Origin of the sequence: Colwellia sp. BRX8-4 (assembly GCF_014077345.1) — a bacterium.
Taxonomy (GTDB): domain Bacteria; phylum Pseudomonadota; class Gammaproteobacteria; order Enterobacterales; family Alteromonadaceae; genus Colwellia_A.
Window position 1 is genome coordinate 1 of record NZ_JACGVS010000026.1, and the last position, 49957, is coordinate 49957.

43 protein-coding genes and 1 pseudogene are annotated in these 49957 nt (G+C 38.5%); 13 read left to right on the forward strand and 31 right to left on the reverse strand.

The window, feature by feature from the left end; all coding sequences use genetic code 11:
• Positions 1-233: 233 nt before the first annotated feature.
• Complete coding sequence (gene pssA / locus H4J56_RS16930; RefSeq protein WP_182216982.1) at positions 234-1031, reverse strand: CDP-diacylglycerol--serine O-phosphatidyltransferase; 798 nt, start codon at positions 1029-1031, stop codon at positions 234-236.
• A 180-nt stretch (positions 1032-1211) separates the two neighbouring features.
• Here pssA and H4J56_RS16935 point away from each other — a divergent pair, with 180 nt between their 5' ends.
• Positions 1212-1658, forward strand: a complete 447-nt coding sequence (locus tag H4J56_RS16935) for a DUF4124 domain-containing protein (RefSeq protein ID WP_182216980.1) — start codon at positions 1212-1214, stop codon at positions 1656-1658.
• A gap of 10 nt (positions 1659-1668) precedes the next feature.
• On the opposite strand, the gene clpB is transcribed toward H4J56_RS16935, so the two are convergent.
• The 3 genes from clpB to rluD all read right to left on the reverse strand — a co-directional run bounded on the left by clpB (position 1669) and on the right by rluD (position 6125).
• Entirely contained in the window at positions 1669-4242 is a 2574-nt protein-coding gene (gene clpB / locus H4J56_RS16940; RefSeq protein ID WP_182216978.1) for an ATP-dependent chaperone ClpB, read from the reverse strand.
• 127 nt (positions 4243-4369) lie between these two features.
• The gene (gene pgeF / locus H4J56_RS16945) at positions 4370-5188 is read right to left on the reverse strand and encodes a peptidoglycan editing factor PgeF (protein ID WP_182251601.1); all 819 of its coding nucleotides are present in this window, start codon (positions 5186-5188) and stop codon (positions 4370-4372) included.
• The gene (gene rluD / locus H4J56_RS16950) at positions 5148-6125 is read right to left on the reverse strand and encodes a 23S rRNA pseudouridine(1911/1915/1917) synthase RluD (RefSeq protein ID WP_182216975.1); all 978 of its coding nucleotides are present in this window, start codon (positions 6123-6125) and stop codon (positions 5148-5150) included. Before rluD ends, pgeF begins: the two co-directional genes overlap by 41 nt.
• A gap of 187 nt (positions 6126-6312) precedes the next feature.
• Between rluD and H4J56_RS16955 the strand changes: the two genes are divergently transcribed.
• Positions 6313-7077: an outer membrane protein assembly factor BamD gene (locus H4J56_RS16955; RefSeq protein ID WP_070374470.1), complete on the forward strand. Its 765-nt coding sequence runs from the start codon at positions 6313-6315 to the stop codon at positions 7075-7077.
• A gap of 134 nt (positions 7078-7211) precedes the next feature.
• Here H4J56_RS16955 and glnB read toward each other — a convergent pair whose 3' ends face one another.
• Positions 7212-7550 (reverse strand): nitrogen regulatory protein P-II, encoded by a 339-nt coding sequence (gene glnB, locus H4J56_RS16960; protein WP_070374471.1) that lies wholly within the window; start codon positions 7548-7550, stop codon positions 7212-7214.
• Positions 7551-7754: 204 nt separating this feature from the next.
• On the opposite strand from glnB, the gene nadE reads away from it, so the two are divergent.
• The 3 genes from nadE (at position 7755) to H4J56_RS16975 (ending at position 10069) form a co-directional block, all read left to right on the forward strand.
• Complete coding sequence (nadE, locus tag H4J56_RS16965) at positions 7755-8606, forward strand: ammonia-dependent NAD(+) synthetase (RefSeq protein ID WP_182222740.1); 852 nt, start codon at positions 7755-7757, stop codon at positions 8604-8606.
• 90 nt (positions 8607-8696) lie between these two features.
• The gene (locus tag H4J56_RS16970) at positions 8697-9272 is read left to right on the forward strand and encodes a GspH/FimT family pseudopilin (protein WP_182222739.1); all 576 of its coding nucleotides are present in this window, start codon (positions 8697-8699) and stop codon (positions 9270-9272) included.
• Between the two features lie 215 nt (positions 9273-9487).
• Positions 9488-10069, forward strand: a complete 582-nt coding sequence (locus H4J56_RS16975; RefSeq protein WP_182216990.1) for a GspH/FimT family pseudopilin — start codon at positions 9488-9490, stop codon at positions 10067-10069.
• A gap of 9 nt (positions 10070-10078) precedes the next feature.
• Here the strand turns inward: H4J56_RS16975 and H4J56_RS16980 are convergent, their stop codons facing one another.
• From H4J56_RS16980 to murJ, 12 genes are all read right to left on the reverse strand, one after another.
• On the reverse strand, positions 10079-10417 hold the full coding sequence (locus tag H4J56_RS16980) for a TapY2 family type IVa secretion system protein (protein ID WP_182222738.1): 339 nt from the start codon (positions 10415-10417) through the stop codon (positions 10079-10081).
• A 1-nt stretch (position 10418) separates the two neighbouring features.
• Positions 10419-10835 (reverse strand): type IV pilin protein, encoded by a 417-nt coding sequence (locus H4J56_RS16985; protein ID WP_182222737.1) that lies wholly within the window; start codon positions 10833-10835, stop codon positions 10419-10421.
• A complete protein-coding gene (locus H4J56_RS16990; RefSeq protein ID WP_182259633.1) occupies positions 10835-14413 on the reverse strand; it encodes a pilus assembly protein in 3579 nt (1192 codons plus the stop codon). The genes H4J56_RS16985 and H4J56_RS16990 overlap by 1 nt, the downstream gene beginning before the upstream one ends.
• 2 nt (positions 14414-14415) lie before the next feature.
• A complete protein-coding gene (locus tag H4J56_RS16995; RefSeq protein WP_182222735.1) occupies positions 14416-14937 on the reverse strand; it encodes a PilX N-terminal domain-containing pilus assembly protein in 522 nt (173 codons plus the stop codon).
• Positions 14928-15917, reverse strand: a complete 990-nt coding sequence (locus H4J56_RS17000; protein WP_182241585.1) for a PilW family protein — start codon at positions 15915-15917, stop codon at positions 14928-14930. Before H4J56_RS17000 ends, H4J56_RS16995 begins: the two co-directional genes overlap by 10 nt.
• An 89-nt stretch (positions 15918-16006) precedes the next feature.
• Entirely contained in the window at positions 16007-16624 is a 618-nt protein-coding gene (gene pilV, locus H4J56_RS17005; protein ID WP_182216967.1) for a type IV pilus modification protein PilV, read from the reverse strand.
• A gap of 396 nt (positions 16625-17020) precedes the next feature.
• The gene (ispH, locus tag H4J56_RS17010) at positions 17021-17950 is read right to left on the reverse strand and encodes a 4-hydroxy-3-methylbut-2-enyl diphosphate reductase (RefSeq protein WP_182259634.1); all 930 of its coding nucleotides are present in this window, start codon (positions 17948-17950) and stop codon (positions 17021-17023) included.
• Positions 17951-17991: 41 nt separating this feature from the next.
• Positions 17992-18426 (reverse strand): FKBP-type peptidyl-prolyl cis-trans isomerase, encoded by a 435-nt coding sequence (fkpB, locus tag H4J56_RS17015; RefSeq protein WP_070374483.1) that lies wholly within the window; start codon positions 18424-18426, stop codon positions 17992-17994.
• Between the two features lies 1 nt (position 18427).
• Entirely contained in the window at positions 18428-18961 is a 534-nt protein-coding gene (gene lspA, locus H4J56_RS17020; RefSeq protein WP_182216965.1) for a signal peptidase II, read from the reverse strand.
• A gap of 217 nt (positions 18962-19178) precedes the next feature.
• Positions 19179-22016: an isoleucine--tRNA ligase gene (gene ileS / locus H4J56_RS17025; protein WP_070374485.1), complete on the reverse strand. Its 2838-nt coding sequence runs from the start codon at positions 22014-22016 to the stop codon at positions 19179-19181.
• A gap of 116 nt (positions 22017-22132) precedes the next feature.
• Positions 22133-23059 carry a bifunctional riboflavin kinase/FAD synthetase gene (ribF, locus tag H4J56_RS17030; RefSeq protein ID WP_182231050.1) on the reverse strand — a complete coding sequence of 309 codons (927 nt, stop codon included), beginning with the start codon at positions 23057-23059 and terminating at the stop codon, positions 22133-22135.
• Positions 23060-23181: 122 nt separating this feature from the next.
• Positions 23182-24771 (reverse strand): murein biosynthesis integral membrane protein MurJ, encoded by a 1590-nt coding sequence (murJ, locus tag H4J56_RS17035; RefSeq protein WP_182259635.1) that lies wholly within the window; start codon positions 24769-24771, stop codon positions 23182-23184.
• A 310-nt stretch (positions 24772-25081) separates the two neighbouring features.
• On the opposite strand from murJ, the gene rpsT reads away from it, so the two are divergent.
• From rpsT to H4J56_RS17050, 3 genes are all read left to right on the forward strand, one after another.
• Entirely contained in the window at positions 25082-25342 is a 261-nt protein-coding gene (gene rpsT, locus H4J56_RS17040; RefSeq protein ID WP_070374488.1) for a 30S ribosomal protein S20, read from the forward strand.
• Between the two features lie 193 nt (positions 25343-25535).
• The gene (locus tag H4J56_RS17045; RefSeq protein WP_182216962.1) at positions 25536-27188 is read left to right on the forward strand and encodes a dipeptidyl-peptidase 3 family protein; all 1653 of its coding nucleotides are present in this window, start codon (positions 25536-25538) and stop codon (positions 27186-27188) included.
• A gap of 131 nt (positions 27189-27319) precedes the next feature.
• Positions 27320-27814, forward strand: coding sequence for a peroxiredoxin (locus H4J56_RS17050; protein WP_182259636.1), 495 nt, complete (start codon positions 27320-27322; stop codon positions 27812-27814).
• A gap of 67 nt (positions 27815-27881) precedes the next feature.
• Here the strand turns inward: H4J56_RS17050 and dinB are convergent, their stop codons facing one another.
• Positions 27882-28943, reverse strand: a complete 1062-nt coding sequence (gene dinB, locus H4J56_RS17055) for a DNA polymerase IV (protein WP_182259637.1) — start codon at positions 28941-28943, stop codon at positions 27882-27884.
• Between the two features lie 237 nt (positions 28944-29180).
• Between dinB and H4J56_RS17060 the strand changes: the two genes are divergently transcribed.
• Complete coding sequence (locus H4J56_RS17060; RefSeq protein WP_182259638.1) at positions 29181-30311, forward strand: HupE/UreJ family protein; 1131 nt, start codon at positions 29181-29183, stop codon at positions 30309-30311.
• Between the two features lie 121 nt (positions 30312-30432).
• On the opposite strand, the gene metH is transcribed toward H4J56_RS17060, so the two are convergent.
• The 3 genes from metH to recA all read right to left on the reverse strand — a co-directional run bounded on the left by metH (position 30433) and on the right by recA (position 36631).
• Positions 30433-34131, reverse strand: a complete 3699-nt coding sequence (gene metH / locus H4J56_RS17065) for a methionine synthase (protein ID WP_182259639.1) — start codon at positions 34129-34131, stop codon at positions 30433-30435.
• A 59-nt stretch (positions 34132-34190) separates the two neighbouring features.
• Positions 34191-35138, reverse strand: coding sequence for a homoserine O-succinyltransferase (gene metA, locus H4J56_RS17070; protein WP_182259640.1), 948 nt, complete (start codon positions 35136-35138; stop codon positions 34191-34193).
• 455 nt (positions 35139-35593) lie between these two features.
• Entirely contained in the window at positions 35594-36631 is a 1038-nt protein-coding gene (gene recA / locus H4J56_RS17075) for a recombinase RecA (protein WP_182216951.1), read from the reverse strand.
• 337 nt (positions 36632-36968) lie between these two features.
• Between recA and mutS the strand changes: the two genes are divergently transcribed.
• Entirely contained in the window at positions 36969-39548 is a 2580-nt protein-coding gene (gene mutS, locus H4J56_RS17080) for a DNA mismatch repair protein MutS (RefSeq protein WP_182259643.1), read from the forward strand.
• A 64-nt stretch (positions 39549-39612) separates the two neighbouring features.
• On the opposite strand, the gene rpoS is transcribed toward mutS, so the two are convergent.
• From rpoS to H4J56_RS17130, 10 genes are all read right to left on the reverse strand, one after another.
• Positions 39613-40536 (reverse strand): RNA polymerase sigma factor RpoS, encoded by a 924-nt coding sequence (gene rpoS / locus H4J56_RS17085; protein ID WP_182216949.1) that lies wholly within the window; start codon positions 40534-40536, stop codon positions 39613-39615.
• Positions 40537-40622: 86 nt separating this feature from the next.
• Entirely contained in the window at positions 40623-41483 is an 861-nt protein-coding gene (locus tag H4J56_RS17090; protein WP_220465347.1) for a peptidoglycan DD-metalloendopeptidase family protein, read from the reverse strand.
• Between the two features lie 29 nt (positions 41484-41512).
• The gene (locus H4J56_RS17095; RefSeq protein WP_182222730.1) at positions 41513-42091 is read right to left on the reverse strand and encodes a YqaA family protein; all 579 of its coding nucleotides are present in this window, start codon (positions 42089-42091) and stop codon (positions 41513-41515) included.
• A 142-nt stretch (positions 42092-42233) separates the two neighbouring features.
• The gene (locus H4J56_RS17100; RefSeq protein ID WP_404842419.1) at positions 42234-42872 is read right to left on the reverse strand and encodes a protein-L-isoaspartate(D-aspartate) O-methyltransferase; all 639 of its coding nucleotides are present in this window, start codon (positions 42870-42872) and stop codon (positions 42234-42236) included.
• A 101-nt stretch (positions 42873-42973) separates the two neighbouring features.
• Positions 42974-43720 (reverse strand): 5'/3'-nucleotidase SurE, encoded by a 747-nt coding sequence (surE, locus tag H4J56_RS17105; protein WP_182222729.1) that lies wholly within the window; start codon positions 43718-43720, stop codon positions 42974-42976.
• Entirely contained in the window at positions 43720-44754 is a 1035-nt protein-coding gene (gene truD, locus H4J56_RS17110; protein ID WP_182259641.1) for a tRNA pseudouridine(13) synthase TruD, read from the reverse strand. The genes surE and truD overlap by 1 nt, the downstream gene beginning before the upstream one ends.
• Position 44755: 1 nt before the next feature.
• Positions 44756-45256, reverse strand: coding sequence for a 2-C-methyl-D-erythritol 2,4-cyclodiphosphate synthase (ispF, locus tag H4J56_RS17115; protein ID WP_182259642.1), 501 nt, complete (start codon positions 45254-45256; stop codon positions 44756-44758).
• The gene (ispD, locus tag H4J56_RS17120; RefSeq protein WP_182222727.1) at positions 45253-46011 is read right to left on the reverse strand and encodes a 2-C-methyl-D-erythritol 4-phosphate cytidylyltransferase; all 759 of its coding nucleotides are present in this window, start codon (positions 46009-46011) and stop codon (positions 45253-45255) included. The genes ispF and ispD overlap by 4 nt, the downstream gene beginning before the upstream one ends.
• Before the next feature lie 7 nt (positions 46012-46018).
• A complete protein-coding gene (gene ftsB / locus H4J56_RS17125; RefSeq protein WP_070374505.1) occupies positions 46019-46321 on the reverse strand; it encodes a cell division protein FtsB in 303 nt (100 codons plus the stop codon).
• A 112-nt stretch (positions 46322-46433) separates the two neighbouring features.
• Positions 46434-47051 carry a hypothetical protein gene (locus H4J56_RS17130; RefSeq protein ID WP_182216938.1) on the reverse strand — a complete coding sequence of 206 codons (618 nt, stop codon included), beginning with the start codon at positions 47049-47051 and terminating at the stop codon, positions 46434-46436.
• A gap of 215 nt (positions 47052-47266) precedes the next feature.
• Between H4J56_RS17130 and H4J56_RS17135 the strand changes: the two genes are divergently transcribed.
• From H4J56_RS17135 to H4J56_RS19805, 3 genes and pseudogenes are all read left to right on the forward strand, one after another.
• Positions 47267-48160 carry a mechanosensitive ion channel family protein gene (locus H4J56_RS17135; protein ID WP_182222725.1) on the forward strand — a complete coding sequence of 298 codons (894 nt, stop codon included), beginning with the start codon at positions 47267-47269 and terminating at the stop codon, positions 48158-48160.
• 272 nt (positions 48161-48432) lie between these two features.
• Complete coding sequence (locus H4J56_RS17140; RefSeq protein ID WP_220465966.1) at positions 48433-49683, forward strand: EAL and HDOD domain-containing protein; 1251 nt, start codon at positions 48433-48435, stop codon at positions 49681-49683.
• Between the two features lie 122 nt (positions 49684-49805).
• Positions 49806-49957, forward strand: a pseudogene (locus H4J56_RS19805) (transposase); the annotation flags it as partial.

Below are 49957 nucleotides of genomic sequence, written 5' to 3' on the forward strand. Positions count from 1 at the left end.
GATGTAGATAACTTATCAAAACAGCTCTTTCGTGGTTCGTTTTGACTGAACCCCTTGGAACTGGAGCGCATTCTAGACATTTCTCGCTGGGCGTCAACCCTTTTTTGTAATAACTTTGAAATAAATGCTTATTCGCTCGATTAACGTACAAACTGTATTTTTATTGTGGTTTAATCAAACAACTAATGCCTTTTGCTCACAAAGCTGGTGCTACAGACAGTTAATTACTGCTGTTATTTATCTTTCGAGTTATCAACCGTATTAAAGTCTTCATCTTTGTCATCACCGACGACATCTTCTAATTTTAACTTATTAACAGAGCGGATAGTCGTAAACGGCCCCGAGCAAGCATAGAAGCCAAAGACGATAAGTAAAACATTCTCTGGGCTAGAAGCGATAATGACGAAGGCGAGTACAATGAGCAAAACCACAAAAAAATTAACTTTCCCCTTCCAATCGACTTCTTTAAAACTGTTGTAACGAAAGTTACTGACCATCAATAATCCTGCAAGCATAGTAATAATGCCAACAACAATGCCATAGTCTTGGCCATTTATTTGATATTCTGCACCAACCCAGACCAAACTGGCAATAACTGCCGCGGCCGCGGGGCTTGCTAAACCTTGAAAAAAGCGTGCATCAGCAATACCCACCTGCGTATTAAAACGTGCTAAACGAAGTGCTGCACAGGCAACAAAGACAAAAGCGGCTAACCAACCAAATTTTCCGTAACTCGATAACGCCCAGTTATAAGCGACAAGTCCGGGGGCTATACCAAAAGAGACCATATCAGCCATACTGTCATATTCGGCACCAAATTCACTTTGTGTATTTGTCATCCGAGCAACGCGCCCATCTAAACCATCAAATATCATGGCAATGAATATTGCTACAGCTGCACTAATAAAATGACCATTCATTGAGGAAACTATGGCAAAAAAACCAGAAAAAAGTCCTGCGGTTGTTAATAGGTTAGGTAATAGGTAAATACCTTTCGAAGGAGTACTGGTATTTGTTTTTTTATCATTCATTATTGTTACAACGCTTGTTTAAAAATATATAGGTATAGTTAATCAAATCTAACATAAAAAACTATCATGGGTATATTAGAGAGTAATAGCATAATAATTCCTCGTTATAATTTGTAAAGTCCCAATTGTATTGTTATATAAAGTATTAGGATTTTTCTTTATATAGTTAATAGGTGACCAATGAGTTTTCGTATTCTGTTATTTGGGCTGATATTTTATTTTGGCTTTTGTTCGGCGAGTGAACTAATGGTTTATCGCTGGGTAGATGAAAACAATGTTGTTCATTTTAGTCAACATCAACCTGTTGGTGATGAGTACACCCAATTTTTAGTGTCTAATCAGTCAAGTGTAACTAGTCGCGCAGACATTATTACCAACCCGCTAGTTTCAGATGACGATGTGATCTCTCAACAAAATCAAGATAACCTCACGGCGACTATAAACAGACCTGAAAAATGTCTAGAGGCACAAGAAAATATTGCCATGTTAATGGCTTTTGATAAGGTACAATATACGGATGAAAAAGGCAGTAAACAGATATTAACAAAAACAGAGAAACAACAGCAATTAGCGATAAACCAAAAACGCACAGAAGTTTACTGTGCGTCTTTAAGTGAAATGCCATAATACAAATTTGTTAGTGCGTAAAAACTAATTCACCGTCACTGACTTCAATACTTATCTCTGCCTTGTTTTTAAAGGCTCCCGACAATATTTTCTGAGCTAATGGGTTTTCAATTTTTTGTCTAATTACCCTTTTCAATGGTCTTGCTCCAAATAGGGGATCAAATCCAGCCAAAGAAATCAGCGCAAGTGCTTCTTGGCTAATTGATAGCTTAATATCTTGGTCTGCTAAACGATCTCTTAGACCGTCAATTTGTATTGCTGCTATTTTTTCTATCTGTTGTGATATTAATGGATGAAAAACAACTGTTTCATCAATGCGATTAATAAACTCAGGCTTAAAATGTAAACTCACTTCTGACATTACCTTAGATTTCATTTCTTCATACTGACCGTCATCAGCAAATTTTTGAATGTGATCAGAGCCAATATTAGAAGTCATAATGATAACAGTGTTTTTAAAATCAACAGTTCGCCCTTGACCATCCGTTAAACGTCCATCATCGAGCACTTGTAATAATATATTAAAAACATCACTGTGCGCTTTTTCAATTTCATCAAGAAGAATAACAGAATAAGGTTTGCGTCGAACAGCTTCAGTTAAATAGCCCCCTTCTTCATACCCTACATATCCGGGAGGAGCCCCCACTAACCGAGAAACTGAATGTTTCTCCATAAATTCAGACATATCGACACGAATAAGTGCATCTTCACTGTCAAAAAGATAATGGGCTAATGCTTTCGTAAGTTCGGTTTTACCCACACCAGTAGGACCTAAAAATAAAAACGATCCTATCGGCTGGCTTGGATCGGCAAGCCCAGCTCTTGAACGTCGGATAGCATTCGAAACACTGATAACCGCTTCGTTTTGTCCTATAACTCGCTGATGCAAGTTATCCTCCATTTGCAGTAACTTATCGCATTCTTCTTCAAGCATCTTAGAAACAGGAATACCCGTTGCTCGACTTAATACATCAGCAATTTCAACTTCAGTGACTTTATTTTTTAATAACGTCATTTCTTGCATTTCTGCTTGGCTTGCTAAGTCGAGTTGTTTTTCTAATTCCGGTATTTTGCCATATTGTAATTCTGACATTTGGTTAAGATCGCCCAATCGTCGGGCAGCCTCTAAGTCAAGCCGAGCTTGTTCTAAATCTGTTTTAATAGCCTGTGTACCATGTAAAGCAGCCTTTTCAGTTTTCCAAATCTCGTCTAACTCATCAAAATTAGTCTGACAAACGCTAAGATCCAATGAGATCAGTCCTAAACGTTTTTTAGAAGCCTCATCTGAATCTTTCTCTAATGCCCGTTGTTCTAATTTCAGTTGAATGATACGCCGCTCTAATCGGTCTAAGTCTTCAGGCTTAGAATCTATTTGCATACGAATACTAGAAGCCGCTTCATCTATAAGATCAATCGCTTTATCAGGTAATTGTCTATCACTGATATAACGATGTGACAAAGTAGCAGCGGCGACTATGGCTGGATCGGTAATATCAACACTGTGATGAAGTTCGTAACGCTCTTTTAAACCGCGCAATATGGCAATCGTATCTTCAACACTAGGCTCTTCGATTAATATTTTTTGAAAACGACGCTCTAAGGCTGCATCCTTTTCAATATATTGACGATATTCGTCCAATGTTGTCGCGCCGACACAATGTAAATCACCACGGGCAAGTGCTGGTTTTAACATATTTCCAGCATCCATCGCGCCATCAGATTTACCTGCACCGACCATAGTATGAAGTTCATCAATAAATAAAATGACTTGCCCTTCTTCTTTGGCTAGCTCACTCAATACCGCCTTTAAACGTTCTTCAAATTCACCACGATATTTAGCGCCAGCAACCAAAGCACCCATATCCAATGACAATACCCGCTTACCTTTTAACCCTTCAGGAACTTCATGATTAATGATACGTTGTGCTAACCCTTCGGCGATGGCTGTTTTACCAACACCTGGCTGACCAATTAATACCGGATTATTTTTCGTACGACGTTGTAAAACTTGTATCGTGCGACGTATTTCATCATCTCGGCCAATAACGGGATCTAGTTTGCCCTGCTCGGCAAGCTCTGTTAGGTTCACCGTATATTTATCAAGTGCTTGTCGAACATCTTCAGCATTAGGCTCATCAACTTTTTGACCGCCACGCACATGTAATATTGCATCTTGAACACGTTGTTCACTTGCCCCAAGCGACTTTAATATTTGGCCTAGTTTTCCTTTGTCTTCAATAGCGGCAAGGATAAAAACATCAGAAGATATATACTTATCACCCATTTTTTGTGCGAACTTATCGCAGAGGTTAAGTAAGTTCCCCATAGCAGAAGAAAGTTGTACGTCGCCACCCGATCCAGAAACTTGCGCAAGTTGTTCTATAACCGTCTCGACTTGTGATCGCAGTGAAAGAACATTAATTCCTGCACTTTTCAATAAGGGTATAATGCTACTCGCGTTCTGATTTAATAGCGCTAACATGATATGCACGGGTTCTATAAATTGATGATCCCGACCTAATGCTATTGACTGTGCGTCTGAAATAGCGACTTGAAATGCTTGGGTTAATCTGTCTAAACGCATGAGGCTCTCCTGCCTAACAAAGAAAAATATTCTTTTATACCTTATAGATAAGGATATAATTGAAATTTTTCAAGGAACAAAATGAAAAGCTTTTGATTTGAAATAAGATTTAGTTTGTTTTTTAAACTTATTTTCGACAAATGATGGAAACCATTCGTCCGGTAATGGTATCTCGTCGATAAGAGTAATACTGCTGTTCATTAGAATAGGTACAATGGTTTAAATGATGAACCTTATTAATACCGAGCGTATTTAGTTGGATTCTTGCTATCATTGCTAAATTGGCTAGGTATTTACCTTTATGTTTTTCCAGCGCTAATGGTTCATTTATAGCAGTGAAAGCCGATACAAATTTTTCTGACTGACTTTCAAAGGCACACTTTACTTCTTGCCCTACTTCAAAAGCATATTCACCAATACAAGGCCCCAACCAAGCAATGATATTTTCATTGTCTGTTTTCATATTATTGACGGTATTGGTAATAATATTTTTAGCTAAGGGTTTCCAACCACCATGGATCGCAGCAATTTCACTGCCGTCTATTGCAGTTAATAATATCGGTAAACAATCAGCGGTCATCACGGCTAAAGCAATATTCTTTTGCCGAGTGATTATCGCATCAGCTACTAAAGGCGTTTTTGAATAAGATTCTATGGTCACAACTTTATTACCATGAACTTGTTCAAGCCATTGAATTTTTGTATTAAGCGGTAAGTATGCGAGTAACGAAGCTCTATTTTTATTGACATTAACCAAGTCATCACCAACATGTTCGCCCAAGTTAAATTGGCCGTATACTGAAGAATAGCTATGATTAGAGGATAACGATTTTTTTTGAGGATGGAGTCTTGTCGAAGTAAAAGCCAGTACATTTAGTACTGGCCATTCTATATTGTAGAGACTGTTATAAATAGTCGTCTGTTGCGTTGATTTTCGAATCTTCACGCAAAACATTTGTTAAATTAACCATATCCTCTGGAATAGGTGCATGCCAAGTCATTTCTTCACCTGTTATAGGGTGAAATAATGACAACATTGCCGCATGTAATGCTTGGCGCTTAAAACTACGCAATAAATCCCGCAAATCTTCTGTCGCATTTTTAGGAGGACGAGGACGACCACCGTAGTTAGGATCTCCAATCAATGGATGGGTTATATGCGCCATATGAACACGAATTTGATGTGTACGACCCGTTTCAAGACGTAATCTTAAACGTGTGTGTAAACGGAATTTTTCCATTACACGATAATGCGTTACCGATGGACGTCCAAAAGGACTAACAGCCATGTGTGTTCTTTTGGTTGAATGACGACCTATAGGTTCATCAACCATACCACCAGCTGTCATTAGACCATTAGCAATCGCTTCATACTCACGCGTTATTTCACGCTCTTGTATAGCATCGACTAAGTTTGTTTGCGCTGCAATTGTTTTAGCAATAACCATCAAACCCGTTGTGTCTTTATCTAGTCTATGGACGATACCGGCACGAGGGACAACATCAAGCTGTGGGCAATGATACAATAAAGCATTAAGTACCGTGCCATCAGGATTACCTGCACCTGGGTGAACTACAAAACCAGCAGGTTTATTAATAACTATAATATCGTCATCTTCATAAACAATATTTAAAGGAATATTTTGTGGTTCAAATCGCACGTCGCCTTCAACTTCAGTTGATATTTTGATCACTTCCCCGCCAAACATTTTCTCGCGTGGTATTATCAAAATAGCGCCGTTTAAAGTAACGTGACCTGCTAAGATCCATTCTTTTATGCGAGAACGAGAATATTCAGGGAACATCTCAGCTAATGTTTGGTCGAATCGTTTACCTAAACAAGTTTCAGGAACCGTATCTGTATGTTGAATTATTTCAGCCATTAAAATTTCTATTTAACTCTCTATAAATTTACTATGAATTAGCGCTGTGCAAGGCAAGTATGCTAGGTTAGAATGCCAGTGTTTATTTTACCTCTTTGCTCTATTAATTACATTAAGTAATTTGCAAAGGACGTATATTTATTTAACTAATACCTTTAACTAAAACAAAGTAGTGATAACAAAGTCTATGCAAAATTTGACAATAAAAATGATAATACTAGTGCTTTCATTAGGGCTAGCGGCGTGTTCATCATCAAACAAAACCGACATTGAAAAAGTACCAGACAAGTCAGCACAAGCATTGTTCACCGATGCTAGAACTGCGCTTGATAGTGGCTTATATCAACGAGCTATCCAGATTTTATCAGCAATTGACTCACGCTTTCCATTTGGTCCTATCTCTCATCAAGTGCAATTAGACTTAATTTACGCTTATTATAAGAGTGGTAATTCAGCTCAAGGTATTGCTTTGGCGGATCGTTTCCTGCGTTTAAATCCTGATCATGTCAATCTTGATTATGTTTATTACATGCGAGCGTTAATCAATATTTCAACTGAAGAGAACCTTTTTCAAGAATTAGCAGGCATTGATCGTTCAGACAGAGATCCAACAGCTGCTCGCGAAGCATTCAAAGACTTTAAAACGATTTTGACTGAGCTACCGCAAAGCAAATATGCCGCTGATGCACGCAAACGTATGATTGGTATAAAATCACGTTTAGCTAAGTATGAATTAACAGTAGCTCGTTTTTATATGAAACGTGATGCTTGGGCCTCAGCAGCAAATCGTGGTAAGTACATTGTTGAATACTTCTCGCCTAGCCAGGAAGTGGAACAAGCCTTAGAGATTATGATTGAGTGTTACGACAAGTTAGATTTAATGGATTTAAAAATTAATGCGAAGCAAGTCTTAGCAGCAAATTATCCAAATAATAAGTTTTTAACTCGTTAAGTTTTAACTGTTTATTAGCATTGAAATAAAAGCTATAAAATTTGCCTTATCAATAATAAGGTTTAAATTAATAAAAAGCCCATTGAGATATAATACTCAATGGGCTTTTTTTATGATGGGATTAACTGATAAAATTAAATAGCGGCTTCATCTTCTTCACCCGTACGGATTCTGATCACCCGCTCAACATCAGTGATAAATATTTTTCCATCACCAATTTTACCGGTTTGCGCTGTTTCTATAATAGCATTAACACAACGCTCAACTTGTTCTGTGGTGACAACAATTTCTAATTTTACTTTCGGTAAGAAATCAACCATATATTCTGCACCACGATAGAGCTCAGTGTGCCCTTTTTGTCGGCCAAAACCTTTTACTTCTGAAACAGTCATACCTGTGATGCCAATTTCACTTAATGCTTCACGCACATCATCCATTTTAAATGGTTTGATAATTGCTTCTATTTTTTTCATTGTTGTTATCCATTAACCGCGAAATATACTTTGAATTGTACACAATTATATCAAATAAACCCAAGCGCTATATTTGTTGTAAGTCATTTAAATTTCAGATACGGATTAAACTAGCCAATACCGGTTACCTATATATTGAAGTATCACAGGTATACGTTACACTAGGATAATTTAACTTATCAAATAACTATCAAAGGAAGTTGAATGGATCCGCAATTGATCATAAATGAAATGAGAGTTTTACCTCAAATAGATGCTGTGTTTGAGATAAAACGCCGTATTGAATTTATCAAAAAAACACTTAAGGCTGCCGGACTCAAAAATTTAGTGCTAGGCATCAGTGGCGGTGTCGACTCTTCTACCTGTGGACGTCTTGCACAACTTGCTATTGATGAGCTCAATGCTGAAGAAAGAATCGCTAATAATAATTCGACATCATCCTATCAATTTATTGCGGTTCGTTTACCTTATGGCGTGCAAGCAGATGAAGACGATGCCCAGCTCGCTTTGGACTTTATTCAACCGACACATAGTTTAGTAACCAATATATTGAATGCCGTTAATGGCATTCACATTGAAACGCTTAACGCGCTTAACCAAGCAAATATCTTATCGGCAGACGATGAAAAAATCGATTTTTCAAAAGGTAATGCCAAAGCTAGAAGCCGAATGGTAACGCAATATCATATTGCCGGTATTGTTGGCGCACTGGTTTTAGGGACAGATCATTCAGCAGAAAACATTACTGGATTTTTCACTAAATGGGGCGATGGTGCCTGTGATTTAGCGCCTTTATTTGGTTTATCTAAACGCCAAGTACGGTTATTAGCAGAAAATTTAGGTGCGCCAGACTTATTAATTAATAAAGCTCCAACCGCGGATCTTGAAGAATTGGATCCAGGAAAAACTGACGAAGATGCATTAGGTATCAGTTATGAGCAGTTAGATGATTTCTTGGAAGGCAAACCAGTAGCAGCAGAGGTGCAAGCACTTATCATTAATATTTATCAAAAAACCCAACATAAGCGATTACCTATTCCAACAATTTACGATTAAATTTAACTTGTAAGCGCTAAACTTGTAAATTTAACGTTAACAGCTATACCTAGTAATACATCTACTCTAGCCAACGGACGGCTTAATGTTATGTCATACTTATCGTTTAAAATAATGGGTTTCACTCTCATTGAAACCTTAATCACGCTAGCTATATTAATTTTCCTTACCGCTATAGCTGTTCCTACGTTTGCAGATTTAAGGATAAGAATACGTGTTGATAAAGAGATCACAGCCTTACATCGCCTATTATTATTAACAAGAAATCATGCGGTTAATCAGGAACGTTTTGTTACTGTTTGTCCACTTACCCCTTCTGGTCAGTGCTCAAACGAATGGCATAAAACGCTGACTGTATTCTATGATGATAATAAGAACAAAGCGCTTGATGCCTCAAGTGCTGAAGTGATTATAAAAATAAAATCAGCCATAAAGTCAGGCGATAAATTACAGTATGCTCAAGGCAGAACAGCATTAATTTACGCACCCAGTGGACGGCTCGCAGTGTGGGGAGGTAATGGTACTTTCCGCTATTGTCCAAAATCACACAGTAATAAATCAAGAGGAATTATCATTTCAGGCGCTGGGCGGTTTTATTTATCGAGCGACCAAAATATGGATGGAGCCGATGAAAATCGTAGCGGTCGAATCATTCGCTGTCACTAATCTATGACAACAAGCGCTTTTAAAAAGCATAGAGCTTGTTATCATTTTAATAATAACAAGCTCTGATATCGATAACAGCAACCTAGCGAAAGAGTGACTTAAGTGATATAACTTAATTATCTTGAAATATTCTCACACAGTTTTGAATATGATGTAATCCCCATAAGACTAACTAGGTGCTCTCATGGGTATAACAAGAAATTAAGGCTTATATTATGAAGTATGATTATTTGCAATCAAACAACAAGCGACAGGGCTTTACACTCGTTGAATTGATGATAACTATCGCTATTGGGGCAACGTTAATGGCGATAGCGCTACCAAACTTCAATAGTTTTTTAGTTGAAACACGCGTCGACAATGAAATTTCTCATTTACAAAGACTACTATTAACAGCAAGAAATACCGCCATAAATGCAGAACAATCGGTTACCTTGTGCCCACTTAATGCAAGTAATAGTTGTGATACTAATTGGCAAAACGAAGTCAGTGTTTTTATTGATATAGATGGCGATAAAACTTATGAACCCGCCTCTGACGAAAGAATAGTTGCAGTAAAGGCTAAAATAAAAACTAATGACAAACTTCAGTACGGCCAAGATAGCATTATATACAGACCTACAGGCAACATCACAGGTGGCGTTAGTGCTAGCCCATTTAAATATTGTCCAAAAGACTACCCGGCCAAGTCAAGAGGTATTACAGTAACTACCTCTGGACGTTCATACGTTACCTCAGACACAGATAGCGACGGCATTGATGAAGACCGCTCAGGCAATGAAATTACTTGCAGTTAAGTCTCCTCTTTAACGAGCAGTGTTTTCATCTAATTTTTTTGAAAGATCATTGGAAAAATCATCATTTGATTTAACACACTCTTTTACTTGATGAACTTGCTGCTTTTGCTTTGAAAAGCCAGTCGCTATTTTTTTACCGACTAACCAATCAGGATATTTTGCCAGTTTATTAGAACCAATAATGCCAAAATGAATAATGTCGTTACCGCCCATTAGTTCAACATGACATTTAATCTTAATTTTTGTCGATTTGTCTGTCGTCTTTGCCACGCTATCAATACTTATAACAAGTAGGCTTACAAAAAGTAAGTTGAGCGCTAAGCAATGCTTAAATAACAATTTCATCATATTACTCCCAGCAATTGGTTGATGTTGCTGTTTTCTGACCACTATCGGTTACCGATAAGGTTAAACAAGAAGAATCATTAGTCGCTTGCGTACCTCTCGCCGTAGCTTTAAGGGTATATGTTACCCCAACTACCACAGCATCAATGCTATAAAAGCCCGAGTCTGTAATATAAGGGTCTGCAGACGCACCTAATTTTTTCATATCTGTGGTGTATGCTCGATGATCAATAAAATACTGCTCTTGCAAACTTGCTAAGCGCAACAATTCACGTTGGCCCTCGCTACGATTTGCCCTTGAAATATTATCAATATATGACGGATAAGCAATCGAAGCTAGAATGCCCACTACAGCAACCGATATCATTAGCTCAAGCAAAGTAAAACCTTTAACTCGCCCTTTATTTTTACTCACTATCATTAATTTGACTCCGTTACATAAAGGTAAATTCTTGACGTTTCTAGGCTAACGCCTAACGGAATAATTTTCCCTGCTAATAGTTTTATCGTGGCAATCACTTCTGCTTCCTCTTCAACAGGCGGACAATCGCCTTCGCAAGGTTCTTGAGGCGCTTTTGGGTCTTTAGTAATAATAATTGAAGGAGTATCAGGAATACCGGCCGCTATTTCCCATGTTCTCCAGTCATAGACAGTCGTGCCAAGCGCTAAGTCCACCGCATATAAAATACCCGAACCATCACTTAATTCACAACTGTCAGGATCTGCAGAGACCGCGGCAGGGGTAAATGAAGTGAAGTAAGCAACGCCATTAATAACGATGGCTGAGGCCGTATTTTTCTCACCATCGCCAACGAAATCCATAAACCAACCTTTTTTATTGCCAACGTTTATTTCGAGTGTCTGCAAATTTTCGGCAGTCAATGCCTGGCCAAACGGGTTGTTAGTGTAGTCGTAAAGATCTGTTGCTAAGATAACAGCGGGTATTGCCAATTGTGGGTGCGTAGGTGAAGCAACAAATGATGTGGTTACAATATTGGCATCTTTAATCATGAAAAATTTATCGTCAGTATCATTGGCCGCAGGTGTTGATCGGTCGCCACTCCCAATAAGTATCGCTTCGTAGGGTCTTTCCTGTTTTGTTACCACGGTTGAACTAGTACCATTAGCATCAACTGATGTAGTTTCTATCGTGTCTGAAATATACGTTCTAGCAATTGAAGGTTCGCTAAAAAAACGGCGATCTGTCGCATGAGTTGTTCCACCCAACTCAGCTAATTTAAAAGCAGTCCACGGCGATGTTCCACTAAAGGGAGCATTGCCTGGCATATCAACACGCCAAAAATTTCCACCGGTATCGCCAAAATAAAGACGATCGGTTAAACCATCAGAATCACTGTCTAAGATAGCGAGGCTAGAAGGCACGCTATCAGTTATCTCAGTAAATTGAGTATTAGTTGCACTCGTTGCATCAGGGCTTAAACTCCATTTTAGTACACCTGTTTCTGCATCGACCATATAAACAGCTCGGCCTAAGGTATCATCTGCACCAACGGTTAAGTTATCTTTAGTTGTGTCATATCCGCCAGCGAAAAAGAGTACAGGTTTTGGTGTACCATTTTCTATATTAAGCGCTGAAAATCCTATTTTAGGTTGCGACCATGATTGTCCTAAATAGCTAAATCCTGGTGAGCTTGCATCTAGGTGCCACAATAACTTAGGAGTATCGGGGTCACTAACATCCATAGCATAATATGAAGAACCGCCACGACGTAAACCAAAAAATATCCATGCTTTATCACCACTTGTACTATCAATAGACCCATCACCATTGACGTCCAGCAAGTATGAAACGGCAGGGCTGTCTATGCCGTATGATTTACCTGATGAAGTAAAGTTTTCACGTAAAGCTTTTATTTTTGAAAAAAATTCTTTAGGCATAAAAGACCAGTTTTCATCAACCGTTTCACCGTTATCGTCAAACATATGTAAAACACCCGCATTGGTGCCAACGATTATGCGAATATCTTGATCATTACTTGCACCACCATAATTAATAACTAGTGGTTTAGAGTGCAGTGGATCACCAAAAACATCACTACGGATATCTGTGGTTGAACTATCGTTGTCTTCATCATCAACGTCAATTCCCTTGGCCCAATTGAGCATGCCATCAATGTCATCAATTTCAGTATCCAATTCACTTGCTAGCGTCGCTTCGTCACCGTAGGATGTTTCGGCATTCGTTCGTGTTAGTAGCATTAAGGCACCATTAACCCCAATATCACTGACAATAACGCGTGTAGATTTAGTACGTAACATTTCAGCTACGCCACCTTTTTTAACATCGTTACCATCTGGATTGGTATCTGTGCTCCAAAAGGTTTTGGCATTTTTTGAAATATTGCCATTATCATCAATAGCACCAGCACCCGTTCTATCGACTTGCTGACCATCGGTCACTTTAAGTTTTTTTAAATTTCCTTGCCACCTTGCACCATGATCAGGAACGAACATCGCATAATAAACTGAATCTAAAGTTTCGGTTCTATCAAAATTATTTGAGGCAACCGAAGGAGCTGTAAAGCTAGTATTCACTTCCAAAATATTGGTTAATGCCGATTGAAGTGAAGCCAGTAAGGCACTGGGATCTTTAGCCGGGTAATATTGACCACCCCCCAATTTTGCAGCTTCACGTAATAACGCTCCCGCATCATCAATAGCATCTTGGCCAAACCCTATCGTAAAGAGTGTTGATGATTGCACATCAGGTAAGGTGCTATGTAAATCATGGGTGTGCATCCAACCCGCGAGTGCCGCTAAATAGTTATTAGTACCATTAACGTTAAACGGTAGGCCGATATCAGGTAAGCTTTGAATATAAGTGTTAGCGGCAAGATCCCTAGTCGGCTCACCATCTGTAATCATAATCACATAAACTTCATTAGTACATGAATTAAAGGGGGATTGATAAACCCCCGCATCTTCAATAGAGGTATCTCTTGGCGGTGTATTACCACGATAAGTATTACCATCATAATTTGAATCATTATCACCAAAATCTACTGACATACCTGCAAAGTAGCGCGAAGCCTCATAAAGTGATTCACATAATGGCGTATTCGTTTCACCATCAATATCTAAATCAATAATATTTACTAATTCAGCGCGAGCTGCTGCGGTCATTTCTTGGATACCAAAAACAATTCTGCCGCCATCGCGAACAAATTCGCCAGAATGGTTATAATTAAAAACTTGTAAACCAAAATCAACAGAAGGTGCCGATTCAATTAAATCAGTAACGGTATCTTGTGCTATTTCTAAACGGGTGCGATTAACCTGTTCAAGCGTTTCACTGTTTGCCCAACGCAAATAGTTGTCGGTATAAAGTGTAACAACCTCACCCGACCAAATAACATTTGAATTATTGGCGTTTGCCGTATAATAAACAGGACTTTGTTTCGAACCCTCACCATCGATGGGAAAGCCATCGGGTAAATCAACAACAGAACCGTTATTTGTTTTTATACCTGCATTAACCTCAGGGTTTGCAGGCACTAAATTAACATCATCTTCGCAGTCAATGACATCAATATTAGCACCATTGTTATCGGGAATTTCTTGCCAGCTACCTGAGTTTCCTTGAAAGGCATATTCACGAATGTGTCCGGTATAAAAGCCAACAGATGCTAAACGTTCACGGGCAGTTGCACAGCTATTAATAGCATCAAGAAAACGACGGCTTTCACTAGGACTATCGGGAACAAGGGAAGAAGAGCCATCAATGCCACCTCGAGTAAAATAAATAAATTTATCTGATAAGGAGTTATCGCTTCCAACCGCGGGGTAAACTGTATTAGGATCATAGGGTTCATCGACTGACTCTAAACTATTCATGCTGCCTGAATTATCAAAAATAATCAGTACTTGTGGTTTATTACCGGTACGCTGTGCTGCATCACCAATATACAGTTCAATATCTTCACTATAAGCAGCAAGAGATGTAAATATCAATGCGCTACATAATAATAATTTTTTCATGATCAGTTCCCCACATTAAGTAGTTGTTGCGATACACCAGAATTAACTTCTATGGTGCTTTTGTTGGTGCGACCATACAGTCGAGTGACCTGCACCTTAAGTACATTACACTTAAATACCTGTACGGAAGAAGCTGCTCGAGAGTGGGGGCAATCGGCTGCAATCTTATACGGATTAGCCAGTGTAATTTCTGCACTGGTATTACTTGCACTACTCACTACGGGTGAGAGTGGAAATTTGGCGATTTCAGAAGCAAAAGCATTGGTTCCACTTATTTGCGTGACTTCTTTATAAATAACTTCATCAATAGTACTAACCGCTTCTTGGGTAGCAACCACTTTTTCTTCACTTGCTCCAGACATTTTCATATCAATGGTGGTATTTTGCATCAATGCAGCAGCAACGGCGGTTAAAGCAATCAAAAAAACTAGTGAAACGATTAGCACAACACCGCTTTGTTTGTGACCTAGTTTTAAATTACCAGAACAAATTAAATAACGGTTTCTTATAACTTTTATGGCCATGAGTCGACCCTCGCATTGTAAAGTGTGATGGTAGAGCTAAATAATAAACGTCGATAATTATCCCCTTTACCTTCACCATCGATAAAGTTGATAGGAAGATCACCAAGCTGATAAGTGTTAAGATTTTCATAATCTCTGTCAGGCAAGATATTTCGCGCTAAGACAAAAATCTTAACGGCAAGTATCCGTACATTACTTTCATTATCCCAGTAAGCTGTTGTCATGTTATCTGCAGAAATAAAAGCATTGACGATACCGTTGTTGGTCGTATCTACGCCATACATAAAGCGGATGTATTCAATGCCTTCAACGACCATATCAAGATTCATCACCGAAGCTTTATTTTGTAATCGACCTTGCACTAGAACCGGCACTTTATTGGTGCCTTGATTGTCTTCACGCACATAGTAAATGTGCTGCTGATATTCCCAGATCTGGCCCAAATTTAGTGTTGGTATGGCAGCGCCACCCGCAAATATCGCAGCCGTATTAGGGTTTGAAATGATATAGTAGTTATCACTAGAAATATCGGCTAGCGCTGTCGTTGATGAAACAGCTCTTTTTAATTGCAATACATCAGAACCAATTTTAGCATTGGTAATACAGCCCATTAAGTTGACATTGTTGACTGTTTTCCCCCACAAGGTTCTAAAATGGCCAATAGCTGCAGGGAAACTGGCATTATTAACGCCTTCACCAATACAATCACCAGAAACTGTTGATGGTAAAGGTGAACTTACCAAGCCACTTACATCGAGGTTTCCTGATAAGTCGCCCCAAAAGCTTTGTCGTAATAAGTCATCACTGAGTAAGCTAATCGCATACCTGCCATTTTCTTGTAACTCTCCATAACTGGTGGTCTCAACAGTGGTCGTTTTCATACCAACAAAAACACTTAATATGCCTAGCAGCAACATTAAACCTACCGCAAGCGATATAAATATTTCGATTAAACTAAAACCTCGTTGAGCATTAACCATTATCATCTCTTACTAAACAAAATCAATATTATCTATAATTCAAAGCATTAACATCACGATGAACGTTAACAGTGATTGCTTTGCTTGCCTTAATATATAAAAGCTTCAACCGTAACTTGTCGACGTTTACTGGTACTTGTACCACAGGCGTTGGCCAGTGTTGCAGCTGCAGAACTATTGTTATCGGCGTCATAACCATCAGCCGTTGCGACTCTGCCCTGCCAGCTGATCACAACAGTAACTGCATTTTTATTATGATCAATACAACCGACAGCACCAACTAAGCCACCAGTATTTTTACCACCAGCAGTAACATCAGCGCCCATAAGTTTGACTTCCCATTCATACAAATCATTGGTGGTCATTTGTGCACTTGTACACAAAGAAGCAACTGAATTACACCTAACGTCAGCGTCAGGCGGAGTATTCAATGCTGCGCCATAAACACCTTGATAACTCTCTAAAGTAAGAATATCAGAATCATTACTGCGCATTCGTTCGATAATATCTTGAGCTAACGCTGAGGCTACAGAGCGTTGCATCGCATCAAAACTGCCTTTCTTAGCTGACGCCTGCATGGCAACCGCACCAAAAATACCCGTCACTAAAATAACTAAAGCGACTAAAACCTCTATTAGTGTCATGCCCTTTTGTACTTGGGCTGGTTTTCTTTTAGGATAACTCGTCCTAAGTGTGCTGTTACCCATGAGACTCCTTAATACACTGACAAAAATTGCTGACTACCCAGAAAAATAATGCTTTAAAATATAGAGTGAATGGGAGATAAATAAAAGAAACAGCATTGATGAGTATACTTTTAAGTGACAAACACAAAACAGACCCAAATAGAATTTTAAAGGCGAGGAGAAGCGAAACTAAGCGTAGCGCTAAGAATTCGATTGAGAACTTATATGTGTTAAAAATCACTAACGTGAACCGCATTAACTCATACCTTAAAAATCTATTATTGAATAGCCTATGTACATAGTGACTATTCAGAATAATAAGGTTAAGTCATGAATATTGTTATTAAAATGCTTTAAATTTAAGCACTCATATAACGGATAAAATTACATTCAACCACTTAACCTGATATTTTAAGATTAGCGCAATTCTATAGGTACCGCAAATACTGTGTTCTCTTCACGACCAGGATATTCGATAACCTCTTGACCACCAAAGTCTTTTAGTGCGTCAATAACTTGTTGGATAAGTATTGCGGGGGCAGAAGCTCCGGCAGTGACACCAATTTTATTAACATTTTCAAGCCATTGTGGTTGAATATCGGCAAAAGTATCAATCAGGTAGGAAGGTGTGCCCAACTTCTCAGAGAGTTCACGTAAGCGATTAGAGTTAGAGCTGTTTTTGGCGCCAACAACTAACAGTAAATCAACTTGTGCAGAAATAGTGCGTACCGCGTCTTGACGATTTTGTGTTGCATAACAAATATCGTCCTTGCGGGGGCCTTTAATTAAAGCGAACTTATTCCTCAATGCGTCAATCACTTCTGACGTATCATCAATGGATAAAGTCGTTTGGCTACAATAATACAATTGAGAAGGGTCTTTTACTTCAAGTGTTGCTACATCAGCAACAGACTCAACTAAATAAATCCCGCCATGCTCACTTTCATATTGTCCCATCGTACCCTCAACTTCAGGGTGTCCAGCGTGACCAATAAGAATGCATTCAATATTTTTACGACTGGTACGTGACACTTCCATATGTACTTTAGTCACTAATGGACAAGTAGCGTCAAATACTTTTAGACCACGGTCTTTAGCTTGTTGACGTACCGCTTTAGAGACGCCATGAGCACTAAAAATAACGGTATTATCGTCAGGAACTTCAAAAAGTTCATCAACAAATATCGCGCCGCGGTCTTTTAAGCCATCAACAACAAACTTGTTATGTACTACTTCGTGGCGTACATAAATGGGCGCACCAAATAAGTCTAACGCGCGGTCTACGATACTAATCGCTCGGTCTACGCCAGCACAAAAACCACGAGGGTTAGCTAAAATAATTTCCATAATTTGTTCCTGAAAGACTTAAAAGTCCTAAGAGTTAACGATTATAAAACTTCAACAACGTCAATAACAAATGTTACTGCTTGTCCCGCTAGCGGATGATTAAAGTCAATAGTGACTGATGTACCGATCACTTCTTTGACCATACCAGGTAACTCTATATTGCCAGGTTGTGTGAAAGTAATGATACTGCCCACTTCTGCTGGTACGTCACTACCAAATTTATCTGCATCAACGTAATGGAAATTATCTGGATTAGGTTCGCCAAAAGCATCTTTTGCTTCGAGGGTAAATTCTTTAGAATCTCCAGCGGCAAGGCCTAACAATTGCGCTTCAAAGGCAGGAGAAATACTGGCATCGCCCATAATAATTTTAGCAGGCTTTTTGTTTACTTTGGTACTGTCTGCCGCTGAGCCATCAGATAATTTCATGGTAATATGAGCGATAACTTCAGATTTATCAGTAATTAACATTGTCATTTTATTTCTCGTCTACTTTTGTCTTAGTAATTTCAGTTTTCTTGGCTGAATCACCATTTTTAAAGGAATCAAAAATCATCAATGCCGCGCCAATAAAAATAGCAGAGTCTGCGACATTAAAGGCTGGCCAATGATTATCGGCAATATAAAAGTCTAAAAAGTCGATAACATAGCCAAATAATGCCCGGTCAATTAAGTTGCCCACTGCGCCACTGAGCATAAACGCTAAAGCGATACTTAATAGTGCATTATTCTTTGGCGTTTTAGCCAACCACACTAAAAAAACCACACTGGCAATAGCAGCAATAATGGTAAAGAACCAACGTTGCCAACCGTCTTGGTCGGCAAGAAAGCTAAAGGCTGCACCTGGGTTTTGTACATATCTCAAATCAAAGAAAGGTAAAATGTTCATCGACTCATATAAATCAAATGAGTTAACAACCAGTTGCTTGGTTACTTGATCAATAATCAAAAATAAAACGGTTAACCATAACCATTTAAAACCCGTTTCTGTAAAAAGTTTATTAATTTTCATATTTCTACTGTGCTAATAGTTGTTGTTATATAACTAATGAGATAGTTAGCATGTTTTGTGAATGTCTGACTAAGGCTTTTCAACAAAACTAATCGATGAAATATTGGCTTATTCAAAGCTAGTTCATTCAAGAATAAAGCTAAAGCACACAGCCTAGTTAACTAGCTGAGTACTTTTCTGCAATTCTTGGATGAAATAGCAAAGAATACACAAATATTTAGGCGAATTGGCGTTTCTCGCCCTCACCCTCTACGTTGGTAATACAACGTCCACAAAGTTCAGGATGTTTTTCATCTTCCCCGATGTCTTCAGTTACATGCCAACAACGCTCACATTTGGTGCCTGTTGCTGGTGCAACCGTTAACCATAAGCCTTCAATCTCAGTTGCTAAAGCGCCCGTTGGTGCACTGTCAACTACTTCAACCGTAGCTTTAGAGGTGATCAAAACAAAGCGAAGTTCTTCGCCTAATTGTTGTAATTTTTCAGCAAGCTCTGCGTTGGTATATAAAATAACCGCTGCTTCAAGCGCTTTACCCACTTGTTTTTCTTTACGGGCATTTTCTAGTGCTTTGTTTACTTCGGTGCGCACAAGTAAAATTTCATTCCAGTAATCATTGTTTAAAGTATTACTTGTTTCTGCCTTAGGCAAACCATTAAACCAAACACCGGTGAAAACGAATTCGTCACGCGTTTCACCAGACGGAGTCGGTAGCGCTTGCCAAATTTCTTGTGCAGTAAAAGATAAAATAGGAGCCATCCAGCGAGTCATCGCTTCAGCGATTAAATACATAGCGGTTTGACAAGAGCGACGCGCCGTACTGTCTTCTTTCGCTGTATATTGACGGTCTTTAATAATATCTAAGTAGAAGCCACCTAATTCTGTGGTACAGAAGTTCATTAGCTTATGAACAACAACATTAAATTCGTAGTCATCATAAGCGCTAACAATTTCTTTTTGCAATTGTGCAGCTTTATCAACAGCCCAACGGTCAAGTGCAACCATATCGTCAAAAGCGACTGAATCAGTTTTAGGATCAAAACCATTAAGGTTTGATAATAAAAAACGCGAGGTATTACGAATACGACGGTACGCATCGGCTTGACGCTTAAAGATTTCATCAGAGACAGTAATTTCTTGCGTATAGTTAACTGAAGCTACCCATAAACGCAAAATGTCTGCACCTAACTTACTGGTGATTTCTTTTGGTGTAATAACATTGCCTAATGACTTAGACATTTTGTGACCGTTAGTATCAACGGTAAAGCCATGTGTTAGTACTTGCTTATAAGGCGCTTTACCATTCATCGCTACCGATGAAATCATTGACGACATAAACCAACCACGATGTTGATCTGAGCCTTCAAGGTATAAATCTGCAACGCCATCAAATTCTTCACGTGCATTAACAACGGAGTAATGAGTCGTTCCAGAGTCAAACCATACATCTAAGGTGTCTGGTACTTTAATATATTCTTTAGCGTCATCACCAATAAGCTCAGCAGCGTCTAAATCAAACCATGCTTGAATGCCTTTTTCTTCAACACGCTTAGCAACCGTTTCAATCAGTTCAATGCTGCGTGGATGTAAAGCACCCGAGTCTTGATGAATAAATAATGCCATTGGCACGCCCCAAGTACGTTGACGTGAAATACACCAGTCAGGGCGACCTTCAACCATCAATTCGATACGGCGTTGACCCCAATCAGGGATCCATTGCGTTTTTTCAATTTCGTTTAATGAATCTTGGCGTAAACCTTTTTTATCCATGCTAATAAACCATTGTGGTGTAGCACGAAAAATTAAGGGTGTTTTGTGGCGCCAGCAATGCGGGTAAGAATGCTCTATTGCATGGTGATGTACTAAAGTGCCATGTTCTTTCAATGTTTCAACGACATTGGCATTGGCTTTAAAAACATGTTGGCCAGCAAACAATGGCGTATCTTCTAAATAAACACCATTAGCGCCAACAGGGTTAGCTACTTCAAGGTTATATATTTTGCCCACCACGAAATCTTCAACACCATGACCAGGTGCTGTATGTACACAACCCGTACCAGAGTCAGTCGTTACATGCTCGCCTAAGATCATTGGTACAGTAAAATCATAAAATGGGTGTTTAAGTTGCACTAAATCTAAATCGCTACCTTTACAAAACCCTAATGCATGATATTTATCAATTCCAAAACGGTCCATACATGCTGTCACTAGGTCCGACGCTAAAATATAACGTACTTTGCCCTGCTCGGTTTCACATTGTACTAAAGTGTATTCAACGTCAGCATTAACAGAAACTGCTCGGTTAGCCGGAAGTGTCCAAGGTGTAGTGGTCCAAATAACAACCGATACTTCACCTTCACCTTGATGATTTTCAGGGTGATCAAACTTATCAGCAACACTTTGGTCAACTACGGTGAATTTTACGTCAATCGCTGGCGATTGTTTATCTTTGTATTCAACTTCAGCTTCAGCCAAAGAAGAACCACAATCAGTACACCAATGCACAGGTTTGAACCCTTGATGTAAATGACCATTCTCAGCTATTTTACCTAAAGCACGTATGATATTGGCTTCAGTACCAAAATCCATAGTGAGGTAAGGTTTTTCCCAATCAGCAAAAATCCCTAAGCGTTTAAAGTCTTCACGCTGCCCAATAACTTGCTTGGCTGCATATTCACGACATTTTTCTCGAAAAACACTGGCAGAAACTTTATGACCTGGCTTACCAATTTTTTTCTCAACCATTAATTCAATCGGTAAACCATGGCAATCCCAACCAGGCACGAACGGTGCGTTAAAGTCAGATAACGTTTTTGATTTAACAATAATATCTTTAAGAATTTTATTAACAGAATGACCTAAGTGAATATCACCATTTGCATACGGAGGACCGTCATGCAAAATAAATGATTTCTTACCTTTTTTAGCCGCTCGAATTTGGCCGTACAGATCTTTTTCAGCCCACTCTTTTAGCATGTTTGGTTCACGGTTTGCCATGTTACCTTTCATCGCGAAAGAAGTAGCTGGCAAGTTTAGGGTTTGTTTATAATCACTCATTTAAATCATTATCCGTTGTTATATTCGCTAACTGGTGGTTAGCCTCTAATAAGTTAATAGTAAAATCGACATTGGCTTGATATTAATTTTACTATTAACTCACGTATCTATTTTATTTATAAATCTTGAACAAAGGCTTTTGCCTGCTCACTATCTTGTGATATTTGCTTAGTTAATTCATCTAGTGATGAAAACTTTATTTCATTTCTTAATTTATTTAGCATAACCACTTCAATGGTTTGACCATAAATGTCTTCATTGAAGTTAAAAATATGTACTTCTAGCTGCTGCCTAATACCAGACACTGTTGGCCTTGAACCAATATTAGCCACACCATAAAAGCATTCTTTAACCGTATTTACTTTTACCACGAAAACACCGGAAATAGGTGAAACTCGTCTTTTTAATAAAACATTTGCGGTAGGAAACCCTAGTTTTCGGCCACGCTTATCACCATGAAAAACCCGACCGATAATAGAGTAAGCCCGACCTAGCATTCTTTCTGCGTCAGCTAGTTGATTATTCTCTAAAGCATTACGTATTTGGGTACTGCTGATCCGACAATTTTCAAGTTTGAAACTTGCGGTATCAGAAACAGCAAAATCAAATTTTTCACCGGCTTGTTTTAGCAGACTAAAATTGCCTAAACGGTTCTTTCCAAAGCGGAAATCGTCACCAATAATTAAATGTTTAATACCTAGCTGTTGAACTAATAAAAGTTCGATAAACTCTGACGCGCTTTTATTGGCAAATTCTCGATGAAAATTAACACAAATCAAACGTTCTACACCCAAATTTTTTAAAAGAAAATATTTATCTCTTAAACGTGTCAATCTTGCAGGAGCCGTTTCAGGAGAAAATAACTCTTGCGGCTGAGGCTCAAAAATCATCACTGCTGGTGTACAATTCAATGCTTTAGCTTTTGCAATTAAAGCCTTTATAACGCGAGCATGTCCTAAATGAACACCGTCAAAATTGCCTATGGTTAACACACAGCCATGATCTTCAGCTTGAATATTGTGGATACCGCGTATTAACTGCATTTAATTAAAAAACCTAAATTTGACTGACATTAGTAGACAAGTGTCGCCATTAATGAATAAAAACCAATAAATTATATATCACTCAGGCTTAAGAATCAGCACCTGAAGCTAATTTCATCAATTTATTTTTCAGTTACTTTAACTTTGAAATCTTTCACTCGAATTCCCAGTGCAGCAATAGAAATAAAATAACTGAGCATACCTAAAGTAATGCAAATAAGTAATTGTTGAATTTGCAAGGTGGTTTCCATCGCTAACCAAACTTTAAACGGGGGTGATAACGTAAAAACAACCACTGCCATTATCCCTGCAGAAAAGATAAGCCGCGCAAAAAACCACCACGTTGTTTTAGACAATGCAAAGATATTATTACTTTTTAAACCATGGTAAAGCATTAACGCATTGAGTGTTGCCGACATAGCTGTAGCGATGGCCAAACCTACATAACCAAAAAAAGGTGCCAACATCAGATTGAAAATCATATTGGCTGCCATCGCTTTAATACCTATTTTTACGGGGGTTTTGGTATCTTGGCGTGCGTAATAAGCCGGCGCTAATATTTTAATAAACATAAAGCTGATTAAACCCGAAAGGTAAGCAAATAAGGCATAAGAGACTTGTAAAACAGTTTCTTGAGAAAACTCACCACGCATAAATAAAATCATAATAATCGGCTGAGCTAATACCATTAACCCTGCAAGTGCGGGCCAGCCAAATAAAGAAACAATTTTTAAGCCCCAAGTAATCGTCTCACTAAACTCTTCTTTGTCTTGCTTAGTATGCAATTTAGCTAAACTGGGCAAAATAACGGTAGCTATACCAATACCAAATAACCCTAAGGGAAATTCTAATAAACGATCGGCGTAATAAAGCCAACTAATCGAGCCAGTGACTAAGATACTGGCTATTAGGGTATCAAGCAGTAAATTAATTTGCGTAACAGAAACGCCAAACAAAGCAGGAACAATAAGTTTGCGGATTTTTTTTACACCTTTCGCGTGCCAAGCCCATTTTGGTTTAACAAAGACACCGGCTTTAATCAAAAAAGGTATTTGAAATAAGAACTGAGCTAAGCCTCCTAAAAATACGCCCCAAGCTAATGCAAAAGCAGGATTGTCGAATAAGGGTGACAAGTAGATTGCACAGCCAATAATGCAAACATTAAGTAAAACGGGTGTAAAAGAAGAAACAGCAAATCGACCAAAAGTATTTAAAATCGCGCCGGCAAGTGCGGTAAAGCTGACAAACCATAAATAGGGGAAGGTAATTTTTAGTAGTGATGAGGCTAACTCAAACTGTTGAGCTTTGGGACCATCGTTAAGCCAATCTACAAACCAACCAAAACCAAATAAAATCACAAATAACGGCGAGGCTATCATGCCAATAAGCGTTACTATGGTAACAATTACACCTAAGGTGCCTGAAACTTGAGCGATTAATTTACGTGTTTCACCTTCTTTCAAACTCAGCCCATCTGCCTCATCTTTGGTATGATATTCACTCAACACGGGGACAAAAGCTTGTGCAAAAGCACCTTCGGCAAATAATCGACGTAGAAAATTGGGAATTTTATTGGCAAAGAAAAAAACATCAGACGCTAAACCTGCACCAATAATGTTCGCAATAACAACATCTCGAACCAAGCCGAGCACACGAGAAATCAAGGTCATAAAACTCACTATAAGACCTGATTTCATTAACTTTTTACTCAATGCATAGCTCCAATAAATCGATATAAATCATCATATTCCAAGATGTAATTTTTCATTAATATTATGCAGCTTTTTACCTGTGATAAACAAGTAAATGCAAAGAAGTTTTTAATCTATTTTAAATCCTGTAAATAACAGGTAAAATAGCGCCATTATTTAGTAACCAATAATGATAATTATTATATAATGGTAAATTCATCGTTATTAAGTAAATTAAACCGGTAAAAGGTTTGACAATCGAGCTAAAAAAAGGCATATTTCCTCGCCTTAAATTTAGGCTATATATACAATCATATTTTAGGAGTTCACCTTGGCTAATTCAAAGCAGGCGAAGAAACGCGCGGTTCAATCAGAAAAACGCCGTCAACATAATGCAAGTCGTCGTTCAATGATGCGCACTCTATTCAAAAAAGTACTCGCTGCAATTGAAGCTGGTGACAAAGACACAGCATCTAAAGAATTTGCTGCTGCACAACCGATCTTAGATCGTTTTGCAAGCAAAGGTCTTATTCACAAAAATAAAGCTGCTCGTAGTAAGAGTCGTTTAAACGCTGCTATTAAAGCGCTTTAATTTTTGTTATTGAATTAAAAAACCAGCTTATGCTGGTTTTTTTTTGCCTATTATTTAATTTTTTTACCCCGCCAATAAAACAAACTCACTAAAACCTGATCCCATCCCATAGATTAAGACCTTGCGCATCCTGCCATTTTTGGTAATCTCTTTGCGTTATATATACATATTCAAAAAATACGTGAGAATAAAAATGAGACTAACAAAACTCGCTACTGGCCTTTTGCTTGCCACTAGCCTATTAAGCGCTTGTAGTGAAAATAATAAACAACCACGTTCAGCGCCTACTTTATTAGCAGAAGCCAAAAGTCGTTTAGACATATATAAGCCAGTAACACTTAGTGCTGATTTGAGCCACTTGTCTGAAAACCAGAAAAAAATGATCGTATTGCTTATTGAAGCTTCAGATATTATTGATGAACTTTTCTGGCAACAGGCTTTTGGTGAAGACAAAGCAAGCTTCCTTGCTAGTATTGATGATGAAAAGGTCCGTGAATTTGCCCGTATCAATTATGGTCCTTGGGATAGATTAGATGGCGATAAACCTTTCCTTTCTGGATATCAAGCAAAAGCGGCTGGCGCAGAGTTTTACCCTAATGACTTAACCAAAGCTGAATTTGAGCAAGCAGATTTTGCTGACAAAAGTGGCTTATATTCGGTCGTTAAGCGTACCAGCGATGGACAATTAACGTCAGTGGCTTTTTCTGAGCTTTATAGCGATAGCATTAATCGTATTGCGGCTATATTAGAAAAAGCATCAAGCTTTGCTGATGATAAAGAATTTGCAAATTACTTAAATTTACGTGCAACAGCAATCCGTCATGATGACTTTCAAGCGTCTGATTTTGCTTGGATGGATATGAAAAACAATCCTATTGATGTCGTTATTGGCCCAATAGAAACCTACGAAGATCAGCTTTATGGTTACCGCGCTGCTTTTGAATCTTATGTGCTGATTAAAGATTTAGCCTGGAGTGAAAAGCTCGCTAAATATGCTGAATATTTACCCGAATTACAAAAAGACTTACCCGTTAAAAAAGCTTATAAAAAAGAAGTACCCGGCTCTGATGCAGACTTAAACGCATATGACGTCATTTATTATGCAGGTCATTCTAATGCCGGTAGTAAAACAATTGCGATTAATCTCCCCAATGACGAAAAAGTACAGTTAGAGAAAGGTACGCGCCGCTTACAACTTAAAAATGCGATGCAAGCTAAGTTCGATAATATTATGTTACCCATTGCTAGTACCTTAATCGTTGCTGAGCAACGTGAAAATGTAACATTCAATGCCTTCTTTGCTAATACGATGTTTCATGAGGTTGCCCATGGTTTGGGTATCAAAAATACCATTAATGATAAGGGCACAGTACGCCAATCATTAAAAGAGCATGCTTCGGCACTAGAAGAAGGTAAAGCCGATATCCTTGGGCTTTATATGATCCGCCAGTTACTCATTAAAGGCGCCATTGAAGAAGGTACATTGCAAGATTATTACACAACCTTCTTAGCGGGAATTTTCCGTTCAGTGCGCTTTGGCGCAACATCTGCTCACGGTAAAGCCAACATGGTACGGTTTAATTACTTTGCTGAGCAAGGGGCGTTTACCCGTAACTCGCAAGGGTTATACTCTGTCAACATTGATAAGATGACTGCCGCTATTGATTCGTTGTCTGAGCTTATTTTAACCTTACAAGGTAATGGTGATTATGAAGGTGTGGCTGCACTTGTTGCAAAAAGCGGTGTCATTAAAGCCGATTTAGCAGAAGACTTAGCGCGTATTGAAGCGGCTAATATTCCTGTTGACATTACCTTTAAGCAAGGTAAAAAAGTGTTAGGTTTATAATACTTTTAAATGAAGTGCCAAAAAGCCTATCAATACGATAGGCTTTTTTGTTAATAAAAAGCTCGAAATAATTTCGCCGTAATCAAGGTCTCCTATAGTAGTTAGTCATATAAATAAAAGTAGGTTGTTTCATGAAAGCATTTTTATCAATTATTATAATATTCGTTAGCATATTGTCGTTCAACGTTAACGCCAATGACAATAAAGCCAACCAAGCCCCAGACTGGACACTAAAAACCCAAGCCGGTAAAAGCATTTCATTAGCAGACTATCAGGGCAAGCCGGTGATTTTGCATTTTTGGGCAACATGGTGTCCCTATTGTAAAAAATTGCAGCCTAAATTAGTCGAGCTAACTGAAAAGTATAAAAATACCGACATTGAGATTGTTGCTATTAGTTTTAGTGAAGATGAAGGAGCAAAACCACAAGACTCGATTACTCAACGAGGTTATCAATTTATTACCGGTGTTGAAGGTGAAAAAGTTGCTAAGTTATATGGCGTAAAAGGTACACCAACGACATTTTTTATCAATAGAAGTGGACAAGTTGTTTTCAAATCTACCAGCTCAAATATTAACGATCCAAAATTAGAATTGGCGGTTAAAGAAATCATTAAACCCGCATAAGCACAGTAATAGGCACAGTAATAAAAACTAAAATACCGGTACTGACATCATATCAAGTCAGTACCGGTTATAAACTAAAACAAAGCTGCTGTGTTTCTTTGTTATTATGCTCAGCAAAACCTAGCGTTAATCCTATTAAACGTATTCCCCTAGATTGACTACGCAACAGTGCTTTTAACAGTAATTGTTTAAAGGTGTTTTCATCACAGTGGCTGCTTTGCTGCTCAACTGTTGTTTGGGTAAAGTCATTAAACTTAAGTTTAATCCCTTGCTTACTAATAACCATATGTTGATGTTTTTCTAATCTCACTAAAAGCTTCTCATATAAAAGCTCAACGGCACTTTCACACTCTTTTTCACAAGACAAGTCTTGAGAAAAAGTGGTTTCTATCGCTAATGATTTTCTAACTCTGTCGGTTTCTAATTGGCGATGATCAATACCAAAACTTCGTTGATACAATGCAGGGGCAAACTTGCCGACAATAGGTGTTAATACGGCAACAGAACTTGCTCGTATATCTGCACATGACGAGAAACCGTAACCCAATAATTTTTGTGCTGTTTTTGGGCCAATACCCGGAATTTTTTTCAATGGTAAATTTTCAACGAAACCACTCACGTCTGCGGGCGTAACAACACATTGACCATTAGGTTTATTTTCATCACTGGCAATTTTAGCAATAAATTTATTAGGAGCAACACCTGCCGAGGCGGTTAGATTGAGTTCATTAAAAATATCACGACGTATTTGCTCCGCAATAAGCGTCGCACTGCCGTTAAACTCTTTGTTATGGGTAACATCAAGAAAGGCTTCATCAAGCGACAATGGTTCAATCAACTGAGTGTAACGTTGAAATATCGCCCTTATTTGTGCAGAAACTTCTTGGTAAACAGCCATTCTGCCTGAAACAATAACTAGATCAGGGCAAAGTTGCATCGCCTTAATTGCTGGCATTGCCGAGCGAACACCAAATTTTCTTGCTTGGTAATTACACGTACACAAGACGCTTCGGGGCCCTGTACCGCCTACCGCAAGTGGCACATTACGTAAAGACTCATTGTCACGCATTTCAACAGCGGCATAGAAACAGTCCATATCTATATGTATTATTTTTCGACTTTGAGTCATGTTTTAGTCATGTCTTAATTATAGTAATCATGTTTATCAAAAGTCCCTTATTTCGTTGTGAAAAAATAAAGCATATTTTCGCTATGGGCAACTCAACCTAAACTGTATACAAACACAGTATAAACTTTTAAGTTAATAGTTCAATACTGAAATAATAATTTGACCACTGTTAATTTCGTGCTAAATACGTTAATTTGTCGCTTTATTTTTTATCAATGACTAGCTGATATTACTTTTATGATTACGCGCCTTTTACAAACAACTTTTGCCCTATTACTACTTTTATCACCTGCACTAGTGAATGCTCACACCAATGAAGCTAACCAAGCAGAGCTAAAATTACTTGTAGATAATAACTACCAACTTAGTATCGATATTGATGTTTTGCATGTCATTAAAAGTCATCAAAAATCATCAGTAGATGAGGCAGATTTAATTAATCATCTAAAAAACCTCTCTTTAATTGAAATAAAGCAATTACTCTCAAAAATATTGCAAATAATAAATCAACAAAGCGCTTTTATTATTGATGAAGAAAGTGTGCTTGTTGCCCCTTTTTCAGGGCTAACGGTATTTGAATTAAAAGCAAGACTTCGCGCTGACTCACCGACTAAAACCATTAAGCTATCGTCGCAGGGTCAATTACCACAAAAAAGTAACAACGCAGCCTTGATATTTTCGCCCATCTTAGGGGATGTCTTATTAACAGTCAGCCGTTCAGAGAAATCTTTAGTGCTATCCGGCCAGAACAGCCATCACTTTTCTATTGATGATATCAAGGGTGGTGTACGTAAACTTTCAACAGCCGAAATTAAGCTACTTAATATTGTTGAGTATATCTATCAGGGCTTTGTACATATTCTGCCGCAAGGGCTTGATCATATTCTCTTTGTGCTCGCGCTATTTTTATTAGCCACTAAGACATCAACACTGCTCTGGCAGGTAAGTGCCTTTACTCTTGCCCATACCATTACGCTAGCTTTGGGTATATTTGGTATTATCAACCTACCCAGCAGCATTGTAGAGCCGCTTATTGCCTTATCAATTGCTTACGTGGCTATTGAGAATATTTTTTATCACAAACTAACAAAGTGGCGCTTACCCATTATCTTTGCTTTTGGTTTACTGCACGGTTTAGGGTTTGCAGCAGTACTTATTGAACTGGGCTTACCCAAGAGTGAGTATGTCAGTAGCTTGATCTCATTTAATATTGGCGTTGAGTTGGGTCAAATAACGGTCGTTGCTTTGGCTTTATTAGCGACGCGCTGGTTTGCTAAAAAAACTCAATATAGACAATACGTGGTGATACCGTTAAGTGCGCTTATCGCCGTTATCGCTATTTATTGGTTTATCGAAAGAACCTTTTAATACACAACACAGGTCATCTCGTCGTTTAACATTGAGTAGTCAAATGAACAACGGCCTTAAACCTACTTTACAGAGATTTAAGGCCGTTGCCGTATAAACTAAATGATAATGACTCTATTAATTACTCAGGTTCATAATCCAAGTTAGCTGACAGCCAACGCTCTGCTTGTGGCAATGTCATCCCTTTTCGAGTCGCATAATTAATCACTTGGTCTTTAGCGACTTTAGCGACCGCAAAGTATTTTGATTCTGGGTGAGCAAAGTACCAACCACTAACCGCGGCTCCAGGCCACATGGCAAAACTTGAGGTTAGTTCCATGCCGATATTTTCTTCAACATTGAGTAGTTCCCACAACAAACCTTTTTCAGTATGCTCTGGACAGGCAGGATAACCCGGCGCAGGTCTGATACCTTGATATTTTTCACGAATTAAATCATCATTAGCAAGCGACTCTTGTGGGGCATATCCCCAGTATTCTTTGCGAATTTTTTCATGGAGATATTCAGCACTCGCTTCTGCTAATCGGTCGGCAACAGCTTTAACTAAAATACTATTGTAGTCATCATGTTGAGCGGCGAACTCCTTCACTAGCTCGTCACAACCATAACCTGCAGATACCGCGAAAGCACCAACATAATCTTTAATACCTGAGGTTTTATCCGCGATATAATCAGCCAAACAACGGTTAAACTGCCCTGCTGGCTTTTTACTTTGTTGACGTAATTGATGCAATTTCATCAATTGCTTATCTCGGTTTTCATCTGCAAACAATATTAAATCATCTTGTTGACGATGAGCTGGAAACAGACCAAAAACCGCTTTTGCCGTTAACTTTTTACTGTTAATAATATCGTCTAATAAAGCATTAGCATCATTAAATAGATTAGTTGCCTCTTCGCCGACCACTTCGTGTCGTAAAATAAGCGGATATTTGCCTGATAATTGCCAAGTCATGAAAAATGGCGTCCAATCGATGTAGTTTCGAATGACATTTAAATCAAGATTATCAAGTACCGTAATACCAAGTTTATTGGGTATTTTAGGGGTATAGTTTTCAAAACTTATCGGCGCAGCATTGGCGCGTGCATCTTCTAATGATATTAAGCTTGAACGTGGTCCTTTTTTATAATGACGCTCACGTACCCGCACATATTCATCATCTTGACGCGCTAAAAATGCCGCACGTTTCTCACTATCATCTGAAAGTAAGGTACTAACGACTGAAACTGAACGCGACGCATTAGGCACATATATCACCGGATGTTGATATTGTTGTTCTATTTTAACGGCAGTATGAGCTTTTGATGTTGTCGCGCCACCAATAAGTAACGGCAAGTCAAAATTAAGACGTTTCATTTCTTTAGCGACATGCACCATTTCATCAAGTGACGGTGTTATCAAACCTGACAATCCAATCACATCGACCTTTTCGGCTTTCGCCACACGCAAGATATCATCACAAGAAACCATGACACCTAAATCAATAATTTCGTAGTTGTTACATTGTAAAACAACACCGACTATATTTTTACCAATATCGTGGACATCACCTTTGACCGTTGCCAGTAAAATTTTACCGTTTGATTTTATTTCAGTTTTTTCAGCTTCAATAAATGGATTTAAATGAGCAACAGCTTGTTTCATTACTCGGGCTGATTTTACCACTTGTGGCAGAAACATTTCGCCAGCACCAAATAAATCGCCAACAGTATTCATACCATCCATTAATGGTCCTTCAATAACATCAAGAGGTCGTTCAGCCACTAGCCTTGCTGCTTCAGTATCTTCGACAATAAATTCATTAATGCCTTTAACCAAAGAGTATTCTAAACGCTCTTTAATCGGTAGCTCACGCCAGGTTAAATCAGCCTTATTATTTTTGCTCCCCGCTTGCCCCCGATAAGACTCAGCCACATCAAGTAAGCGTTCTGTTGCGTCGTCATCGCTATTTTGTATGACATCTTCAACAGCAAGGCGGAGATCGTCAGGAATATCTGAATAAATAGCTAACTGACCTGCATTTACAATGCCCATGTCCATACCATTTTTTATTGCGTGATATAAAAACACCGCATGAATCGCTTCACGTACTGGGTTATTACCACGAAATGAAAATGACACGTTAGAAACACCGCCCGAAATCATCGCATGAGGTAGGTTTTCTTTTATATCGGCAACCGCTTCAATAAAATCTACCGCATAGTTATTATGCTCTTCGATACCGGTTGCGACCGCAAAAATATTGGGATCAAAGATAATGTCTTCTGCAGGAAAGCCTATTTCATTGACTAAAATTTCATAAGCACGTTTACATATTTCATACTTACGTACCCGTGTGTCTGCTTGACCTTGTTCGTCGAAGGCCATAACAATAACAGCCGCGCCATAACGGCGTAATAGTTCAGCTTGTTTACGGAAGTTTTCTTCGCCCTCTTTCAAGCTGATTGAGTTAACAACTCCCTTGCCCTGAATACATTTCAAGCCTTCTTCTAAAATATCCCATTTAGAAGAATCAAGCATAATCGGCACTTTCGCGATATCAGGTTCACCGGCGATTAAATTCAAATAACGGATCATCGCCGCTTTCGAATCAAGCATGCCTTCATCCATATTTATATCTATAATTTGCGCGCCATTGGCAACTTGTTGCAGGGCAACGGCGACGGCTTGTTCATAATTTTCTTCGGTAATTAAGCGCTTAAATACAGCAGAGCCAGTAACATTAGTTCGTTCACCAACGTTAACAAATAATGAACTTTCCTCTATGGTTAACGCTTCAAGCCCAGACAAACGACAAGCAATTTTCCTGGCGCTGATTTCCCTAGGTTTTACATTGGCAACCGCATCCGCCATACCTTTTATATGCGCTGGCGTTGTACCACAACAGCCACCAATAATGTTAAGGAATCCCGACTCAGCCCATTCATTGACATGAACATTCATATCTTCGACGCTGAAATCGTATTCACCAAAGGCATTAGGCAAGCCTGCATTAGGATGAGCTGAAACAGCAAAGTCTGATATTCGACTCAATTCTGCCACATATTGTCTTAGTTCAACCGGACCTAATGCACAGTTCAAACCAAATGAAATAGGTTTTGCGTGGCGCAATGAATTATAAAAAGCTTCGGTGGTTTGCCCAGACAATGTTCTGCCTGATGCATCAGTAATGGTACCCGAGACCATTACTGGTAAACGTAACTGCAATTCATCAAAAACAGTTTCAACCGCAAAAATAGCCGCTTTAGCATTTAAGGTATCAAAGATAGTCTCAATAAGAATAATATCTGAGCCACCTTCAATCAGTGCTTTCGTTGATTCTATATAGGCATCTTTTAATTGATCAAAAGTCACATTACGATAAGCAGGATCGTTAACATCGGGTGAAATAGAACATGTTCTGTTCGTTGGCCCTAAAACACCGGCAACAAACCTAGGCTTATCAGGTTTTTTAGCGGTGAATTCATCCGCTGCTGCACGGGCTATTTGTGCCGCCGCTAAATTGATTGCCGCACTGTAAGACTGCATATCGTAATCTGCCATCGCGATCGTCGTGGCATTAAAAGTATTCGTTTCAAGAATATCAGCACCCGCTTCAAGGTATTCATAGTGAATAGCTTTAATTACCTCGGGTTGTGTAAGCACTAACATATCATTATTGCCTTTGACATCAAGATGCCAATCAGCAAACTGTTCACCTCGGTAATCTTGTTCTTCAAATTTGTAGGCTTGGATCATCGTCCCCATAGCACCATCTAAAATAAGAATTCTTTTTTGTATTTGTTGCTCAAGACGACTAAATGATGCTGATTTTTTCATACTATTTCTCTACTTTTACTTTCAAACTTAATTTAATGGCTAGATATATCCGACACTGTTTATATTTCTGCGTCTGGGTGTATTGCTTTAATATTTGTTGCGTCTAGCTTGTACGGTGTGATCTGATAGACATAATAGTTTAACCAATTAGTAAATAATAAACTGGCATGACTACGCCATGAACTGTGTGGCACTTTTGTTATATCATCATTAATATAGTAATTATTGGGCATAACTGCGTTGATATCAGCCTTAAGGTCACGTTGAAACTCTTCATCTAGCGTGGTTGAGTCATATTCTGGATGACCGGTTAAATAGACCTGCTGTTTATTTTTGCTCGCGACCACATAAACGCCTGCTTGTGGAGATTCAGCAACAATCTTTAATTCAGGAATTGATAGGTAATCAGACTTATCAATATATCCAAATCGTGAGTGTGGGACATTAAAAAATTCTTCAAAGCCGCGGGTAAGCTGTTCTTTTTGGTCAACAGGGCTATGCTGAAAAACACCAGATAATTTTTCTTTTCTTAAATGTCGTCGCAATCCATAGTGATGATATAGAGCGGCATGAGCAGCCCAACAAGAAAACATTGTTGAGGTGACATTTTCTTCAGCCCAATCAAATATTTCACAAATTTTATCCCAGAAGGTTACTTTTTCGTATTCCATTAACGCCAATGGTGCACCGGTTATAATTAAGCCATCGTATTGAGTATTTTTAATGTCATCAAAGAGACGGTAAAAATTATCTAAGTGCTCTTTCGGCGTATGTTTGGATTCATTGGCGTGAATACGTACAAAATCGACATTTATTTGTAAAGGTGTATTAGACAATACCCGTAATATTTGAACTTCTGTTTCAATTTTATTAGGCATTAGATTGAGAATAGCGACTTTCATTGGGCGAATTTCTTGACTTGCCGCTCTACGCTCAGACATTACAAAAATATTTTCTTCACCTAAAATAGACAAAGCAGGTAATAAATCTGGAATTTTAATGGGCATAGCGTTTACCTAATCAAATAATGTCAAACAAGCATGAACACTTCGTTCTCTACTTTCATTTATTAACTTATATTATGGCTACCAATCAACATACAGGTTTCGACTAACTCGAGCACTACGAATGATAACGGATATATAAATATTATCATTTTATGGTACGTGTATTTTTAGCTATGTCAACATCTAAACGTATAGACGTCTATAATGTTTTTTACGTTAATATTATTTGTCATCTATAACCCTAGCGAGTAAATATTGGTGGAACTAACCTAATAGAGTGCTACGTAGAAAAACGGGGGGGTATTCGGGCAGTAAAGATGCTTAGGTAAAACACTATATCAGCATATTAAAGAACGATGGCATAAGAGAGCAAAGTCATTAATTAGATATAAAAAAGCCACTGTAAATACAGTGGCTTAATAATTGTTTAAACTTTTATGTTTAATGTGTAATGTTTATTCTACAGCTTCTTCTTCTTTAGCTGGTTTTTCACTTGCTCTTACACTTTTAATTAACAGTAAGTCGCGTAAACGCTTATCAAGTTCTTTTGCCATTTCAGGTTTTTCTGCTAAAGATTTAGCCGCATTTGCTTTACCTTGGCCAATACGATCGCCATTGTAGCTATACCAAGAACCGGCTTTTTCAACCATGTTATGCAAAACGCCTAAATCAATTAATTCACCTAAGCTGTTAATACCTTCGCCATATAAAATCTGAAATTCTGCTTGTTTAAAAGGAGGCGCTATTTTGTTTTTAACCACTTTTACGCGAGTTTCGTTACCAATAATTTCGTCGCCTGCTTTTACAGCACCGATACGTCGAATATCTAAACGAACAGAAGCATAAAACTTAAGTGCATTACCACCCGTTGTGGTTTCAGGAGAACCAAACATTACACCAATTTTCATACGAATTTGGTTAATGAAAATAATCATGGTATTTGATTTTTTCAAGTTACCTGTCAACTTACGCATTGCTTGTGAAAGCATACGGGCTTGTAATCCCATATGAGAGTCACCCATATCGCCTTCAATTTCTGCTTTTGGTGTAAGTGCAGCAACAGAATCGACAACAATAACGTCTATAGCACCTGAACGCGTTAGCATGTCACAAATTTCCAATGCTTGCTCACCGGTATCAGGCTGAGAAACAAGTAATTCGTTAATGTTAACACCTAACTTTTCAGCATAAATAGGGTCAAGTGCATGCTCAGCATCAACAAAGGCACAAACTTTACCGTTACGCTGAGCTTCAGCAATAACTTCAAGCGTTAACGTTGTTTTACCACTTGATTCAGGACCATAAATTTCAACAACACGCCCAAGTGGCAAACCACCCGCACCGAGTGCAACATCAAGCGCCAATGAACCTGTAGAAATGGTTTCAACATCCATGGTGTTATTATCACCAAGCTTCATAATTGAGCCTTTACCAAATTGTCTTTCAATTTGACTTAATGCTGCTGCTAATGCTTTTTCTTTGTCATCTTTCATGTTTGTTCCGCCGATGTTGCTAAGATTTCGTTTTGATGAAGCAAGTATACTGTATGACCGTACAGTATCAAGCTTTTTTACAACTATTTTAATTATATTATAAAAAGTAAAATAAGGAGACTTTTAAGTCATTGAAAAAAATGAGAATAAACAGCAACAGTAACTTTTAGCCATTACCCGACAAAAAGTTACTGTTTATATTATTGCTGTAAAATAATTGCATAAACATTATCGTATTCAGTAAAAACTTTAGTTAAATAAATAGAGTCTAAATTTGCCAGTTATGACATAATTGCCACCTTACTCTTTCATTGAACTTATGAGTTACCGCATAGAAATGACGACAGCAAACTTAGACTTATCCTCACACACCCCTATGATGCGCCAGTACTTAACCATTAAAGCTGAGTTCCCTCATATTTTAATTTTTTATCGCATGGGTGACTTTTACGAGTTATTTTTTGATGATGCGAAAAAAGCATCTGATTTGCTCGATATTTCATTAACCGCTCGCGGCAAGACAGGGGGTAATGCAATACCTATGGCGGGCGTTCCCTATCATGCGGTGGAAAATTATCTAGCAAAATTAGTACAACTGGGTGAATCTGTTGCCATTTGTGAACAAATTGGTGACCCAGCAACCAGTAAAGGCCCTGTTGAACGTAAAGTTGTTAGGGTTATTACCCCAGGTACGGTGAGTGATGAAGCATTATTACTTGATAAGCATGACAACCTAATTGTTGCGGTAAGTGAAGGTAATAATAAGTCATCGCAACGCTTTGGGCTGTCTTATCTTGATATGACAAGTGGTCGCTTTGTACTGACTGAGCCAAATACCATTGAACAGTTACAAGCTGAACTACAGCGTTTATCTCCTGCTGAATTACTCTACAGTGAATCGTTCTCAGCGCCAGAGTTACTAAAAGGCTATCAAGGATTAAGAAGAAGACCTGAATGGGAGTTTGATTTAGACACAGCTACTAATTTACTAAATACACAATTTGGCACTAAAGAACTTTCTGGCTTTGGTGTTGGTGATAAATCATTAGGCTTAATGGCCGCTGGTTGTTTATTTCAATATGTAAAAGAATGTCAACGCAGTGCGCTTCCTCACATTCGAGCCATTATTTGTGAGTCTTCTGCTTCTGGTGTCATTTTAGATGCGGCAACTCGTCGTAATTTAGAACTCACGCAAAACTTACAAGGTGGCTTTGAAAATACCCTAGCATCGGTATTAGACAAGTCAGCGACACCAATGGGTTCTAGATTACTAAAACGTTGGTTACATTTTCCTTTACGTGATTTAAACATATTAACTGCACGTCAAAATGCAATTAGTGAACTATTGTCACAAGATTTAACGACTGAATTATTTAGCCAACTTAAATCTTTTGGTGATATTGAGCGTATTGTTTCTCGCATTGCCTTACGCTCTGCGCGTCCAAGAGATTTTGCTCGTTTACGTAATGCTTTAAGTCAATTGCCTGAACTTCAGCAACATTTACAAACTTGTCAGCAAGCACATATCACTGAATTAGCGTCAAAAAGCTTTCCAATACCCGACTTACACGACTTATTACAGCATGCTTTAGTTGAAAATCCACCCGTTCTTATCCGTGATGGTGGCGTTATTGCCAAAGGCTATCATGAAGAGCTTGATGTCTTACGTGACTTAAGTGATGGTGCAACTGAATTTCTTGCTCAACTCGAAGCGCGTGAAAAAGAACGTACCGGTATTAGTTCCTTAAAAGTAGGCTATAACAGGGTTCATGGCTTCTTTATTGAAATGAGTCGTACTGCCGCGAACGATGTACCTGATGATTATATTCGCCGACAAACCTTAAAAAATAACGAACGTTTCATTACTAATGAACTAAAACAACATGAAGAAAAAGTGCTTAGCGCACAGAGTAAGTTTCTCGCCTTAGAAAAACGTTTATATGATGAATTGTTCGATTTAGTGTTACCTGATTTAGAAAAACTGCAATTACTTGCTCAAGCTGTCGCAGAACTAGACGTTTTAAATACCTTTGCAGAACGCGCAGAAAGCCTAAATTATGTTAAACCAAGTCTAAGCCAAAATGACGGTATTGAGATTAAAGCCGGTCGTCATCCTGTCGTTGAGTTAATGACTAGTGAGCCCTTTATTGCTAATCCTGTTACCTTAAATAATGAACGTAAGATGTTGATCATTACGGGTCCTAATATGGGCGGTAAATCAACCTATATGCGTCAAACAGCGCTCATTGTTTTATTGGCTCATATTGGTTGCTATGTCCCTGCTGATGCGGCAAACATTAGTATGGTTGATCGAATATTTACCCGTATTGGCGCTTCTGACGACCTAGCGAGTGGTCGTTCAACCTTTATGGTTGAAATGACAGAAACCGCAAACATTCTCCATAATGCAACAGAAAAAAGTTTAGTGTTACTTGATGAAATAGGCAGAGGAACCAGTACTTATGACGGTTTATCTCTTGCTTGGGCTTGCGCTGAAATGCTGGCGATTAAAACTAAAGCCTTTACTTTATTCGCTAGTCATTATTTTGAGCTAACCCTGTTAGCCGATCAGATACCAAGCTTGGTTAATGTTCATTTAGATGCGGTTGAGCATGGTGATACCATCGTCTTTATGCATACCGTTCAAGAAGGCGCTGCAAGTAAGAGCTTTGGCTTACAAGTTGCACAACTTGCCGGTGTGCCTAAGACCGTTATTCAACGGGCTAAACAACGCTTGGCTGAACTGGAAAGACAACAGGCTCCTTCTGTTATCAATGTCGAACAACAACCCTTTGAGCAACTTTCATTTATTGATAATACTCACCCCGTACTCGAGTCATTGTCATCAATTGATGTAAACGATTTAACCCCCAAACAAGCATTAGATTTATTATTTGAGTTTAAAAGTAAAATGTAGCCCTTAATATTAAATAAAAAAAACCAGCAATTGCTGGTTTTTTGTTTTATCGAAGCTAAAATATCTACGCTTGAAACAAGGCTTCAATCGATAAGTCTTGTTGACTTAAAATATCGCGTAAACGCTTAAGCGCCTCAACTTGAATTTGACGAACACGTTCACGTGTTAAACCAATTTCAACGCCAACATCTTCTAATGTTGCCGCTTCATATCCTAATAAGCCAAAACGACGGGCAAGTACTTCACGTTGCTTAGAGTTAAGTTCGTTTAACCAGTGAATAATATTATTTTTAATGTCGGATGTTTGCAAGCTACCTTCTGGACCACCACTTTTATCATCCGGGATAACATCAAGTAATACTTTATCGTTTTCACCACCGAAGGGGGAATCGACTGAGGTCATACGTTCATTTAGACGCAGCATTTTAGTGACATTAGCGACTGGCACATCAAGCGCTTCAGCAATATCTTCTGCGGTAGGTTCGTGATCAAGCTTTTGTACTAATTCACGCGAAGTGCGTAAATAAATATTGAGTTCTTTAACGACATGGATAGGGAGACGAATAGTGCGTGTTTGATTCATAATGGCACGTTCAATCGTTTGACGTATCCACCATGTTGCATAAGTTGAAAAACGAAATCCTCGTTCGGGATCAAATTTTTCTACTGCGCGGATCAAACCTAAGTTACCTTCTTCAATAAGGTCAAGTAAGGGTAAACCACGATTATTATAACGACGGGAAATTTTAACAACTAAACGCAGATTACTTTCGATCATGCGTTTTCTTGAGGGTTCATCACCTTTAAGGGCAAGGCGAGAAAAGTACACTTCTTCTTCAGCGCTAAGTAATGGAGAAAATCCAATTTCGCTTAAATATAATTGAGTGGCGTCTAAATTCGATGGTACATCTTCTCTATCTTTAGATGATGATCTAGTTGATTCTTTTTTATCTACACTAGTACTTACCAATTCTTTTTCTATACTCATGCTGTATCTCCCAAGATTTAGCAAAGCCAACTATCAATGATTAAATATGCACACTAACTCCAATTTATTATTATTATTATTTGTTGTTATTTAGACAGGTACTTCATAGGGTTTACTGATTTACCACGAAAGCGAACTTCAAAATGAAGCATGACTCTTTCAGCGTCTGTATCACCCATTTTCGCTATAACCTGACCCGCTTTTACCGACTGTTGTTCTTTCACTAAGATACTATCGTTATGAGCATAAGCACTAAGGTAATCATCATTATGTTTAACAATAATTAGCTGACCGTATCCTCGTAAAGCATCTCCGGCATAAACCACCACGCCATCAGCTGTCGATTTAATCGAGTCACCACGTATACCTGCGATGTTTATTCCTTTGTTACCTTGTTTTGCTGTAGAAAAACCTTCAATAACTTTTCCTTGAGCAGGCCACAACCAATTTCTTATTTTTTGAGAAAAACTTGTGCCATTTGCAGAGGTTTTATTGTTTACTTTTTGCCCTCTTACATTTTTACCATACGCCTGCTTTTTATTTGATGCAACAGGTTTTTTTACCCTTGTTGGTATGTTACTTTTCGGCTTTTCATTGCGCGCTATATTACTAGTGGCTTGGCTCGAATTTTTAACTAAAAATAATTTTTGTCCAGGGAATATTTTGTAAGGAGATACCAGATTATTAAAAGTGGCTAAGCTACTAATATCAACATTAGCTCGCCAAGCAATAGAATATAAGGTTTCACCTTTTTTAACGATGTACTCGCGACCTTTTAAGCTATTTTTAACACGCTTACTTAATGGAACTGAGCCTTGAACATCAACAACGGGGGCCGGTTTATGGTTAGAAGAACAACTTACCACAGACAAACTAAGCACTAAAAAAACCACATAAGTGATTTTTTTAGTGCTTAATAGAGCATAATTTTCACGATTTAAAATCAAAAAACCATCCTAGCGTTGTCTGTATTCATTTAACGTAAAACAAAATAGGCCACAACAATAAGCGCAACAATTAGCCAACCCAGTATATCTACCCATTGTCTTATCTTTTGTTCCATGGCGGCCCCTCCCCAGCGAATAATACCGGCAACCAAGAAAAATCGCATTCCACGACCAATTGCTGAAGCAATTAAAAACGGCAGAAAAGCCATATGTAAGAAGCCAGCACTGACTGTGAATAATTTATAAGGGATCGGTGAAAATCCAGCAATAAAGACGACCCAAACACCCCACTGCTGAAACCACAGCACAACGGCGTCAAAAGCGTCTTGCTTACCCATAGCGGTAATTGCCGGTTGTATCCAAGGTTCAAACATATAATAACCGAGTAAATAACCAACAGAGCCTCCCAAAATTGAAGCTATCGTTGTTAATGTGGCGTAAGACCATGCTTTGTGTGGTTTAGCCAGCACCATGGGTGCTAGAAGCACATCAGGGGGAATAGGGAAAAATATAGATTCAGCAAAAGTTAATAGTGCCAACATTCTTGGCGCAAATTTATGTTCAGCAAAACGAAGTGTCCATTCATACATTTTTGAAAAAATTTTCAATTAAATCATACCTTTTTTTCAGATAATAAAGAGTGAGTAATATTGTTTAGTTTATTTATGCAAAGACCACAATACTCTGCAGCTAATCTAGGGCTATGGCAGTAACGTACTGGCACAACTTTTTATATCAAGCGATGAAAAATTAAATTAACGCGCCGGGTACAAGCGGTACAAATTTAACCATTTCAACTTGTTGTTCTTTATACTCATCGCCATGACGAGTAATAACTTTTAGTATTTGCGTATCTGTGCCAACAGGTATCACTAAGCGCCCACCATCAGCTAACTGTTCCAGTAATGCCTTAGGCACTTCGGTTGGCGCTGCAGTAACAATAATCGCTTGAAAGGGAGACTTACTACTCCACCCTTGCCAGCCATCACCGTGCTTCATTGAGACGTTATTTAAATCTATTGATTGTAAGCGACGTTTCGCCTGCCATTGTAATGCCTTAATACGCTCGACCGAAAAAACTTTAGCAACCAATTGTGTAAGGATGGATGTTTGATAACCAGACCCTGTCCCTATTTCTAGAATGCTGTCAGGGACACCGTCCGCTAATAATAATTCTGACATTTTTGCCACTATATAAGGTTGAGAAATAGTTTGTCCCTGCCCAATAGGCAAAGCCGTATTGTCGTATGCTTTATGCGCTAAAATTTCAGGAACAAAAATATGACGAGGTGATTGAGCAATCGCTTGCAACACCCGCTGATCACGTATCCCTTCTGCGTATAATTTTTGCGCTAATAGCTCGCCGCTACGACGTGATTTACCGCTCACATTGCTCCCTACCCTTACATTCATAACCTGCTCTTTTTATTTTTTTTATTTTAAAATTAACATGTGATTTATCTAAAATTTAGCAATAACTCAACGGTAACTTAAATGATTAAGTCGCCGACCCAACGAGTGATCGATGCCAAACTATCATGGGCGGTCATATCAACAGTTAACGGGGTTATCGATGCATAACCATTGGCAATAGCATGAAAGTCTGTACCTTCGCCACAGTCTTGCTCTTGGCCTAATCGACCGTACCAATATATATCACGTTGCCATGGGTCTTGCGTTTTTTCCATCATTTCTGCTTTATGACGATTACCCAAGCGTGTCACCTTGACACCTTTTAATTCACTAAGCGGAATATCAGGGACATTAATATTGATAATTTGATCGACGGCTAATGGATGAGATTGTAAACGTTGAATAAATTTTGCCGTAACCACGGCAGCTGTTTGGTAATTTTGTTCACTTTGACCCACCAAGGAAACAGCGATTGCTGGCATTCCCATATGGCGCCCTTCTGTTGCCGCCGCTACCGTACCTGAATATAAAGTATCGTCGCCTAGGTTTGCGCCACAGTTAATACCGGCAACAACCAAATCAGGTGTAACCAGCTGACTGATACCAAGATGAACTGAATCGGTTGGCGTGCCGTTTACTGAAATGAAACCATTGTCTAACGTTTGAATGCGTAGCGGGTTCATTAGCGTTAAAGAGTTACTGGCACCACTACAGTTTCTATCGGGTGCGACTACCGTTACCTCAGCCATTTTTACTAATTCGTCGTATAAAACTTTAATGCCTAAAGCATGAACACCGTCATCATTACTGAGTAATATTTTCATTAGTTTACCGCTCGCTCTGTCATATCTTGATAACTGATTAATTCACGCAAAATGGTGGTTGCATAACAACCAGAAGGCAAAAAGAAGCTCAATGTTATGGTGTCATCAACCGACTTTATACTGCCTTCACTTAACGACAACCTAATTCTACGTCGTTCTTGCTTCAAGCCAAATTTAGCTAAACCTTGGCAAAAGTCAGCGTAACCATCGGCAACCTGCTGCTCTAGCTGTTGTGATTCACCTTGCGACATTAATTCGCCAGCGCCCCACAACGCAGCCGTTAGGTCGATATCTTTTTCTTGAAAGCGTTGACGAATGGTTGCGTCAATTTCATCAGCCAAAAATACCGACTGTGTACCGCTTAACATAAAAACATCACCCGTTTGTAAAGATTCAAACTGATTTTTTTCAATACGAGTACTGATTATTTGATTAAATATTTCTGAGCGAGCCGCCGATAAATACAGGCCTCGTTTCTTTTTATCTTTTACTTTCTTACCTTGAAATAACTCCAACGCTCTTTCAAGGTTGCCGCCATTAATACCAAAGCGTTGTTCACCAAAGTAGTTAGGCACACCAAATTGGCTAACCGCAGCCCAGCGGCGTAAGACATCATCGGTATTACTGACATTACGTAACACTAATTCGAAGCGATTACCTGACAACGCACCGATGCGTAACTTTTTGTTATGACGTTGTTGGGAAAGAACTTCAACACCTTCAATGGCTAAGTCACTTAAATCATAAATCGCTTTGCCTGGTAGGTGAATACCGAACCACTGCTCGGTAACAGCAAATCTGTCTTTTAAGCCGGCATAAGATACTAAGCCTTCTTTTACCTTAAAGTATTTAGCCAACTCTCGGGCAACAACCAGCGTATTGGCGCCAGTTTTTCTCAGGTGAATAAATAAATGTTCGCCTTCGCCGCAAGGTTCAAAAGGTAATTTTTCAAAGACCTTAAAATCAGACATTTCACTACGAAGTTGGCCAGTTGCATTCGGTTGGGTATATAAATATTGTAATGAATTGCTCATTTTATTGATTATTCTCTATAACGGCTGCAGAAGATTTTGTCAGTAAGACCACAGCGTGAACAGCCACACCTTCTTTACGACCTGCATAACCTAACTTTTCAGTCGTGGTTGCTTTTACATTAACTTGATCTAGCTCTGCTTGTAAGTCTTCACTTAAGCAAGTACGCATCGTCAATAAATGTGGTGCTATTTTAGGAGCTTGTGCAACGATAGTAATATCGGCATTACCGAGTTGATAGCCTTTTTCAATCATTAAACCGACCACATGCTTTAATAAAATTCGACTATCGATATTTTCATACTGACCATCTGTATCGGGAAAGTGATTACCAATATCGGCTAAGCAAAGCGCACCCAATATTGCGTCACACAAAGCGTGAATAGCAACATCACCATCCGAGTGAGCAATAAAGCCTTGCGGATAATCTATTTCTACACCGGCTAAAACAATAGGGCCTTTGCCACCAAATTTGTGTACATCAAAGCCGTGACCTATTCTCATGGTGTTTCCTGTAATGTTGGTTTTTGTTGCTGTTGTTTTTGCTTAGCTAAGAAAAAAGCGGCTAAAGCGAGATCATCTGGATGAGTAATTTTTATATTTTCACTGCTTGCCGAAACTAACAGACTAGGTAAATTAGCCCGTTCAATTGCTGATGATTCATCAGTGAGTTCAGCCCCTTGATTAAGGCCATTAATAATCGCTGCTTTTAATTCTCGCACGGGAAACATTTGTGGTGTTAGCGCGTGCCATAAATGCTCTCGCGCCACCGTTGATAAAACTTGCTGACCATTTAACGTACTCAAAACCGATCGTTTCATGGTGTCTCGCACCGGTGCAGCTAATAATCCGCCCACTTCTTTTGCTAGGCAACGAGCAATTAACGTTGAAATATCATCATGAGTAACACAAGGTCTCGCGGCATCATGCACCAAGACCCAAGAATAGTGCTCAGGGTCAATCGCTGTTAATCCAGCCAGTACTGAATCAACTCGTTCTTTGCCACCAATAACCGTTTCAACCTGAGCATTATTGATCAATGAAGTTTGTGGGTAATATTCATCATTTGCACTAAGCGCGATAATGACTTTATTTATCGACGGATGACTTAACAGGCGTTCAATGGTGTGTTCTAAAATCGTTTTATTATCAATAGTTAAATATTGCTTAGGGCAATTTGCCTGCATACGTTTACCTGCACCAGCGGCAGGGACAACAGCAATAAATTGTTGAGTGAGCTCTGTTGGATTAATTAGCATAACGTTATTATTCCGGGTCTATTTGCATGGTGTTTTTTTCAGAGGGTATTAAACGAAAGAATGTTTCGTTTTCTTTTATCATCCCTAACTCATTTCGAGCGCGCTCTTCAATAGCTTCGACGCCTGATTTCAAATCGTCGGTATCAGCATATAATAATTTATTACGTTGTTTGAGCTTGTCATTGTCTGCTACTTGACGTTGAACTTCTTGTTCCAAAGCTAGATAGTCAGGCACACTATTTTTCCCGAACCATAGTCGGTATTGTAATAACATCAAAAAAACCAGTAATAGTACGGTTATAGCGCGCATAAAAACCTAATGTAAAGCCTAAAATTTAGTCAGAGAAGTACCAGTACGGTTGCCATTATAAATGGGTGTTTGCTGGTGTAAACATTATTAACGCATTTATAATTTTTAAAAATTAAATTGCTAACGATTGCTTAAAGTTACGCCAGTTAATGGCACAAGATAATAACAACTCACGCAAACTCGGTGTTAAAGGGTTTGCTCGATGGGCATTTAACCAACAATGGCCACTACAAGCTGCCGTCATCACTTTCTTATTCGGTTTGAGTAACTGCCCTATTGCCTGGTTTTGTTCAAGCTCGGTTAAAGAGAACCAACCATGAAGATTGGTTCGAAAACGCTGTTGCTCAAGATCAATTCTGTCAATAGAGTCTAATAATATCGTGGAATCTTTGGCAATAGGCACCACTAGGCCATGATGCAACGTTGCCGATAAATACCACTGCTTTACTGACTCGCTGTCTTGACCATTTAATGGCATCTGTACACCTTGTTTAGCTGACCAAGTTGCATTTTGCACATCAAGCTTTAGGGGTGTTTGCACCTGTAACATGGAATTTGCCGTACGCTTGATATAATGAGGTAAACTTTTTAATCGCCCCTGCATCAATGAGGCTGATAAAAGAGGATCTATACTCAACTGCCCCAACTCTCTTTCATATAGCGCATTACAAAGCTCAGCAAAATCAGCTGATTGATAGTCCCTTTGCCATATTGAGGTTTGTTCATTCATGAATAATTGAGTGCTTTTTAATACGTTACTGGGTAGAATTCAACCTGAAGTTTAAGCATAACCTATTGGGTGAAAAAGATAAAATAAAGCGATAGTCTTTATTTATGGCTATTACCATGCATATTATTAGCTTTATCGCCCTTAACATTAACCAATAGCGCTATGCTGTTAATTGAACTCCACATAACCTAACACCGAAAACTCATGGAAAATATATGTTTGAAAAAGTAGCAAGTGAAAGCCCAGTAGTAGAAAAAACACTCTCTCTAGCGCCAACCGATTTATTACGACAAGAAATAGATCAGGTAAGTTATATTTATAATATCATTGTTGATTTTTTTGCTAATTATACCTTCCAATTAATTGGCGCCTTCATCATTTTCGCGCTCGGTTATATCGTCGCAGGTAAAATATCCAATGTTGTATTGAGACTATGTACAAAACATAAACTTGATATCACCTTAAGTCAGTTTTTGGCCAGTACCACCAAAATGCTTATCGTCATTATGATAACCGTTATCTCGCTAAGTAAATTAGGCATTAGTGTTACGCCATTTATAGCTGCCATTGGTGCCATTTCTCTTGGCGCAGGTTTAGCCTTACAAGGTTTATTAGCTAACTATGCTGCTGGTTTTAATATTATTATTATTCGCCCCTTCGTGGTTGGTGATACCATAACGGTGCGCGGTGTTACCGGCATAGTCAAAGAAGTTCTTCTGGCTTATACCATAATTCATGACCAAGACAGTGTTGCGATCACCATACCGAACAAACATATTGTTGGCGAGATATTACACAATTCCAAACATGACTCATTATTAGAGTTAACGGTGGGTATCGCCTATAAAGAAGACCCATTACAAGTGGTTACTATTTTAGAAAAAACGATAGATGAACTCAATATCGTTGGAGAATCACGCGAACCACAAATTGGTATTAGCGAATTTGCTGACAGCTCTATCAATATTTCGATACGCTTATGGACACCCACGGCTAATTATTATGATGCTAAATTTAAAGCCTACAAAGCAATTTACTTAGCCCTGAAAGAAAACAATATCGAGATCCCGTTCCCACAACGCGATGTTCATTTAATCTCACAAGCTTAGTATAAGGGTTGAATAAGTCTGACTTTCCACCATAAATTCAACGCATAAAAAACCACTCATTGAGTGGTTTTTTTTCGAGGTAAATCGTAAATCCGAATAATGTTCGAAACGATCACTCATCAAATGATGAATGAGTCTCAATGGAAAATTTTGCCACATTCGAGACATTAAGCTGTGCGTGGGTTAAGTTAATTAATATTAGATTTTGTATCGATAGCTCCCGTATAAAGTGAAAGCTTTATTTAGTACTTTTCGGATATATCAAACTACACTTGTTATTAGTTGTAGGGACTAGTAAGGAGAATGACATCGAAATTTATACAGCTAGACAGCCAATTCTTAATAGGAAAAAAAATGTCGTAGCTTATGAATTATTATTTAGAGATAGCCAAAAAAATTGTTTTCCCACTGACGTTACTCCGGACATCGCCACTGCAAAATTATTAGTTAACAGTTATCTCAGTATCGGCCTTGATGAAATGACAGAAGGGAAACCCGCATTAATCAATTTTCCAATGACCATGCTTACTGACCATTTGGTGAATTTGGCTCCATATAAAAATATTATTATTGAAATACTCGAAACAGCAGAACCAAGTGATGAGAATTTTGACGTTTTGACTAAACTTTTCCATCAAGGATATGCGTTGGCACTCGATGATTTTATTTATAGTACTGCATGGGATCGATTTTTACCCCTTGTTAAGCTGATAAAAATTGACATTATTGAAACACCGCTTTCGTCCATTGCTCATTTGTTACCTCACTTTCGAAAATACAAAATTAAGTTACTCGCAGAAAAAGTAGAAACACATAAAGAATTTTTACAGGCTAAAAAGCTTGGTTTTGAATATTTTCAAGGATATTTTTTTTATAAGCCAGAAATACTCACTGGCGTTGAAATTGAATCATCGCACCCTTTTTTAATGTCAATTTATCATGAGGTGATGAAAGAGGGTTATAGCTATAAAAAATTAGAAGGTTATTTTGAGCATGACATGGATTTAACCTACAAGTTATTGCGCTTTGTTAACTCTATTTTTTTCGGTCACACCAACGAAGTCAAATCTATCAAGCAAGCGATTGCTTATTTAGGAGAAGTTCAACTACGTAAATTTATATGTCTGATAGTTATGGTAGAACTTAACCCACAAAAACCGACAGTACTTATTCAAAATACTATTCTAAGAGCCCGACTTTGTGAGCAGTTTGCTAAAATAATGGGATTAAAGCAACTCACTGAGTATGCATTTTTAACAGGATTATTTTCTACCATTGATGCGATCCTAGATCGACCAATGGAGAAAGTTTTGTTGTCGATGCCACTTGCCAAAGAGATAAACATTGCCTTAATCGAGCAAACAGGTAGCTTGGCAGAGTGTCTCGCATTTGTCGTTGCTTATACCGAAGGAGACTGGGATACCATTAATATTTTCATTGATCTTTACAATGTAGACCCTGCCAATTTAATATCAACTTGTAATAAGGCCTATCAATGGTTATCAGCCTACAAAACATCATAAAATATTCATTAGAAAACATATGGAAAATAAATCCCCGCCTATTAAGCCACCCACAATAACTTGTTTGTTTTTTCAACAATAAACTACACTTAAATTACCCTCTTATAAGTGTGGTGATTATTATGCCCAAGCCTCGTTCACAACAAATTAGTTTATCTGATACGCCGTATTATCATATTTGCAGTCAAACCGTTCGAAAAGCCTTTTTATGTGGTGTTGATAAAGAAACCGGTGTCAGTTACGAGCACAGGCGTCATTGGATTGAACAGCGCAT

Coding starts and splice junctions, on each gene's coding strand:
- pssA (WP_182216982.1), bottom strand. CDS start 1,031: ATGAATGATAAAAAAACAAATACCAGTACTCCTTCGAAAGGTATTTAC.
- H4J56_RS16935 (WP_182216980.1), top strand. CDS start 1,212: ATGAGTTTTCGTATTCTGTTATTTGGGCTGATATTTTATTTTGGCTTT.
- clpB (WP_182216978.1), bottom strand. CDS start 4,242: ATGCGTTTAGACAGATTAACCCAAGCATTTCAAGTCGCTATTTCAGAC.
- rluD (WP_182216975.1), bottom strand. CDS start 6,125: ATGGCTGAAATAATTCAACATACAGATACGGTTCCTGAAACTTGTTTA.
- H4J56_RS16955 (WP_070374470.1), top strand. CDS start 6,313: ATGCAAAATTTGACAATAAAAATGATAATACTAGTGCTTTCATTAGGG.
- glnB (WP_070374471.1), bottom strand. CDS start 7,550: ATGAAAAAAATAGAAGCAATTATCAAACCATTTAAAATGGATGATGTG.
- nadE (WP_182222740.1), top strand. CDS start 7,755: ATGGATCCGCAATTGATCATAAATGAAATGAGAGTTTTACCTCAAATA.
- H4J56_RS16970 (WP_182222739.1), top strand. CDS start 8,697: ATGTCATACTTATCGTTTAAAATAATGGGTTTCACTCTCATTGAAACC.
- H4J56_RS16975 (WP_182216990.1), top strand. CDS start 9,488: ATGAAGTATGATTATTTGCAATCAAACAACAAGCGACAGGGCTTTACA.
- H4J56_RS16980 (WP_182222738.1), bottom strand. CDS start 10,417: ATGATGAAATTGTTATTTAAGCATTGCTTAGCGCTCAACTTACTTTTT.
- H4J56_RS16985 (WP_182222737.1), bottom strand. CDS start 10,835: ATGATAGTGAGTAAAAATAAAGGGCGAGTTAAAGGTTTTACTTTGCTT.
- H4J56_RS16990 (WP_182259633.1), bottom strand. CDS start 14,413: ATGAAAAAATTATTATTATGTAGCGCATTGATATTTACATCTCTTGCT.
- H4J56_RS16995 (WP_182222735.1), bottom strand. CDS start 14,937: ATGGCCATAAAAGTTATAAGAAACCGTTATTTAATTTGTTCTGGTAAT.
- H4J56_RS17000 (WP_182241585.1), bottom strand. CDS start 15,917: ATGGTTAATGCTCAACGAGGTTTTAGTTTAATCGAAATATTTATATCG.
- pilV (WP_182216967.1), bottom strand. CDS start 16,624: ATGGGTAACAGCACACTTAGGACGAGTTATCCTAAAAGAAAACCAGCC.
- ispH (WP_182259634.1), bottom strand. CDS start 17,950: ATGGAAATTATTTTAGCTAACCCTCGTGGTTTTTGTGCTGGCGTAGAC.
- fkpB (WP_070374483.1), bottom strand. CDS start 18,426: ATGACAATGTTAATTACTGATAAATCTGAAGTTATCGCTCATATTACC.
- lspA (WP_182216965.1), bottom strand. CDS start 18,961: ATGAAAATTAATAAACTTTTTACAGAAACGGGTTTTAAATGGTTATGG.
- ileS (WP_070374485.1), bottom strand. CDS start 22,016: ATGAGTGATTATAAACAAACCCTAAACTTGCCAGCTACTTCTTTCGCG.
- ribF (WP_182231050.1), bottom strand. CDS start 23,059: ATGCAGTTAATACGCGGTATCCACAATATTCAAGCTGAAGATCATGGC.
- H4J56_RS17045 (WP_182216962.1), top strand. CDS start 25,536: ATGAGACTAACAAAACTCGCTACTGGCCTTTTGCTTGCCACTAGCCTA.
- H4J56_RS17050 (WP_182259636.1), top strand. CDS start 27,320: ATGAAAGCATTTTTATCAATTATTATAATATTCGTTAGCATATTGTCG.
- dinB (WP_182259637.1), bottom strand. CDS start 28,943: ATGACTCAAAGTCGAAAAATAATACATATAGATATGGACTGTTTCTAT.
- H4J56_RS17060 (WP_182259638.1), top strand. CDS start 29,181: ATGATTACGCGCCTTTTACAAACAACTTTTGCCCTATTACTACTTTTA.
- metH (WP_182259639.1), bottom strand. CDS start 34,131: ATGAAAAAATCAGCATCATTTAGTCGTCTTGAGCAACAAATACAAAAA.
- metA (WP_182259640.1), bottom strand. CDS start 35,138: ATGCCCATTAAAATTCCAGATTTATTACCTGCTTTGTCTATTTTAGGT.
- recA (WP_182216951.1), bottom strand. CDS start 36,631: ATGAAAGATGACAAAGAAAAAGCATTAGCAGCAGCATTAAGTCAAATT.
- mutS (WP_182259643.1), top strand. CDS start 36,969: ATGACGACAGCAAACTTAGACTTATCCTCACACACCCCTATGATGCGC.
- rpoS (WP_182216949.1), bottom strand. CDS start 40,536: ATGAGTATAGAAAAAGAATTGGTAAGTACTAGTGTAGATAAAAAAGAA.
- surE (WP_182222729.1), bottom strand. CDS start 43,720: ATGAAAATATTACTCAGTAATGATGACGGTGTTCATGCTTTAGGCATT.
- truD (WP_182259641.1), bottom strand. CDS start 44,754: ATGAGCAATTCATTACAATATTTATATACCCAACCGAATGCAACTGGC.
- ispF (WP_182259642.1), bottom strand. CDS start 45,256: ATGAGAATAGGTCACGGCTTTGATGTACACAAATTTGGTGGCAAAGGC.
- ispD (WP_182222727.1), bottom strand. CDS start 46,011: ATGCTAATTAATCCAACAGAGCTCACTCAACAATTTATTGCTGTTGTC.
- ftsB (WP_070374505.1), bottom strand. CDS start 46,321: ATGCGCGCTATAACCGTACTATTACTGGTTTTTTTGATGTTATTACAA.
- H4J56_RS17130 (WP_182216938.1), bottom strand. CDS start 47,051: ATGAATGAACAAACCTCAATATGGCAAAGGGACTATCAATCAGCTGAT.
- H4J56_RS17135 (WP_182222725.1), top strand. CDS start 47,267: ATGTTTGAAAAAGTAGCAAGTGAAAGCCCAGTAGTAGAAAAAACACTC.